Raw genomic sequence first — 57671 nt, 5'->3', positions numbered from 1 at the left:
CTATTGGGCCCTTCCCCAACCTTCTGGTCGTGGCCGACGGCATGGGCGGCCATAAGGCGGGTGATTTCGCCTCCAAGTTCACGGTGGAGACACTGAAGAGGGAACTGGAAAAGAGCGGAACCGGCAGGCCGGATGAGATCCTTAAGTCAGCCATTGATACGGCAAACCGCAAACTGATCGCAGAGGCTGCGCGTGATGTGAAGCTGGAAGGTATGGGGACGACCCTGGTGGCCGCCACGGTCATCGGGAACACTCTGCACTTTGCCAACATCGGCGACAGCCGGCTCTATCTGATCAGCGACAATATCCGGCAGCTCTCCAAAGACCATTCCCTCGTGGAGGAGATGGTCCGGCTCGGCGGGATCCGGGAGGAGGAAGCAAGGAACCACCCGGACAAGAACATCATCACGAGAGCCATGGGAGTAAAGGACGAGGCGGAGGCCGATTTCTATGAGTTCCGCATCAGCAGGGGAGACAAGATACTGATGTGCACGGACGGCCTGAGCAATATGGTGGAGGACGAGACCATGTTCAGCATCGTGAAAGGCTCCAGGGATATCATAGAAGCCGTGCATATGCTGATCGATCAGGCAAATGAAAACGGAGGCAGAGATAATATAGGGGTTGTGATGGCGGAGCCCATCGCGGATGAGGTAGGTACATGGTAAGAGATGGTATTTTTTTGGGAAACAGGTATGAGGTAATCGAGAAGATCGGCGCAGGCGGCATGGCGGACGTGTACAAAGGGAAGGACACGATGCTGAACCGCTATGTCGCGATCAAGGTTCTGAAGAAGGAGTTCCGCGAGGACGATTCGTTTGTGAAGAAGTTCCGCTCGGAGGCGCAGGCGGCTGCAGGGCTGCTGCACCCCAATGTCGTCAATGTGTACGACGTGGGGGAGGACAGGGGACTTTACTATATGGTCATGGAGCTCGTGGAAGGGATCACCCTGAAGGAGTACATTGACCGGAAGAAGCGCCTCTCTGCAAGAGAGGTCATCAGCATTGCCATTCAGATGTGTTCGGGCATTGAAGCTGCCCACAGCCATCATATCATACACAGGGACATCAAGCCCCAGAATATCATCATATCCAACGACGGAAAAGTGAAAGTGACAGACTTTGGAATCGCCAGGATGGTCACGTCCACGACGACTACGACCGTGGCGATGGGATCTGTCCACTATACATCCCCGGAACAGGCCCGGGGCGGCTACAGCGATGAGAAGAGCGACATCTACTCCATCGGCATCACGCTGTATGAGATGGTGACCGGCCGGGTTCCCTTTAACGGGGAAAGCACGGTGGAGGTCGCCATGAAGCACCTGCAGGAGGAGATCACGCCTCCCTCCGAGCTGGTGCCGGATATCCCGTACAGCCTGGAGCAGATCATCTTAAAGTGCACCCAGAAAAATTCGGAGCGCAGATACGGGGATGTGGGAGAGCTGATCCAGGATCTGAAGCATTCCCTCGTGGATCCGGAGGGGGATTTTGTGAAGATCATCCCTGTAGGAAATGCGGATACCGTGATCATCACAGAGGACGAGCTGGACGATATCCGCAGTTCCTATGGAGATGAGGATGAGGAAGAAGAGGACGACTACGGCGACGGCGACTACGGCGAGGAGGAAGACGGGGAGGAGCACGACAGCGATGAAGTGAACCCCCGCATGAACAAGGTCATCCGGATCATGACCATCGTGGTGGCGGTCATCATCATCCTTGTCCTGGCCCTTGTGGTAGGCCGGGCCGCCGGCCTGTTCCGGTTCGGCGGGTCTGAGACCAAGCAGGAGCAGGACAGCGGGGAAGTGAAAGTGCCGGACGTGGTCGGCAAGACCCTTGACGAGGCAAAGAAGGAACTCAATGAGGCCGGCCTTGGCTGGAAGATCGGCAAGCAGGAGGAGTCCGCAAAGTATGAGAAGGGGCTTGTCATGAGCCAGGATCCGGCGGACGGCGAGATGGTGAAGAAGAACACCCAGATCACCCTGGATGTGAGCACCGGAAAGGCCGACGAGAAGGTGGCCGTGCCCGACGTGGTCGGCAAGGACGAGGCCGAGGCCCAGAAGAAACTGGAGGACGCGGGATTCAAGGTCGCGTCTGAAGCCGTGTACAGCAGCCAGCCCCAGGGTGAAGTCGTGAGCACGGATCCGAAGGCGGGCACAGAGGCGGCCAAAGGTTCTACGGTGACGATCCAGGTGAGCAAGGGCGAGGAGAAGATCACCGTGACAGATGTGCGGGGCCAGGATGAGAATACGGCCAAGAGCACCCTGTCCGGCCAGGGGCTGAATGTAACAGTGACCACCGACTACAGCGACAGCGTCGCCAAGGGCTGCGTCATCTCCCAGGATCCGGCCGGAGGGACCAAGGTGGATGACGGAACCAGTGTGAATCTCGTGGTGAGCCTTGGACCGAAGCCGGCGGAAAAGGTGAGCGTGCCGGATGTGCGGGAGGTGTCTGAGAGCAGCGCCCGGCAGATGCTGAGCAGCGCAGGCCTTACGACGGCGGGCCAGAGTCAGTACCAGTATGACGCGTTCGTGCCGGAGGGATATGTGATCGGCTGTAATCCGGGCATCGGCACGAGTGTGGAGAAAGGGACCACCGTAACGCTGATCGTGAGCAAAGGACCGGAAGCCAGCCGGGAGCCGGAAGAGTCTGAGCAGCCGGGCAATGGCGGCGGGGAACAGTAATACATGCAGGGAAAGATCATAAAAGGAATTGCCGGATTCTACTACGTCCATGTAGCGGGATCCGGTATTTACGAGTGTAAGGCAAAAGGCATTTTCAGAAAAGAGAACAGAAAGCCCCTGGTGGGGGACAATGTGGAGATCGAGGTGCTGGACGAGAAGGACCGGGAGGGGAGCCTGGTGGGCATCCTGCCCCGGAAAAACGAGCTGATCCGACCGGCTGTGGCCAATGTGGACCAGGCTCTCGTCGTGTTTGCGGCGGCCAGGCCGGATCCCCACCTGAACCTGCTGGACCGTTTTCTTGTCATGATGGAGAGAAAGGGGATCCCGGCCATCCTGTGCTTCAACAAGACGGATATCGCGGGAGACCCGCGGATCCGGGAGCTGGCGCAGACCTACAGGGACTGCGGATGCCGGATCCTGTTCACCAGCGCGAAGAAGCAGGAAAACATCCGGCAGCTTCTCGGGCTGCTGCAGGGGAAGACGACCACGGTGGCCGGCCCCTCCGGCGTGGGGAAGTCATCGCTCATCAATCTCCTGCAGGGGGACGTCTGTATGGAGACGGGGGCCATCAGCGAGAAGATCGGGCGGGGAAGGCACACGACCCGGCACGCGGAACTGATCGCCATCGACGAGGAGTCCTACATCATGGATACGCCGGGGTTCAGCTCCCTCTATACCAACGATTTTGAGAAAGAGGAGCTGAAGCAGTACTTCCCCGAATTCCATCCCTTCGAGGGACTGTGCCGGTACAGCGGCTGCGACCATGTGCACGAGCCGGGCTGCGCCGTGAAGGAGGCTGTGGAGGAGGGGAAGATCCACAGGACCCGCTATGAGAACTATCTGGAGATGTACGAGGAGTTAAAGAATAAAAGGAGGTACTGAGACATGAACTACATGCTGGCGCCGTCCATTCTGGCGGCGGATTTTACGAATCTGGGAGAAGAGATGAAAAAGACGGAAGACAACGGCGCGTCCTGGCTGCATTTTGACGTCATGGACGGCATGTTTGTCCCCAGTATCTCTTTTGGCATGCCGGTCCTTAAGTCCATCAGGAAGGCCACCGGGCAGTTCATGGACGCCCACCTGATGGTGCAGGACCCGGTCCGGTATATCGAGGCGTTCCGGGACGCCGGCGCGGACGGGGTGACGGTGCACCTGGAGGCCTGCCCGGACGTGGGGGCGGCACTTGAGAAGATACACGCCTGCGGGATGAAGGCCGGGCTGTCCATCTGCCCGGAGACGGCGGCCTCTGAGGTGGAGGCGTATCTGGACCAGGTGGAACTTGTTCTTGTCATGTGCGTCCATCCGGGCTTCGGCGGGCAGAAGTTTATCCCGGAGTCGCTTGAGAAGATCCGGGCCGTGCGGGACATGGCCGTAAAGCGGGGGAAGGAGCTCAACATCCAGGTGGACGGCGGCATCTATCTGACCAATGTCCGGGAGGTGCTGGATGCGGGCGCCAATGTGATCGTGGCGGGCTCCGCCGTGTTCGGCGGCGATCCGGCGGAAAACACGAAAAAGTTTATGGAGATACTGCGAAGCTATGAGTAAGAGAATTGTGATCGTATCCGGCGGGAAGCTGGAGGAAACGGTCTGCCTCCCCATCCTGGAGGGGCAGGAAGAAGGGTACATCATCGGCGTGGACCGGGGGGTGGAGTTCCTGTACCGGCATCAGATCATGCCGGACTATATTGTGGGGGATTTTGACAGCGTAAGAAAAGAAGTGGTGGACTACTACCGCAACGAGACCCATGTGGGGATCCGGGAATACAATCCGGTAAAGGATGCGTCCGACACAGAGATCGCCATCCGTCTCGCCATGACCCTCGGCGGGACAGATCTTGTGATCCTGGGGGCCACCGGCGGCCGGATCGATCATCTGTGGGCAAATGTACAGTCCCTGTCGATCCCGTTCAAGGCGGGCGTGCACGCCGAGATCCTGGACAGCCGGAACAGGATCCTCCTCCTGGGAGAGGGGGAGACCCATCTGAAGAAAAGCGAGGCGTACGGCCCTTACTTTTCCGTGTTCCCTCTGGGGACGGAGGTCTACGGCTTTACGATCGAAGGCGCAAAATACCCGCTGCAGGACCATGTGCTGACCCCTTACGACAGCCTGTGCGTCAGCAATGAGATCGCAGAGGACGAGGTTGTGATCCGTTTTACGACAGGGATCGTGATCCTGATGGAGACGCGGGACAGGGCGTCGCAGTAAAAGGGTGAACCCCGAAAAGACTAAAAAATAAAGGAGACGTGAAGATATATGAAACTGGGAATCGTGGGCCTTCCCAACGTGGGGAAGAGCACCTTATTCAACTCACTGACAAAAGCAGGCGCGGAGTCTGCCAACTACCCCTTCTGCACCATCGACCCCAACGTGGGCGTGGTGACTGTGCCGGACGAGAGGCTGAACGTGCTGGGGGAGATGTACCACACGAAAAAGATCATCCCGGCAGCCATTGAGTTCGTGGATATCGCGGGCCTTGTAAAAGGCGCGTCCAAGGGGGAGGGACTGGGGAACCAGTTCCTGGCCAACATCCGCGAGGTGGACGCCATCGTCCATGTGGTGCGCTGCTTTGAGGACAGCAACATCGTCCATGTGGACGGGAATATCGATCCCATGCGGGACATCGAGACCATCAATCTGGAACTTGTCTTCTCCGACCTGGAGATCCTGGAGCGCCGGATCGCCAAGACGACAAAAGTGGCGCGCAACGACAAGACGGCCGCCAAGGAGCTGAAGCTGCTGGAGAAGATAAAGGCCCATCTGGAAGAAGGAAAGCTCGCCAAGAGTTTTGACGGCGCGGAGGATGAGGAGGAGCAGGCGTGGCTGGAGAGCTACAATCTCCTCACCTGGAAACCGGTGATCTTTGCCGCCAACGTGGCGGAGGACGACCTGGCGGACGACGGCGCCTCCAATGCGGGCGTGCAGGCTGTGAGGGAGTACGCGGCGTCGGAAGGATTTGAAGTGTTTGTCGTGTGCGCCCAGATCGAGCAGGAGATCGCGGAGCTGGACGAGGACGAGAAGAAGATGTTCCTGGAGGACCTGGGGCTGTCCGAGTCCGGTCTGGAGAAGCTCATCAAGGCAAGCTACCGCCTGCTCGGACTCATCAGCTACCTGACGGCGGGCGAGCCGGAGGTGCGCGCCTGGACGATCAAAAAGGGCACCAAAGCGCCCCAGGCTGCCGGCAAGATCCACTCCGACTTCGAGAGGGGCTTCATCCGCGCGGAGGTGGTCGCCTACGACGATCTCATCGCCTGCGGGTCCCACAACGCGGCGAAAGAGAAGGGGCTAATCCGCCTGGAAGGCAAGGACTATGTCGTGCAGGACGGCGATATCATGCTGTTCCGGTTTAACGTATAAGAGGCATCATACTATGCATACATTCATTGATTTTCCCAACCTGGGCATCCACCTGGAGCACGTGGGCAAGACGCTGACTGTCTTTGGCTTTGACATCGCCTACTACGGCATCGTCATCGGCCTTGGCATGCTGGCGGGGATCGGGATGGCGATGATGGAGGCGAAACGGACGGGCCAGAACCAGGAGGACTACCTGGATCTGGCTATCTTTGCCATTATCTTCGGCATCATCGGCGCCCGGATCTACTACGTGGTATTTGCCTGGGACATGTACAGAGACAACCTGCTGGAGATCTTCAACACCCGGCACGGCGGCCTGGCCATCTACGGCGGCGTCATCGCGGCGGTCATCACGGTGTTCGCGGTGGCCCGCGTCAAGAAGCTTTCCGTGGCCCTCATGCTGGACACGGCCGGGCTTGGCCTTGTCACCGGCCAGATGATCGGCCGGTGGGGCAACTTCTTTAACCGGGAGGCCTTCGGCGAGTACACGGACAGCCTCTTTGCCATGCGCCTTCCCGTGGACGCGGTGCGCGCATCGGACCTGACGGAGGCGATCCGGGCCCACGAGGAAACGGTGGGCGGCATATCCTGCATCCAGGTGCACCCCACCTACCTCTACGAGTCGGTGTGGTGCCTGCTCGTCCTCGCATGCATGCTCCTCTACAGGACGCGCAAAAAGTTTGACGGGGAGGTGTTCCTCCTCTATCTGGCACTCTACGGGGCGGGGCGGTTCTGGATCGAGGGGCTGCGCACGGACCAGCTCCTTATCCCGGGCACGGAAGTTCCGGTGTCCCAGCTTCTGGCCGGCGTTCTCGTGATCGTGTCGGCGGTGTGGATCCTGTGCGGCAGGCGGGGGTTTGTACCGAAAAAGAAACAAAAGAAAACAGAGTAAAATCTGGACTTTTAAAAATGTACGGTCTATAATAATGATATATGTGAAAAAATAATTTATTATTTTTCAAAAATCTAAGGAGGAACAAGAAAAATGGCTAGAAAAATGAAGACCATGGATGGTAATCAGGCTGCGGCTCATGTGGCATATGCCTACACGGAAGTCGCAACGATCTACCCGATTACTCCATCCTCTGTTATGCCTGAACATGTGGATGAGTGGGCAACACAGGGAAGAAAGAATATCTTCGGACAGACTGTTCAGGTGACTGAGATGCAGTCAGAGGCCGGAGCTGCAGGCGCCGTACACGGATCCCTGGCAGCAGGCGCTCTCACGACGACATTTACAGCTTCACAGGGACTGCTGCTGATGATCCCGAACCTGTACAAGGTAGCGGGCGAGCAGCTTCCGGGTGTGTTCCACGTGTCCGCACGTGCTCTGGCAAGCCATGCGCTTTCCATCTTCGGCGATCACTCTGACGTGTATGCATGCCGTCAGACCGGAGCTGCCATGCTCTGTGAGTCCAGCGTGCAGGAGGTTATGGACTTAAGCCCGGTTGCACACTGCGCAGCTCTCAAGGGCAAACTCCCCTTCATCAACTTCTTCGACGGATTCCGTACTTCTCATGAGATCCAGAAGATCGAGACATGGGATTACGAGGATCTGAAGGACATGGTGGACATGGATGCCATCGACGCGTTCAGAAACCATGCGCTGAACCCGAACCATCCATGCCAGAGAGGTTCCGCTCAGAACCCGGATATCTTCTTCCAGGCAAGAGAGGCGTGCAACCCCTACTATGACGCTATGCCGGCCATCGTTCAGGAATACATGGACAAGGTAAACGCAAAGATCGGAACGAACTACAAGCTGTTCAACTACTACGGCGCAGAGGATGCCGAGAAGGTGATCATCGCCATGGGTTCCGTGTGCGATACCATCGAGGAGACCATCGACTACCTGCTTGCAGCAGGCGAGAAAGTGGGCGTTGTGAAAGTACGCCTGTACCGTCCGTTCTGCGCACAGGCCCTGATCGACGCGATCCCGGATACAGTAAAATACATCAATGTTCTTGACAGGACAAAAGAGCCCGGCGCACAGGGCGAGCCTCTGTACCTGGACGTTGTATCCGCGCTGAAGGGATCCAAATTCGACAGCATCCCGGTATTAAGCGGACGCTACGGACTCGGCTCCAAGGATACCACACCTGCACAGATCGTTGCGGTATTCAACAACACAGAGAAGGCAAGATTCACCATCGGCATCGAGGACGATGTGACACATCTGTCCCTGGAGGCAGGCCCGGCTCTCGTTACCACACCGGAGGGAACCATCAACTGCAAGTTCTGGGGCCTTGGCGCTGACGGTACTGTCGGAGCAAACAAGAACTCCATCAAGATCATCGGCGACAACACAGACATGTACGCCCAGGCTTACTTTGACTATGACTCCAAGAAGTCCGGCGGCGTGACCATGTCCCACCTGCGTTTCGGTAAGAAGCCGATCAAATCCACATACCTGATCCACCAGGCAAACTTTGTTGCCTGCCACAACCCGTCCTATGTGAACAAGTACAACATGGTGCAGGAGCTGGTAGACGGAGGCACATTCCTTCTGAACTGCCCGTGGGATATGGAAGGCCTTGAGAAGCATCTGCCGGGACAGGTAAAGGCTTACATCGCTGACCACAACATCAAGTTCTACACCATCGACGGTATCAAGATCGGTAAGGAGATCGGACTTGGCGGACGTATCAACACAGTCCTTCAGTCTGCATTCTTCAAGCTGGCAGCCATCATTCCGGAGGAGGAAGCCATCGACCTGATGAAGAAGGCTGCAAAGGCTACCTACGGAAGAAAGGGCGACAAGATCGTTCAGATGAACTACGACGCCATCGACGCCGGTGCAAAACAGGTGCACGAAGTGGAAGTTCCGGAGTCCTGGAAATCCTGCCAGGATGAGGGTCTCTTCACACCGGAAGTAAAGGGCGGAAGAGAGGATGTTGTAAACTTCGTAAAGAACATCCAGACAAAGGTAAATTCCCAGGAAGGCAACAGCCTGCCGGTATCTGCCTTTAACGACTATGTAGACGGCTCCACACCGTCCGGTTCCTCCGCATACGAGAGACGCGGGATCGCAGTGGACATCCCGGTATGGAAGGCTGAGAACTGTATCCAGTGTAACCGCTGCGCATATGTATGTCCGCATGCTGTTATCCGTCCGGTAGCCCTGACAGAGGAAGAGCTTGCAAAGGCTCCGGAGGGAACACAGGCCATCGATATGATCGGTATGCCCGGCCTGAAGTTCACCATGACAGTATCCGCTTACGACTGTACCGGATGCGGCTCCTGTGCAAATGTATGCCCGGGCAAGAAGGGCGAGAAGGCTCTCGTTATGGAGAACATGGAGGCAAACGTTGCTTCTCAGGACGTATTCGATTTCGGCAGAGAGATCGAGGTGAAACCGGAAGTTGTTGCCAAGTTCAAACCCGAGACTGTAAAGGGCAGCCAGTTCAAACAGCCGCTCCTTGAGTTCTCCGGCGCATGCGCAGGCTGCGGCGAGACACCGTACGCAAAACTGGTAACACAGTTGTTCGGCGACAGAATGTACATTGCGAACGCAACAGGATGCTCCTCCATCTGGGGCAACTCCTCACCGTCCACACCTTACACGGTAAACGAGAAGGGACAGGGCCCGGCATGGTCCAACTCCCTGTTTGAGGACAACGCTGAGTTTGGTTACGGCATGCTGCTCGCGCAGAAGGCGATCCGGAAGAGATTAAAAGCAGAAGTAGAGGAGATCGCTGCATCTGACAAGGCTTCCGCAGAGGTGAAAGAGGCATGCCAGGCATACCTGGATACCTTCAACTGCGGCGCAAGCAACGGCGATGCGACAGACAAGCTTGTATCCGTTCTGGAGGGATGCGACTGCGACCTCTGCAAGGACGTTGTAAAGAATAAAGACTTCCTGGCCAAGAAGTCCCAGTGGATCTTCGGCGGTGACGGATGGGCTTACGATATCGGATTCGGCGGCGTTGACCACGTGCTCGCAAGCGGCGAGGATATCAACATCATGGTATTCGACACCGAGGTTTACTCCAACACAGGCGGACAGTCCTCCAAGGCTACCAAGACCGGTGCGACAGCACAGTTCGCTGCAAACGGTAAGGAGACGAAGAAGAAAGACCTGGCAGGCATCGCTATGAGCTACGGCTATGTATACGTAGCGCAGATCGCCATGGGCGCTGACTTCAACCAGACCGTAAAGGCCATCGCAGAGGCAGAGGCTTATCCGGGACCGTCCCTGATCATCGCATATGCTCCGTGTATCAACCACGGTATCAAGAAGGGCATGAGCAAGGCTCAGACCGAGGAGCAGCTTGCAGTAGAGTGCGGTTACTGGAACAACTTCCGCTTCAACCCGGCTGCAGAAGGCGCGAAATTCACGCTGGACAGCAAGGAGCCGAAGGAAGAGGGATACCAGGAGTTCCTGGACGGCGAGGTCCGTTACAACGCTCTGAAGAGATCCAATCCGGAGAGAGCGGCGAAACTCTTCGCAAAGAACGAGCAGGAAGCTATGGAGAGATACGCATATCTGAAGAAGCTGGTAACTCTGTACGGCGAGGAATAAAAAGATCCCCGGCTGCACAGAAGCGGCACAGACAGATTTCACAACTGCCGCGGGACAGGCATCAGGCTTGTCCTGCGGCAGTTTTTTGTATTGGACTGCGGCTTTTGGCACTTTCGGTGTTTGTGTGCGCGCAGGTTGACATTTCCGCGGAAAAATGGTACAACATTGCTATATGGATAAGACGAACTGGATAGAGGTGCGGGCTTCATCAGTACCGCGCGGCCACAGCCCGGGCAGGCTGCCGCGTGACAGGGAAAGGGGATCCCGCCGAAGGAGGGCTGCCGCCCGGGCAGCATTCCTGGGACGTACGGAGAAGATCCTGCGGACTGTCACAACTGTGGAGCGCTATCATAGTATAAGATGAGAAAGGCCTGTGCGGCCGGCGGGTAAGGCCGGCGCGCGGATCAGAAGTTCTGTGCCATGGATGAGTGCGACTGCTCTTGTCCATGGCATTTTTGTCTGCCGGTTTTCCGGTACTCGAAAAAAGAGGAGCCCTGGGGGACTCCCAAACATGAAAAAGAGAGGAAGATACGTATGAGGAATGGAAAGAGAAAGATTCTGTGGATGCTGTCCACAGTTATGCTGGTCGTGGCCTGCAGTCCGCTGCTTGCCATGGCGGCTGAGGAGGGGGAGGAGTATGTGCCGGAGATGTTCGCCACACCCTGGTCCCTGCTCCCGCCGCTGGTGGCCATCGTTCTGGCGCTGATCACGAAGGAGGTGTACAGCTCCCTGTTTGTCGGCATCCTGATCGGCGGCATCTTTTATTCGGGCTTTGCTTTTGAGGGGACCATCACCCATGTGTTCCAGGGGGGGATCATCTCCGTCCTCTCAGACAGCTACAACGTAGGTATTATCGTGTTCCTTGTCATCCTGGGCATCATGGTGTGCATGATGAACAAGGTGGGCGGGTCCGCCGCCTTCGGCGAGTGGGCCAAGAATCACATCAAGTCAAGGACAGGGGCCCAGCTGGCCACGATCCTTTTGGGTGTGCTGATCTTTATCGACGACTATTTCAACTGCCTGACCGTTGGGAGCGTGATGCGTCCCGTGACGGACAAGCACAACATTTCCAGGGCCAAGCTGGCTTACCTGATCGACGCCACGGCGGCGCCGGTGTGCATCATCGCGCCCATCTCATCCTGGGCGGCGGCTGTGACGGGCTTTGTGCCGGGGGAGGACGGCTTCTCCATTTTCATCCGCGCCATCCCCTACAACTTCTATGCGCTGCTGACCATCACCATGATGATCGGTCTGTCGCTCCTGAAGGTGGACTACGGCTCCATGCGGGTGCATGAGGACAACGCCATCAAGGGCGACCTCTACACGACGCCGGACCGCCCCTACGCGGACGCGGAGAAAGAGATCGTGGAGGGAAAGGGAGGCGTCATCGACCTGGTATTCCCGGTTGTCCTCCTCATCATCTGCTGCGTCATCGGCATGATCTACACGGGCGGTTTCTTCTCCGGGACGGACTTTATCACCTCCTTCTCCCAGAGCGACGCCTCTGTCGGCCTGGTGCTGGGAAGCTTCTTTGCCTATGTGATCACCATCGTCTTTTACCTGGTGCGCCGGGTGATCCGGTTTGACGAGTGCATGGGCTGCGTGCCGGAGGGCTTTAAGGCCATGGTGCCGGCCATCCTGATCCTGACCTTCGCCTGGACGCTGAAGGCCATGACGGACAGCCTGGGCGCGGATGTGTTCGTGTCCGAGCTGGTGAAGACGAGCGCGTCCGGCATGATGAACTTCCTGCCTGCCATTGTGTTCCTGGTGGGATGCGGGCTGGCCTTTGCAACGGGCACATCCTGGGGAACCTTCGGCATCCTGATCCCCATCGTGGTGGCGGTGTTCCAGGGACAGAATGAGACGATGATGATCATCTCCATCTCCGCCTGCATGGCAGGCGCTGTCTGCGGCGACCACTGCTCGCCCATCTCGGATACGACCATCATGTCCTCGGCGGGCGCCCAGTGCAACCACGTGAACCACGTGACGACGCAGCTTCCCTACGCTATCACAGTGGCGGCGATCTCCTTCTTTATCTATATCCTGGCTGGCTTTGTGCAGAGCGCCTGGATCGCGCTGCCGGCGGGCATTGTCGTGACCATCGCCGTGCTGCTTGTGATCCGGAAGATAACGGGAAAAGAAGCGGCATAAGAAAAATAAGATATATCCGACGTTCAAATGAAAAGGCGGACCGGTGCGACCGGGCCGCCTTCTTTTGCGAAGAGCTGTTATGACGGGGACTGAAAGGAGTAGGACTGTACGAACTCTGTAAAGGACCGGACAGCCGGGTAATCCAGGAACTCCCGCGGCGTGACATAGTAAATGGGGCGCGTGATGGCCGCCTCCAGAGGGACGATGCGGCAGCCGGGCAGGAGGAGCTTCTCCGCGATGGAGCGGGAGGCAAAGCCGATGGCCAGGTTGCGCGCCGCCAACTGCATGACGATGTCGGACTGACTTGTCTCGCAGATGACGTTTGGCGTGATATGGTGCTCTGAAAAGAGCTGCTCGATCTCCGTGCGGAAGGCGGACGCCCTGGCGGGCATGAGGATGTCCTGCCCGTCCAGGTCCCGCACTGCCAGGACAGGCTTTTCCGCCAGGGGATGCGCCTCCGAGAGGACGGCCACATAGCGGTCGTCCATGACTTTGTGGAAGAAGTACTCCCCGGGATCCGGCAGTTCCCCGGAGTGGATGAGGAAGGCGGCGTTGATCTGCCGGGATCGGAGCATGGAGAACAGCGTGTTGCTCCCCTCCACGTGGAGCTGGTAGCGGATGCGGGGAAAGGCGCTGTGGTAGTCGGTTATGACCCGGGGGATCTGCAGGTAGCCGGCGATCCACAGGATGCCGATGCGCAGGGTGCCGGCCTCCAGCAGGCTGAATTTTTCCATGTTCTCCTTCAGCCGGTCCACCTCGTTGAGGATCCTCTCGGCGGATGCGACAAACTGCTCGCCCGCCTCGGTGAGGGACACGGACTTGGAGTGGCGCACAAAGAGGGCGATGCCCAGCTCCTTCTCCAGGTGCAGGATCTGCTGGGAGAGGGAGGGCTGGGAGAGGTAGAGGGATTTGGCCGCTGCGGAGAAACTCTTTTTCTTCGCGGCCTCAAGGACATAGCGCATCTGGTGGAGCTGCATGGGGATACCTCCTGTTGTGAAATAATTATCAAATATAAATGATATAAGAAAATCCTATTAGTAACATTGTATATTAATGCTTTACAAATAGCAAGAAAGTTATTACAATAGTATAGAAATAGTTTAATGCTTTAGCAAAGGAAAGCGAAAAGGAAAGAGAGGAGAAACACTATGCAAAGCAAAAAGAGCGTAAAAGACACAGCCTTTCTGATCCTCGCACTGGTAGTCATCATCGGATCCCGGCTCATGCCGGAGACCGCAGGGCTTTCCAAAGACGCGTGGGCAGTACTGGGCGTATTTTTCGGTTCACTGATCATGTGGATCGGCATCTCCATCGACTGGCCGAGTATGATCACTCTGCTGGCCCTTGGCATGCTGCCCGTATTCGGGTTTTCAGGCACATTCGCGGGAGCCTTCGGCAACACGACCGTGGCCTTCCTGCTGTTTACCTTTATGCTCGTATACCCGCTGTCGAAGACGAATTTCGTGCGCCGGTGTACGGTATTTTTCATCACAAACCGGATCGCCAGGAGAGGCCCCTGGTACTTCATCTGCTTCCTGCTGGCGGCGGTGACGTTCATGGGACTGTTCATCTCCCCGTCCGTACTCTTTGTGGCGTTCATGCCCTTCCTGGAGGATATCTTCAAGGTGCTTGAACTGAAGAGGGGCGGAAAGGCCGGCAATGTGATCATGATGGGAACAGCGTTCTGCATCAGCCTTTCCTCCGGTATGACCGCCATCGGGCACGTGTGGCCGACCATGGCCATCGGCTACTACACAGCCGCTACCGGAAATGATGTGAACCAGTTCCAGTACATGGCGATGGGTATCCCGGCCGGTATCATCCTGATCATCATCCTGATCCTGATCTTCAAGTTTATCTACCGTCCGGACGACGTGCACACGATCCAGCCGGAGAAGGCCATGGCTTTACGGGGCACTGTGCCGGCGGCGGATTTCAAGGAGAAAGTGATCCTGGGCGTCATGGCCCTCACCGTTGTGCTCTGGGTTGGCCCCAGCCTTGTCAAGGGCGTGCTGCCCCAGGTATATGAGACGATCAACAGCTGGTCCACGGCGATGCCGCCGCTTCTTGGCTGCGTCATCCTCTTCATCGTGCGCGTGGACGGCGAGAGCATCATGAACTTCAAAGAGACCGTCAGCAAAGGCGTTCTGTGGGGCAGCGTGCTCATGACAGCGGCCGCCACTCAGCTTGGCTCCTGCCTGACCAACGAGGACGTGGGCATCAGCGCATGGCTGACAGGCGCCCTCGAGCCGCTGACAGCCAACCTGCCTGTGATCGGCCTGATCCTGTTCTTCATGACATGGGCGGTCGTGGAGACAAACTTCTCGTCCAACATCGTGACAACGACCGTGGTAAGTTCCGTGGCGCTGTCCGTGCTGACAGCCCTGCCGGCAGGCAGCGTCAATGTGGGCGTAGTCGTATGTATGGTCGGCTTCGCGGCAGCCATCTGCAACATGACGCCTGCAGGACAGAGTACGGTCAACACAGTGGCCATCGGATCCGGCTGGACGGATACAAAGTCCATGTTTGTCTGGGGCGGTCTGTTCGCCATCGCCGGCATCCTGGTGCTGAGCTTTATCGCATACCCGCTCGGATCCCTGTTCATCTCATAGGACAGCGGACCGGAACGAAAGGGAGGAGGATTTGGTGTGGAGAGGAAACTTTCATATGATGTCGTGGTGGCCGGAGGCGGGACCGCGGGCGTAGCCGCGGCCGCCGGGGCCGCTATGGCCGGGGCCAGGACGCTGCTTATCGAGCGCAACCCCTATCTGGGGGGCGAGGCGACGCACTCGGGCGTGGCTGCCTTCTGCGGGTTTTTTACATGCGGCGGCAACCCGGTGCGGGTCGTGGAGGGCGCAGGCGAGATGATCCTGCAGGAGATGAAGGCGCTGAGCGACACCTCCTGGAACTATATCGTCTCCGCCACCGGCAATAAGAATATCAATTTTCATCCGGAGTACCTGAAATGCGCCATGGACAATGTCCTGGAGAAGACGGGCGTTACGTCCCTGTTCCATACAAGGATCACGGGCGTTCAAACAGACGGGCGGAAGGTGACCTGCCTGGAGTGCGCGGACGACGAGGGGACCTTCCTTGTGGAGGCGGGCGCCTTCGTGGACACCACCGGGGACGCCAACGTGGTCCATCTTGCCGGGGCGCAGACCCTCTGGGGAGATGAGAACGGCAGCGTGCAGGCAGCCACGCTCCCCTTCCGTCTGAGCGGCGTGGACACATCCTGTGACCTGACGCCCCAGGCGGTGGAGAGGGCTGTTGTGCAGGCCAAGGAGGCCGGCATTCCTCATCTGACGAAGGAGAAGGGATTCATCCTGAAGCGGGAGGGATCCGACCAGGTGGCGGTCCTTCTGCCGAGCACCATGCCGGCCGGCATGGACGCGGAGGAGCTCACCCGGATGGAGCTGGAGACAAGACGGCAGGTCCTCTACTATGTGGAGGCCTTTAAGAAGTATCTCCACGGCATGGAGAACTGTGAGCTGACAGTGATCGGCCCGGCCATCGGATTCCGCGAGACGAGGCGGATGAAGGGCAAAGAGGTCATCACGGCGGACGATGTCCTGGCCAGGAGGAAGCGGCCGGACGGCGTGGCCCGGGCGGGCTGGAAGCCGGAGATCCACAAGGACGCCAACAAGATGGGCGAGTACATCGAGGTGTCCGAGGGGAGCTGGTTTGACGTGCCGTTGGGAGCGCTTCAGTGCGAGAGCCTGGACAATCTCTACGGCGCCGGCAGGATGGTGTCCTCCGAGCAGACAGCCCACGCGGCGGTCCGCGTCATGGGGACCTGTTTTGCCACCGGCCATGCGGCCGGCGTGGCGGCAGCCTGCCAGGCCGTGCGCGCTGAGACATCCGCGGAGGCGGTGCGGGCAGAGCTCGCAAAGCAGGGCGCACTTTTGTAAGATCTTTACTAAAAAAGGAGGCGGACAGATATGACACTGGAAGAAGCACGCGCGGATATTGACGCGGTGGACACACAGATGAAGCCACTTTTCTTAAAGCGGATGGAGTGCGCGAAGAAGGTGGCCGAGGTGAAGGCCCAGACAGGGGGCGACGTGTTCGTGCTGGAGAGGGAGCTCTCCATCATTGAGAAGAGAGCAGGGGATGTGGACCAGGAGGTCTATGACGAGTATGTCACATTCCTGCGCCATCTTATGAGCGTCAGCAGAAGATACCAGTACGGCAAACTGACGGCCATGCAGGATGCGGTGGTGGACGGCGCGGCGCAGGCCGCGGGGGTTGACGAGGCCGCGGATCACACGCAGGTGGAGATATCCTTTACCTGCCCTGCTGCGACAAGCGATCTCAACCTCTTTATCAATATGACGAAGCTGAACAAGATCACCATAACCGGCATGAACCTGGCCACAGAGGACGGCGTCCAGAAGATCGCCATGACGCTGGACGGCAACCTGAAGGAGGCCAATATGCGCCGGCTCCTGTGCCAGATCGGCAAGGAGGCGGACGACTTCCGGATCACGGCGGTAAAATAGGCAAAAAATCCGGGAGAACGGACATCAAAAAGGCAGATGCGGACGTCTGAAAAAGCGTCCCGCACCTGCCTTTTTTTCAGCGCTACAGCAGCTTCTCGAAGGCGATCCTCGGGTCCCCGTCCTCGTCCCCGCCGCACAGACGGATGGTGCCGCAGCGGGTGAAGCCGGCCTTTACAAGGGCCCGCTGCATGGGCAGGTTGCCCTCGTGGGTGTCGATGCGGATGCTGCCCATCCCTTCCTTTTTTGCAAGGGAGGAGACGCAGGCAAACAGCTTTCCGGCTGTGCCCTGTCCCCGCAGCGCGGGATCCACGGCCATGCGGTGGATGGCGGCGTAGGCGGGCGGATCCCCGTTTTTATCCGCATCGCCGGTGAGCCAGCGGCCGCCGTATATGTTTACGTAGCTGGGATCCTCCGTGAAGGTGACGGCGCAGACAGCCTGGATCTGTCCGTCTTCCTCCAGTACATATCCCAGGCCTGTCTGTGCATCGGAGGCAAAGATGGCCCGGTCCGGGTAGCCTTTCTGCCACTGGTCCAGCCCCTGGGACTTCAGGAAGGCGCGGGCGCCCTCCACGATCTCCATGATCCGGTCTGTATCGCGGGAAGTTGTATGGCGTAAGGTGTGCATATGTGTGTCCTCCGTTCGTCTGTCGTTTTTTGAGATCAGTCACATTATATCATATATCCCGGAAAAAGGAGGGAGTACCTTTCTTATTTGCGGGAAAACTGCTATAATATAAAGATGCCGGCAGGCAGAGCCCTGCCGCGCGGAATCTGAGAAAAGAATGGAGACGGATACGTATGGATATAAACAACTGCCAGGCCTATGAACTGATCCGCAGGGAAGAGCTGGAGGGGATCCAGTCTGCCGGATACCTGCTGCGGCATAAAAAGAGCGGAGCCAGAGTCGTGCTCATTGAGAACGACGACGACAACAAGGTGTTCAGCATCGCCTTCCGCACGCCCCCCTCAGACAGCACCGGCGTGCCTCATATCATGGAGCACTCGGTCCTTTGCGGGTCAGAGCATTTCCCGGCCAAGGATCCCTTTGTGGAGCTGGTGAAGGGCTCCCTGAACACATTTTTAAATGCCATGACTTACCCGGACAAGACGGTATACCCGGTGGCCAGCTGCAATGACGCGGATTTCCAGAATCTGATGCATGTCTATATGGACGCGGTGCTGCACCCGAATATCTACGATCACGACGAGATCTTCCGCCAGGAGGGCTGGAGCTATCGCCTGGAGGAGAAGGACGGGAAACTGTCCTACAACGGCGTCGTGTACAATGAGATGAAGGGAGCCTTCTCCTCCGCGGACAGCGTGCTGGACCGGGTCGTGCTCAACACGCTCTTCCCGGACACCTGCTATGCCAATGAGTCGGGCGGCGATCCGGATGTGATCCCGCAGCTCACCTATGAGCAGTTCCTGGATTTCCACAGGAAGTATTATCATCCGTCCAACAGCTATATTTACCTCTACGGCGATATGGACATGGAGGAGAAGCTGAACTGGCTGGATGAGGCGTATCTGTGTCATTACGGGAATGAGCCGGTGGACTCGCGGATCCGCCTGCAGGAGCCGTTTGAGAAGATAGTGGAAAAAGAGATCTTCTACTCCATCGCCAGCGATGAGCCGGAGGAGGACAACACTTATCTCTCCTACAACAAAGTCATCGGCACCAGCCTGGACCGGGAGCTCTACCTGGCATTCCAGATCCTGGACTACGCCCTTTTGTCCGCGCCGGGGGCGCCGCTGAAAAAAGCGCTGACGGACGCGGGGATCGGGAAGGACATCATGGGCTCCTACGACAACGGCATTTACCAGCCCATCTTCTCTGTGATCGCCAAGAACGCCAATGTGGATCAAAAGGGTGAATTTATCCGCATCATCGAGGATGTGCTGGCCGGCATAGCGGACAGGGGACTGGACAGGAAGGCGCTGGAGGCGGGCATCAACTACCATGAGTTCCGCTACAGGGAAGCGGATTTCGGCAGCTATCCCAAGGGACTCATGTACGGACTGCAGATGATGGACAGTTGGCTCTACGATGAGGATGAGCCCTTTATGCACATCGACGCCCTGGACACGTTCGCGTTCCTGAAAGAGCAGATGGACACAGGTTACTATGAGGGGCTGATCCGCAGATACTTGCTGGACAACACCCACGGCGCCATCGTCGTGGTGAAGCCGGAGCGGGGCCGCACCGCCAGGATGGACCGGGAGCTTGAGGAAAAACTGGAGGCCTACAAGGCGGGCTTGAGCGACACCGAGAAGGAGCGCCTGATGGAGCGGACAAAGGAGCTGGAGGAGTACCAGTCCCAGCCCGACAGGCCGGAGGATATCGAGAAGATCCCGGTGCTGCGGCGGACGGATATCTCCCGGGAGATCGCGCCCATCCTCAACGAGGAGATGACGCTGGCGGGCGTGCCGGCTGTGTTCCACGAGACGTGGACCAACGGAATCGGATACGCGGATCTTATGTTCGATCTGTCAGATGTGCCGGAGGAGATGCTGGGGTATGTGGGCATCCTCCAGTCTGTGCTTGGCATTATCGACACAGAGAACTATGAGTACGGGGAGCTGTTCAATGAGATCAACCGCCGCACCGGCGGGATCGGCACATCCCTGGAGCTCTACAGCGATGTGACGAGAGTGGAGGAGAAGGCCTTCCGGGCTACCTTTGAGATCAAGGCAAAAGCCATGTACGGGCAGATGCCCTTTGCCTTCCGCATGATGCGGGAGATCCTTACCGGATCGAAGCTGGGCGACACAAAGCGGATCAGGGAAATCCTGGATATGCTGAAGTCCCGCCTGCTCATGCGGTTCCAGTCCTCGGGGCACACCACCGCCGCCCTGCGGGCTTTGTCCTACGCCTCGCCCTCGGCGAAGTTCAAGGACATGACGAACGGCATTGCGTTCTATCAGTTTGTGGCGGACCTGACGGACCATTTTGAGGAGAGAAAGGAAGAACTGACTCGGGTTCTCGGGACGCTGAGCCGGCAGATCTTCCGCGGGGACAATATGATGATCAGCTACACTGCCTCCAGGGAGGGCCTGGAAGGCATGGAGGAACTGGCGGGAGAGATGAGGGAGCACCTCTTTGCGGGGGAGGCGCCGGGGACGCCCTGCGTGATCCGCTGCGAGAAGAAGAACGAGGGCTTTAAGACAGCATCCAAGGTGCAGTACGTGGCCCGGACCGGCAATTTCATCGACCACGGCGCCTCCTACACAGGAGCCCTGCAGATCCTGAAAGTCATCCTGAGCTACGACTACCTGTGGCAGAACATCCGGGTCAAAGGCGGGGCCTACGGATGCATGAGCAATTTCAACCGCATCGGCGAGGGCTACCTTGTGTCCTACCGGGATCCGCACTTGAAGCGCACTATGGAGGTGTATGAGGGTGTGGTGGACTACCTGCGCAGCTTCGAGGTCAGCGACCGGGATATGACCAAATACATCATCGGCACCATCAGCGGCATGGACCAGCCCATGACTCCGGCCGGCAGGGGCGACCGCTCCATGAACCTCTACATGAACCATGTCAGCGGGGAGATGATCCGAAAGGAGAGGGCCCAGGTGCTTGACGCGACGCAGGAGGACATCCGCGCCCTGGCCGATGTGGTCGCCGCCATGCTGGCGGCAGAGCAGATCTGCGTGATCGGCGGGGAGGAAAAGATCGAGGCGAACAGGGAGATGTTCGACGATGTGACAAACTTTTAACAGGTGACGTAACACTTTTCAAAAGTGTTACGTCCGGATCTACACTAACTGGTGTGTTATTGTGCATACTTCCTGACACAATAGCAAAAAAAGGAGACAATATGACAGACAATTTTAAGTCCGGCTTTGCGACCCTCATAGGGCGCCCGAACGTTGGAAAATCAACGCTTATGAACTATCTGATCGGCCAGAAGATCGCCATCACATCCAACAAGCCGCAGACGACGAGAAACAGGATCCAGACGGTGCTGACCACGCAGGAGGGTCAGATCATCTTCGTGGACACGCCGGGCATACACAAGGCGAAGAACAGGCTGGGGGAATACATGGTCAATGTGGCGGAGCGGACGCTCAACGAGGTGGACGTGGTCCTCTGGCTCGTGGAGCCGACTACGTTTATCGGCGCGGGCGAGAAGCACATTGCGGACCAGCTCCGCAAGGTAAAGACGCCGGTGATCCTGGTGATCAACAAGGTGGATATGGTGAAGAAGGAGGAGATCCTTCCGTCTATCGCCGCTTACAGGGACCTGTACGATTTCGCGGAGATCGTGCCCGTGTCCGCGAGGAGCGGGGAGAACACGGATGAGCTGCTGAAGGTGATCCTGAAATACCTTCCTTACGGCCCTCAGTTTTACGACGAGGACACAGTCACTGACCAGCCGGAGCGGCAGATCGTGGCGGAACTGATCCGCGAGAAGGCGCTGCATTGCCTGGACGAGGAGATCCCCCACGGTATCGCCGTGACCATCGAGCACATGAAGAAAAACAGGAAAGTCATGCACATTGACGCGACGATCATATGCGAGCGGGACAGCCACAAGGGGATCATTATTGGAAAGCAAGGAAATATGTTGAAAAAGATAGGCAGCACTGCCCGGTACGAGATTGAGAAAATGCTGGGATGCCAGGTAAACCTGAAGCTCTGGGTCAAGGTGAAAAAAGACTGGAGGGACAGCGAGTACCTGATGAAAAATTTTGGATACCGGGAGGACGAATAAAAGGAACCGTCCCGGGGAGATGCTAACCTCATCAACTTTAGGATGAGGTGTGGCTATGGAAGACTACTGGAAGAAATTTGCCCGTTCCGGTGCTGTCAGGGACTATCTGGAATACCGGGGTATGGAGATGCGCGCGGGGGACACGGAGACATGTGAAAGCAGTCTGCGCGCGGCAGGTGAAGCAGGGGTGAAGAAACGTGGAGCAGATAACAGTGACAGGGATGGTACTTGTGACCACCCCCGTGGGTGAGTACGACAAGCGGGTCGTGATGCTGACAAAAGAGAGGGGCAGGATCGCCGCCTTTGCCAGGGGGGCCAGAAGGCCGAACAGCCCCCTGGCAGGTGTGACGGAGCCCTTTTCTTTCGGTACGTTCGCGCTCTATGAGGGGCGCACATCCTACACGCTCACATCGGCCTCCATCTCCAACTACTTTGCAGAGCTGCGCACGGACGTGGAGGGAGCCTGCTACGGTTTTTATTTCCTCGATATCGCCTCCTACTATTCCAGGGAGGCCAACGATGAGACGCAGCTTTTGAAACTGCTCTACCAGACCATGCGGGCGCTCACGAAGAAATCACTGCCGGACCGGCTGATCCGGTGTATCTATGAGCTCAAAGCCGTCACGGTCAACGGGGAAGGGCCGGATGTATTCCACTGTGTCCTCTGCCGGAAGGAGGGGACGGGCGGCGTCTTCAGCGCGCGGCGCGGCGGCCTCGTCTGCGCCGGCTGCAGCGCGCAGGCGCCGGACGGCATTTCCCTAGATCCGTCCACGCTCTATGCCATGCAGTACATAGAAGTATCCAGCATCGAGAAGTTGTACACCTTCACTGTGTCGGAGAAAGTGCTCCTGGAGCTGGAGACGGTCATGAGGCGGTATATGGAGCTCTATGTGGACCGGCATTTCAAGTCGCTGGACATTCTGGAACAGATGACGGCAGCACCCTAAACGGGGTTGAAAAGTGCGGCGGCAGACGTTATAATATTGCATTATCCGGTATATGGAAGGAGAGAGAAAAAATGGTGGAAAAGACAATGGACAAAATCGTGGCTCTTGCGAAATCCAGAGGGTTTGTGTATCCGGGATCTGAAATCTACGGCGGTCTTGCAAATACATGGGACTATGGCAACCTTGGCGTGGAGCTCAAGAACAATGTAAAAAGGGCCTGGTGGCAGAAATTCGTACAGGAGAACCCGTACAATGTCGGGATCGACTGCGCGATCCTGATGAACCCCCAGACGTGGGTTGCATCCGGCCATCTCGGCTGCTTCAGCGATCCTCTGATGGACTGCAAGGAGTGCCATGAGCGCTTCCGCGCAGACAAGATGATCGAGGATTTTGCCCATGAACATGGCATTGATATCGGCGAGAGCATTGACGGCTGGAGCCATGAGCAGATGGAGGCGTTTATCAAAGAGCACGAAGTACCGTGTCCCACCTGCGGAAAGCACAATTTTACAGAGATTCGTGAGTTCAACCTGATGTTCAAGACGTTCCAGGGCGTGACGGAAGATGCGAAGAATACCGTGTATCTCCGCCCGGAGACAGCCCAGGGCATCTTTGTAAACTTTAAGAATGTGCAGCGCACATCCAGAAAAAAGATCCCCTTCGGCATCTGCCAGATCGGAAAGTCCTTCCGGAATGAGATCACACCCGGCAACTTTACATTCCGTACAAGAGAGTTCGAGCAGATGGAGCTGGAGTTCTTCTGCAAGCCGGACACAGATCTGGAGTGGTTCGACTACTGGAAGCATTACTGCCTGAACTGGCTGTACACGCTCGGCCTGAAGGACGATGAGGTCCGCTACCGCGACCACGAGAAAGAAGAGCTTTCTCACTACAGCAAAGCCACCACGGACGTGGAGTTCCTCTTCCCCTTTGGATGGGGCGAGCTGTGGGGCATTGCGGACCGGACGGACTACGACCTGAAGCAGCACCAGACGGTGTCGGGACAGGATCTGACCTACTTTGACGATGAGTCCAAGGAGAAGTACATCCCGTACGTGATCGAGCCTTCGCTGGGCGCGGACCGCATGGTGCTCGCCTTCCTGTGCAGCGCTTACGACGAGGAGGAGCTGGAGGGCGGCGACATGCGTACAGTCCTTCGTTTCCACCCGGCTATCGCACCTGTGAAGATCGGCGTGCTGCCCCTCTCCAAGAAACTCAGCGAGGGCGCGGAGAAGGTATATGCGCAGCTCAGCAAAAAGTACAACTGCGAGTTTGACGAGCGCGGCAACATCGGCAAGCGCTACCGCCGCCAGGACGAGATCGGCACCCCGTTCTGCGTGACCTACGACTTTGACTCCGAGGAGGACGGCGCAGTGACGGTCCGCGACAGAGACACCATGGAGCAGGAGCGCGTGAAGATCGAAGATCTGGAGAAGTACTTTGAGAAGAAATTTGAATGGTAGAAGAAAGAGGGAAGAGGCCTTTCTGGCCTCTTCTTTTTGTACATGAAAAAAGGACCCCGCGCGGAGGTCCTTTTGAAAATCTTCCTTACGCTTTGCCTCTCTTCGGAACGGTGAAGCGCGCTTCCGGCTTTCCTACATAGTTCTCGGGATGAAGCCGTCTGTCGCGGAACTCCGCACAGGCTGTGTAGAGAACGTCTGTGGAGGAGTTGATACCTGTCTCGCAGGAATCCTGGATCACGCCGATGATGAAGCCTACGCCGACAACCTGCATGGCGATGTCGTTCGGGATGCCGAAGAGGCTGCAGGCGAGCGGGATCAGCAGAAGGGATCCGCCGGCCACGCCGGATGCACCTGCCGCGCTGGCCGCTGCCAGAACGCACATGATCAGGGCGGAGCCAAAGGAAACATGGATATCCAGTGTTGTCGCTGCGGCAAGGGCCATCGTGGAGATCGTGATGGCGGCGCCAGCCATGTTGACTGTGGATCCCAGCGGGATGGAGATGGAGTATGTATCCTCATCCAGGTTCAGGTTCTTGCACAGCTCCATGTTAACCGGAATGTTGGCAGCGGAGCTTCTTGTGAAGAACGCTGTGATAAAGCTTTCCTTTAAGCAGGTGAATACAAGCGGGTACGGATTTTTGCGTACGCAGATGAAGGTAACAAGCGGGTTGATGATGAAGGCGACAACAGCCATGCTGCCTACCAGAACAGCGATCAGCTTGCCGTATTCAACAAGCGCTTCCAGACCCTGCTCGGAGATCGTGCCGAAGATCAGGCCCATGATACCGAAGGGTGCGCAGCTGATAACCCACTGTACGGCAACGGATACGGCGTCGGAGATGTCCTCCAGGGCTTTCTTCGTGCCCGGGCCGGCTTTCTTGAGCGCAACGCCGAAGATGATGGCCCATGCCAGGATGCCGATGTAGTTGGCATTTACGATTGCATTTACCGGGTTGTCTACCAGGTTCATCAGAAGGTTCGTGATGACTTCTACCACACCGCTCGGAGGAGTCACATCACTTGTCGCCGTGTTCTCGGAGAATGTGACTGTTACCGGGAAGATGTAGTGGGCAATTACGGCTACCAGGGCGGCGAGCAGGTTGCCAAGGCAATAGAGGATAACAATCGCCTTCATGTTGGTCTTCTGTCCTTCGCCCATGTGGCACAGCGCACTCATTACAAGGAAGAATACCAGAACGGGTGCGACGCCGCGGAGCGCCCCAACGAACAGATCGCCGAGAATGGAAATACCGGTTGCCTGCGGAACAGCAAGGCCAAGGATGATACCGATGATCAATCCGCAGATGATCCGGGTAACAAGGCTGATGCTGTTCCATTTTTTGATTACATTTCTCATACTTTCTTTCGCAGATACTTTCTGATCTGCTTCTCCTCTCTTTCTCTCATGATTTCAGTTTTCTGCGTTTCCTGATAGGACTTATTATCGCATATAATCATCAATAATGCTATAGAAAAAGTGAAAAAACTTGTAAAAAGTAGAATAAATTCTACAAAAATGTTAGAAGATTAACAATCAAAAAAGTACAATATGCATAAAAAATTGTCAATATATAATTGTAGTCACCGTGCAGGAGTGCTATAATAATCAAAGAGCAACTGCCCGCTTATTTATAGAAAGATTCTATAAAAAAGGGGCGGGAATCGAGAGAAAATGGAGGTATGTATATCATGGGAGAAGTAAAAAATGATGGGATGATGTGGGCTCTCGTAAAGGAGAAGCCGGAGGAAGGTCTTTGGATGAAGAGAGTCCCCATTCCGGAGGTTGGCCCCAATGATGTGAAGATCAAGATACACAAGACGGCGATCTGCGGTACGGACGTACATATCTGGCAGTGGAACGACTGGGCGCAGCACACGATCCCGATCGGCCTGACAGCAGGACACGAGTACGTGGGCGAGATCGTGGAAGTCGGCGCAGGCGTACAGGGATTCCACATCGGTGATCTTGTTTCCGGCGAGGGACATATCACATGCGGCAAGTGCCGCAACTGTCTGGAAGGACACAAGGAGAACTGCAAGGACGCCAAGGGCGTGGGCGTGAACCGCAACGGCGCGTTTGCCGAGTATCTTGTCATCCCGTCTTCCAACGTATGGCCCTGCAACCCCAACATTCCGGAGGAGATGTACGCGATCTTTGATCCCTTTGGAAATGCGACTCACACGGCGCTCTCCTACGACGTGCTGGGCGAGGACGTGCTGGTGGCGGGCGCAGGCCCCATCGGCATCATGGCGGCAGCCATCGTGAAATTCTCCGGCGCAAGACACGTGGTCGTGACGGACTTCAACGAGTACCGCCTGGATCTGGCGAAGAAGCTGGGTGCCACAAGGGTAGTGAATCTCGGGAAAGAGAAGCTTCCGGATGTGATGAAAGAGATCGGCATGACAGAGGGATTTGATGTCGGACTTGAGATGTCCGGTTCCCAGGCAGCCCTGCACGATATGATCCACAATATGAAGCACGGCGGAAAGATCGCCCTTCTCGGCCTGCAGAGAACGGACGCAAAGGTAGACCTGGAGACGGTGATCTTCAACGGACTGAACCTGCGCGGTATCTATGGAAGAAAAGTGTGGGATACATGGTATAAGATGTCCACTATGCTGCAGGCAGGACTGGATATTTCCGGCATTATCACGCACCACTTTGACATCAAAGATTTCGCGAAGGGCTTTGAGGCCATGATCTCCGGTGAGTCCGGAAAGGTTATCCTTGACTGGTCCCATATCAACGACTGATCCGTCCGGAGAAGTCTGACAGATTTTTCCTTCCTATTATAAGGTTATAAGGGAGGCTGTCTTCAGAACAAAGAGAAAGTCCGCAGGCTGCGCGCCTGCGGCAGAAGAAAATCAAGAACAAGAAGGAGCGTAAAACTGAAATGGCACGTAAAGACGATATTTTAAGCATCTATGCAAAGGAAGTGGAGGGGATTAAAGAGGCAGGCCTTTTTAAAGGCGAGGCGCCGTTCGTATCTCCCCAGGGAGCCAGAGTGAAGATGGAGGACGGCAGAGAGCTGCTCTGCATGTGCGCCAACAACTATCTGGGACTGGGCGACAGCCCGAGACTGATCGAGGCTGCCAAAAAGACATACGATGAGAAGGGATACGGCGTTGCCTCCGTCCGCTTCATCTGCGGCACGCAGGATATCCACAAGAAACTGGAGAAGACGATCTCCGATTTCCTTGGAACGGACGACACGATCCTTTACTCCTCCTGCTTTGATGCGAACGGCGGTCTGTTCGAGACGCTTCTCACGGCGGAGGACGCAGTGATCAGCGACGAGCTGAACCACGCTTCCATTATTGACGGCGTCCGTCTCTGCAAAGCAAAGAGATTCCGCTATAAGAACAACGATATGGAAGACCTGGAGGCCAAGCTGAAAGAGGCTGACGAGGGCGGTGCAAGGATCAAGCTGATCGCCACAGACGGCGTATTTTCCATGGACGGCATCATCTGCAACCTGCAGGGCATCTGCGACCTGGCAGACAAGTACAATGCGCTTGTCATGGTGGATGACAGCCACGCAGTAGGATTTGTCGGCAAGACAGGACGCGGCACTCCGGAGTACTGCGGCGTGCAGGGAAGAGTCGACATCATTACGGGAACACTGGGCAAGGCGCTCGGAGGAGCCTCCGGCGGATACACATCCGGCCGCAAGGAGATCATTGATCTTCTCCGCCAGAGAAGCCGTCCGTACCTGTTCTCCAACTCCCTGGCACCGGCTATCGCAGGAGCCAGCATCGAGATGTTCAAGATGCTCGGCGAGAGCACGGCACTTCGGGATCATCTGGAAGAAGTGACAGCATACTACAGAAAACTTCTTGTAGACAACGGTTTCGACATCATCCCTGGCACACATCCGTGCGTACCGGTTATGCTCTATGATGAGAAGACCGCAGCCGAGTTCGCAAAGCGCATGATGGAGAAGGGCGTATACGTAGTGGCGTTCTCCTACCCCGTAGTACCGAAGGGAAAGGCAAGGATCCGCACACAGGTATGCGCAAGCCATACAAAAGAGGACATCGATTTCATCGTGAAGTGCTTCATTGAAGTAAGAGAAGAAATGGGCCTGAAATAATTTAATTCTGTTAATTCCGGACGTAATACTTTGCAAAAGTATTACGTCCGGAATTACACTAACTGGTGTGCAATTGTGTATCATATCCCTGTGAAAACCGAAAGAAGGGATATATTGCCAGAAAGAAGACGACAGAAAAGCAGTACCGGTGTATATCATGTGATCGTAAAGGGGATAGCCCGGGAAAATAACTTTGGACAGACACGGGAAAAGTTATATTTCAAGAAAGTCATCAAAAAGTATCTAAAGAAGTATGAAGTAAAGATCTACTCATACTGCATCATGTCAAACCATGCTCATCTTATGATCCAGGCGGATCTGGAAGTTTTGTCACTGTTCATGGCCAGAATCCTGGCGGAATATGCATTTTATTATAATTATAAACATAATCGAAATGGACATGTTTTCCAAAACCGTTTCAAAAGTGAATGTATAGAAACGGAAGCGTATTTCTGGAATTGTCTGCGTTATATCCACATGAATCCGGTAAAAGCGGGAATGGCCGCCCGCGTATCAGGTTATCGATTCAGTAGCATGCCGGAGTTTTTCTCAGACAAGGAGACGATTATTGATCCCGAGATCATTATTTCTGTAAGAGAAAAATTCGGAGATAAAACATGTTTTGAAAAATTTCATGGGGATAGAAAATATGAAGTCTTTCAGGATACATACGATGAAATGGAGCAGCAACGATTGGAAATAGCAGAGAAAATAGCAAAAGAAATGTATGAAACAGCCGGACTGGATTACCAGACACAGATTTTTGAAGAAAAGGCATACCGGGAGGCATACATCAATCAACTTCAGCAGATGCTGAATGTATCACAGCGCAAATCTAAAATTCTATATTCAAAAATAAGAAATCAGGTAAAAAACAATTAGCACAATTACACAGGAGATGTTTTACAAATGCACACCAGTTGGTGTAATTCCGGACGTAATACTTTTGAAAAACGTTACGTCCTCAATAAAGTGTGGTATACTATATCCATCAGCAGAATAAGGAGGATGAAATACCATGGAAAAACAAAATGCATGGCGCACCTATTCCCCGGAGCAGATGGGCGAACTGGAGCGCATCAACGAATTATACAAAGATTGTCTGGACGACGGGAAGACAGAGAGGGAGTGTGTCAGGACGGCGGTCCGGATTGCGAAAGAGAACGGCTATCTGGACCTGCAGGAGGTCATGAAATCAGGGGGCGCCCTGAAGGCGGGCGACAAAGTCTATGCCGTGTGCATGGGAAAGAGTGTGCTTCTGTTTCAGATCGGACGGGAGCCGCTGGAAAAAGGGATGAACCTTCTGGGCGCACACATCGATTCCCCGCGCATTGACGTAAAGCAGAACCCGCTCTACGAGAGCGACGAGCTTGCCTATCTTGATACCCATTACTACGGCGGCATCAAAAAGTACCAGTGGGTAACCCTCCCGCTGGCCCTGCACGGAGTCTTGGTGAAAAAAGATGGTACCGCAGTGGACATCTGCATCGGCGAGAGGGAGGATGATCCTATTTTCGCGGTGACAGATCTCCTGGTGCACCTGGCGTCAAAACAGATGGAGAAGAAAGCAAATATTGTGATCGAAGGGGAGAAGCTGGATCTCCTTGTCGGAAGCAGACCGCTGGAGGTTGCCGGTGCAGATGGCGCAGACAATGGGAATGACAGCCAGGAAAAAGAGACGGTGAAAAAGCAGATCCTGCAGCTTCTTGCAGAGACATACGGCATTGAGGAGGAAGATTTCTTCTCCGCGGAATTGGAGATCGTGCCCGCGGGGCGCGCCCGCGACTGCGGCTTCGACCGGAGCATGATCATGGCCTACGGGCAGGATGACAGGGTGTGCGCGTTCACATCTCTCTTTGCCCTGATGGATGCGGGGGACCTGGACAAAACCGCCTGCTGCATCCTTGTGGACAAGGAGGAGGTTGGCAGCGTGGGAGCCACGGGCATGCATTCCCGTTTCTTTGAAAATACAGTGGCGGAAATCCTGGCCCTCAAGGAGGGCGAGTCAGAGCTGAAGCTGCGCCGGGCCCTGCAGAATTCCCGGATGCTTTCTTCTGACGTGAGCGCTGCCTATGATCCCATGTTTGCGGAGGTATTTGAAAAGCGGAACACCGCATTCTTTGCAAAAGGACTTGTGTTCAACAAATACACAGGCAGCCGCGGAAAGAACGGCTCAAACGACGCCAGCGCAGAGTATCTGGCGAAGATCCGCCGCGTGATGGATGACGGCGGTGTGGCGTACCAGTTTTCCGAGCTGGGCAAAGTAGACGCCGGGGGCGGCGGGACGATCGCCTACATCATGGCAAACTACGGCATGGAAGTCATCGACAGCGGCGTCGCGGTCCTGTGTATGCACGCGCCGTGGGAGATCACCAGCAAGGCGGACGTCTACGAGGCATACAGGGGATACAAGGCCTTTATCCGCGAAATGTAACGCCCACGAGGCGCTGTTGACAGGGAGCAGCGTTTCATTAAGAGATAATTGCAGCAGATGAAACGGCAAAGGAGGTAGTTTCTTGAAGGTGCTGATCATAGACGGCCAGGGCGGCGGCCTGGGCCGGCAGCTTGTAACTGCAGTAAAAGAGAAACTCCCGGAGACGGAGGTGCTGGCAGTAGGAACGAACAGTATCGCCACAGGCGCCATGCTCCGGGCGGGAGCGGATCAGGCTGCCACCGGGGAAAACGCGGTGCTGGTGGCGTGCAAAAGAGCGGACGTGATCATCGGACCCATCGGGATCGTGATCGCAGACTCCATGCTGGGTGAGATCACCCCGGCCATGGCTGCGGCAGTGGGACAGAGCCGGGCCAGAAGGATCCTGCTCCCGGTGAATCAGTGCGATAATCTGATCGTGGGAACAGCAGATCTTGGCATGGCAGATAAAGTGCGGGAGGCGGCAGAACTCCTGCGTGGACTTTCGGATTAGCGGCCTGGGTCGGACGTATGCGAAAAAGTGTACGATCCGGCTGCCCTGCACTTATGGAATGTCCGGGAGAAAGTGAGAAAAGAAACAAAATGAGGACGGAGGATTTCTTTAAATTCTCCGTCTTTATTGCACTGGCGACCGCCTGCAATCCCGGAATGTGCCTTTTGGCACTTCCGGTGATTTGCGCAAATTTATTTGCGTATGTTCCAAAGCGATTTGCTGGCAATTTTGCAGGGTGTCTGCTATCCTGAGATAAAGAAATTTTTCCGGAGGGAAGGAGAGCAGCATGGGAAACGATGAAAATGAAGGAAATATCTCTTCGCTTGGCGAGCGTCTGGCAACGCTTCGCAAGAAGTACGGATACAGTCAGCAGGAGATAGCGGACCGGTTGGCTGTTACCAGGCAGACCATCTCAAACTGGGAATGCGGACAGGGGGCGCCTGCCCTGGATAAAGCGGCGGAACTGGCGGTCATTTTCGAGGTCAGCCTGGATGAGCTGGCGGGACTTGCAGGTGAGAGAAAAGAACTCGGATCAGACCTTCATATTCTTAAGAAGCTGGAGGGGAGGCGCTGTCAGTTGGAATTTGCGGAGGAGAATGCGATGGACGCCGTGATGGACGGGCTGCTGGATAATGCCAATGTCCGGATCCTGGAAGTGGGGGACCGCTGGGTCACCATCGAATACGAAAGAACAAAGGAAGATGCCATGTTTCAAAAAGAAACTGTGGTGTGGAAAGTAGAGCGTGCTATGATCATCGGGGCGTCTTTTGCAGAAGAGAAGGAGAGCTGACACTATGACAACGACACTGCTTGTTTTGGTGGTACTTATGCTGGCATACGGGATATATTTTGTGTGCACGCATCTGGAAAAAGAAGAAAAGAACGGGAAAAAGGCGCCGCAGAAGGACGGGAATAGATGGGCGGAGATCCTTCCCGGGTATATGGGGAGGACTGTCGAAATAGTGGTGAAGGACCCCCTGTTCGGGATCGGGGTGATCCACAGTCAGAAAGGGATTTTGCAGGACCTGGATGGGCAGTGGCTGGAAATGGTATGTGAAGAAAAAAAGAAGAAAGTCACAAAGATGATCCGTCTGGATCAGATCAGCGCAGTGAAAGAGATACACAAAACGGTTGCCGGCAGTTCCTTCATGTGATACTATTAGAACAGATGTCCGGCAGGAAGCCGGAATGGGCGTCAGAAGACGCGGCGAAAGTGCGGAAGCAGAAGGATGGGATTACATTTTTTTGACAGAAGAGATATCAGGAAGGTATCTGTTTTCAGGAGAAGGCAGATACCTTCCTGTTTTCATACGGAGGAAAGAAGGTATGACATTACAGGAGTTTTTTCAGAGCGTCCCCAAGGCCGCAGTTGCCTTTTCCGGCGGAGCAGACTCGGCCTTTCTTTTGTGGGCTGCGAAGGAATACGGGGCGGACGTCCGGGCTTATTATGTCAGGACGGCATTTCAGCCCGCATTTGAGCTTGCGGACGCCAGGCATCTGGCGCGGGAATTGCAGGTGCCGGTGACCGTGATCGAAGTGGATATCCTGGCGGTGCCGGAGGCGGAAAAGAACGGCCTGAAGCGCTGTTACTACTGCAAGAGGGCGCTGTTTTCCAGCCTGTGGGAAGCCGCGCGCCGGGACGGATACCCGGTGCTGCTGGACGGGACGAACGCCTCGGATGATGCGGGCGACAGGCCCGGCATGCAGGCGCTGCGGGAGCTTCAGGTGCGCTCGCCGCTGCGGGAGTGCGGGATCACCAAGGACGAGGTGCGGCGTCTCTCGCGGGAGGCCGGGATCTTTACGTGGGACAAGCCTGCCTACGCCTGCCTGGCCACCCGCATCCCGACGGGACGCGCAATCACCCGGAAAGATCTGGAGCGTGTGGAGCAGGCTGAGGAGCGCCTGTCCCGGCTGGGCTTTTCGGATTTCCGGGTGCGGCTGGAAGGGGAGGACGCAAGGCTTCAGGTCACAGGGGAGCAGATGGAACTGGCGGTCCAGATGAGGCGCGGGATCGCGGAAGCGCTGCGGGACCTGTTCCCGTCCGTGCTTCTCGACCTGGAGGAGAGGCAGCCGTCGGTACAAAGAAGGAGGAAGGACAATGGACAATAAACAGGATATCTTAAAGCTGCTGCGCAGCGTGGCGGACGGGGCCACCTCCCCGGAGGATGCGCTCCTGTCCCTGAAAGAGGAGCCGTTTGCAGATCTGGACTACGCGAAGATAGATTTTCACCGCAGCATCCGGCAGGGGGCCTCCGAGGTCATCTACGGCGCAGGGAAGACGCCGGAGCAGATCCGGGGGATCGTAGCGAAGATGGGGGAGAGGGGATGCCGCAACATCCTGGTCACCCGGATCGGGCAGGAGGCGGCGGATGCGCTGGCACGGGCCGTGCCTGCCGTATACTACCCGGTCCCGCGGCTTGCCATTGCCTTTCCGCAAAAGAGAGAGCTTAAGGGGAATATCGTGGTGGCCACCGGCGGCACGAGCGATATGGCAGTGGCCGAGGAGGCGGCGCTGACCGCCGAGGCCATGGGAAATAAAGTGGTCCGGCTCTACGACGTGGGCGTGGCCGGCCTGCACCGCCTGCTGTCCCATCTCGACGAGCTGATGAGCGCCCGGTGCGTGGTGGCGGTGGCCGGCATGGAGGGCGCCCTCGCATCGGTCGTGGGAGGCCTGGTGGACTGCCCGGTCGTGGCGGTCCCCACAAGCGTGGGATACGGGGCCAGCTTCGGCGGCCTGTCCGCCCTTTTGTCCATGCTCAACTCCTGCGCTTCCGGGTGCAGTGTGGTGAATATTGACAACGGGTTCGGCGCGGGCTATCTGGCCAGCATGATCAATCAGATGGAAGGGATCAGGGAGGAATAGGACATGAAGACACTCTACATAGAATGCAATATGGGAGCGGCGGGGGACATGCTCATGGCAGCCCTCTACGAGCTTTTGGATGACAGGGACGGATTCCTGGAAAAAATGAACGGGCTGGGCCTGCCCGGCGTGCACCTGGAGGCGGTAAAGAGCGCCGCCTGCGGCATTGCAGGGACGCATATGGCGGTGACCGTACACGGGGAGGAGGAGCATGACCATGCCCACCATCATGAGGAGGATCATCATCATGACCATGCCCACCATCATGGCCACGGCCACCATCACGAGGAGGATCACCATCATGACCACGGCCATCACCACCATCACGCCACACCCGGCCACATCGGGGAGATCATAGAACATCTGGATCTCCCTGCCAGGGTGACGGAAGATGCAAAGGCAGTCTACGACATCATTGCCCGGGCGGAGGCAAAAGCCCACGGCTGTCCGGTGAGGGACGTCCACTTTCATGAAGTGGGAGCCCTGGACGCGGTGGCGGACGTGACAGGCGTGTGCTATGCCATGTACCTGCTGGGGGCGGAGAGGATCTGCGCCTCCCCGGTCCATGTGGGAAGCGGGACGGTGCGTTGCGCTCACGGGGTGATGCCTGTGCCGGCTCCGGCCACGGCGAACATCCTGGAGGGGATCCCGGTCTACGGCGGCCAGGTGCAGGGGGAACTGTGCACGCCCACAGGCGCTGCCCTTCTCCGGTATTTTGCGGAGGACTTTGGCCCCATGCCGCTGATGAAAGGCGGCCGGACCGGGATCGGCATCGGGACAAAGACGTTTGCGCAGGCCAACTGCGTCCGCGCCTTCCTGGGGGAGAGCATGCAGGCGGGACAGCCGGCAGGAGACGGGGAGATCACGGAGTTGGTCTGCAACATTGACGACATGACGCCCGAGGCTCTGGCTCACGCCTGCGCGCGCCTGCTGGAGCAGGGGGCCCTGGACGTGTACACCGTGCCGGGCACCATGAAAAAAGGCCGCCCGGGCCATGTGCTCACGGTCCTCTGCAGCCCGGAAAGGGAGGAGGACCTGGCTGGATGCGTCCTCAGAGAGACGACGACAAACGGCCTGCGCTCCAGGCGCTGCGTCAAATATTTCCTGGAGCCTGGAACGGAGACTGTGGAGACAACATGGGGCCCCGTCCGGGTGAAGACCGCCCGGGGACACGGCGCGGCGCACGCAAAACCGGAGTATGATGACGTGGCGAAACTGTCCCGCGAAAACGGCGTGCCTTACGGGGCCGTGTACCGGGAAGCGCTGGGCCGGCTGCAGGGGGGCATATAAGATGCGAAGAAGAGGACCGGCTGCAGCGCTTGCCCTTCTCCTCGCCGCCTCCCTGGCAGGCGGGTGCGCAGGGACAAAGGCCGGTGAAGGGCAGGCTGCCGGTCGTGACGGCCGGTCTGTCGTGATCGCCATGGGCCCCACCTCGGAGCCGGAGGCTGGCTTTGACCCGGCCTACGGCTGGGGCGCGGGAGAGCATGTCCACGAGCCGCTGATCCAGAGCACCCTCACGGTGACGAACGCGGATCTCACCATCGGATATGACCTGGCCATGGACTGTGCGGTCAGCGAAGACGGACTGACCTGGACGGTGAAGATCCGGGATGACGCCGTCTTTACGGACGGGGAGCCCCTGACAGCCTCGGACGTGGCATTCACATACAACACGGTGAAGGCGGAGAGTTCGGTCAATGACTTTACCATGCTGGATCACGCGGAGGCGGCGGACGATGTCACCGTGCTGTTCCATATGACAAGGCCCTTCTCCGTCTGGCCCTACACTATGGCTGTGACCGGGATCCTGCCGGAACACGCCTACGACAGCGCCACCTACGGCTCGGATCCCATCGGCTCCGGCAGATATATGCTGAAGCAGTGGGACAGGGGGCAGCAGGTGATCCTGGAGGCAAACCCGGACTATTACGGGGAGACGCCGGAGATGGAGCAGGTCACGATCCTCTTCATGGAGGAGGACGCCGCCTTTCTCGCCGTGCAGGCGGGGGAGGTGGACGTGGCCTACACCTCGGCCGTCTACTCGGATCAGGAGATCCGCGGCTACAGCCTGGCGGCCTATGAGAGCGTGGACAACCGGGGCTTCAACCTGCCTGCTGTAAAAGCCTCGGCAGACGGGGAAGGCAGGAAGGTGGGGAATGATCTTACAGCGGACGTGCGTGTCCGCCGCGCCATCAATACCGGTGTGGACCGGCAGGAGATGATCGACCATGTGCTGAACGGATACGGCAGTCCGGCCTACAGCGTCTGCGACGGCCTGCCCTGGTACAGCGGGGCGTCCGAGGTGCCGTATGACCCGCAGGAGGCGGCCCGCCTGCTGGATGAGGCCGGCTGGACCATAGGGGGAGACGGCGTCCGGGAGAAGGATGGGCAGAAGGCGCAGCTGACCCTTCTCTATGCCACCGGCGACTCGGTGCGCCAGGCCCTTGCGGCGGACTTCGCGGAGCAGATGGGGGAGCTGGGGATCGCCTGCCAGCTGGAGGGCGTGGGCTGGGATACAGCCTATGACCGGGCGCAGTCGGATCCGCTCCTTTGGGGCTGGGGCTCCCACACGCCCATGGAGCTGTACAACCTGTACCATACCATCGACGGCAACACGGTGGACGGCCGGGAGCAGGCCCGGTACTCGCCCTATGCAAATGAGACCGTGGACAGCTACATGGATCAGGCGCTCGTAAGCAGCGACCTGGAGGCATCCTATGAGCTGTGGCAGAAGGCCCAGTGGGACGGTACAACAGGCGTGACCCAGGAGGGGGACATCCCCTGGGTGTGGCTGGTGAACGTGGACCATCTCTACTGGGTGCGGGACGGCCTGCAGGTGGCGCAGCAGAAGATCCATCCCCACGGGCACGGCTGGTCCCTTGTCAACAATGTGGACCAGTGGAGCTGGACGCAGGCCAGCGAACCATAAAAAAACGAAAGGACTGATCATTTTGAAGCACCGCCTTCAGTTTACAGCCGGCAAACTGCTGCGCATGGCTCTCCTCCTTCTGGGGGTGAGCCTTGTCACCTTTCTCCTTGTGAGCGCCTCGCCCCTTGACCCGCTGCAGACCAATGTGGGACAGGCGGCCCTGGGGGCCATGAGCCAGGAACAGATCGGGCGGCTGGAGGAGTACTGGGGCGCAGGGGAGCCTCTTGCGGAGAGATATATAGGCTGGCTCACCGGCCTTCTGCACGGGGATATGGGCATGTCCCTCCTCTACCGCCAGCCGGTGCTGACGGTCATCGGGCAGAGACTTTCCAGCTCCCTTCTGCTTTTGCTGACGGCCTGGGTGTTCTCGGGTGTGATCGGCCTCCTTCTGGGGATGGCTGCAGGCTGGTCCCGGGGGCGCTGGCCGGACCGGCTGATCCGGGGCTACTGCCTTCTCATCTCCAGCACGCCGGCCTTCTGGCTTGCCATCCTCCTTCTTCTTATCTTTTCCGTGTGGCTTGGATGGCTGCCGGTGGGGTTCGCGGTCCCGGCAGGAGTGGAGAGCGGCGCGGTATCCTTCCTGGACCGGCTGCAGCATGCCATCCTGCCGGCTCTGACCCTGAGCATCACAGGCGTGGCCGGCATCGCCCTCCACACGCGGGAGAAGATGGTGGATGTGCTGGAGTCGGAGTACATTCTCTTTGCAAGGGCCAGAGGGGAATCCGGCGCATCCATTCTGTGGCGGCACGGCCTGCGGGGCGTGGCGCTTCCCGCCATCACCCTCCAGTTCGGCTCTGTCAGCGAGATCATCGGAGGCTCTGTCCTTGTAGAGCAGGTGTTTTCCTACCCGGGGCTTGGACAGGCGGCGGTGACCGCCGGCATCGGGAGCGATCTGCCGCTTCTTCTGGGGATCACGCTCCTCACATCCGCTGTGGTGTTCGGCGGCAACCTGCTGGCGGACCTGCTCTACGGCGCAGCGGATCCGAAGATCCGCAGGAGGGCCGCCAGATGAGGAGACGGGATAAAAACAGAAGAAAAAGTACGGTTGTATTTCTCGCCGCTGCGCTTGCCCTGCTGGCGGCGGTGACAGTTGCGGGCATCTGTCTGGAAGACGCGGCGGCAGCCACGGATTTTTCCCGCACCAACCTGGCGCCGTCCGCCCGGTTCTTGTTTGGGACAGACTGGATGGGCCGGGATATGTTCGTGCGGACCCTGGCCGGCCTGTCCCTGAGCATCCGCATCGGCATCCTGACTGCGGCCGTGAGCGCGGCCGTGGCGCTCGTGCTCGGGACGGCGGCAGCGCTGCTGGGGCCCAGGGCGGACGCGGTCATCTCCTGGTGCATCGACCTGGTGATGGGGATCCCCCACATCCTGCTGGTGATGCTGATCTCCCTGGCCTGCGGGAAAGGGTTCGCCGGGGTGGTGGCCGGCGTTTCCTTAAGCCACTGGCCCTCCCTGGCGCGGGTGATCCGGGGGGAGGTCCTGCAGCTAAAGAGCGCCCCCTACATCCTGGCCGCCCGGAAGCTGGGGGTCTCCCGGCTTGGCACAGCGCGCCGGCACATGCTGCCCCACCTGTTCCCCCAGTTCCTCACCGGCCTGATCCTTCTGTTTCCCCATGCGATCCTGCATGAGGCGAGCGTCACCTTCCTCGGGTTCGGCCTGTCTTCCGAGCAGCCGGCAGTGGGTGTGATCCTCTCGGAGAGTATGCAGTATCTGACGACAGGGCGCTGGTGGCTGGCGCTGTTTCCGGGACTCTTTCTGGTGGCGGTGGTGGTGCTCTTTGCGCTCCTGGGGGAGCGGGCGCGCTATCTGCTGGATCCGGCCAGCGCACACGAATAATGGGAGGAGACAGATGAAGCCAATTCTGGATATCCGGCATATGTCGGTCTTTTTTACACAGTATGACAGAGGGTTGCGCAGGCGCAGGCTGCCTGTGATCCGGGATCTCACGCTGACGGTTGAGCCGGGGCAGATCGTGGCAGTGGTGGGAGCCAGCGGCTCCGGAAAGAGCCTTCTGGCCCACGCGGTCCTGGGGCTCCTTCCCGGCAACAGCCATCTGGAGGGGGAGATCCTGTACGACGGCGGGCCGCTGACGGGCAGCCGCGCCGCTGCGCTGCGGGGGAAGGAGATCTCCCTCATCCCCCAGGGGGTCACGTACCTGGATCCATATATGAAAGTGGGAGACCAGCTCTGCCGCGGGAAAAAAGATGCGAAGACGCTGGAGCGGTGCCGGGCAGTGCTGGAGCGGTACGGGCTCGGGTGGGACTGCGCCGGGCTGTACCCCTTTGAACTGTCCGGCGGCATGGCCAGAAGGATCCTCATTGCAGCCGCCGTGCTGGATGAGCCCCGGCTGATCGTCGCGGACGAGCCCACGCCGGGACTGGACGCGCGGGCGGCGGAGCGGATCCTGGGGCATTTCCGGGAACTAGCGCAGGGCGGAGCGGGGATGCTTTTTATCACCCACGACCTGGAACTTGCCCTCACTGTTGCGGACAAGGTGGAAGTCTTTTACGCGGGGGAGACGATCGAGGAGGCGTCCGCGGAAGATTTTCAAAGCCCGGGCCGGCTGCGGCACCCGTTCACAAAAGCGCTGAAACGGGCCATGCCATCCGGAGCCTTTGAGCCGATCCCCGGGGCGCAGCCCTATCCGGGGGCAGTGACCGCCGGGTGTCCCTTTGCCGGGCAGTGCCCCCGCTGCAGGGAGCGGTGCAGGCAGGAGGAGATCCCGTTTCAGAATGTACGCGGCGGCAGGGTGCGCTGCCTGTACCCGGAGGAGGAGAGAAGATGACGCTGGAGGCAAGACATGTGACCTTCTACTATAAAGGAAAAAAGAAAGGGCCTGTCCTTGACAGGTTCAGCCTGCAGGTGGAAGCCGGGGAGCGGGTGGGGCTAAAGGCTCCCAGCGGCAGGGGGAAGACGACCCTGTGCCGGCTCCTGGCCGGCTATGAGCAGCCCAACCAGGGGGAGATCCTGCTGGATGGCCGCCCCTTAAGGGACTGCGGGAGCGTCTGCCCGGTGCAGATGATCTGGCAGCACCCGGAGACCGCGCTGGACCCCCTGCTGCGCCTTGGCGATACGCTTGCGGAGACAGGAGGGCTGGAGGAGCGGCTGAAAAAAGCCCTCCATATCGAGGAGGGCTGGCTGTCCAGATTCCCGTCGGAGCTGTCCGGGGGCGAGCTGCAGCGGTTCTGCCTGGCGCGTGCCCTGCGCCCGGAGGTCCGGTTTCTCCTGTGCGATGAGATCTCGGCCATGCTGGATCTGGTGACCCAGGCCCAGATCTGGCAGTTCCTGCTTGCGGAGGCGGAGGAGAGATCCCTTGGACTTCTTGTGGTGAGCCACGACGACAGCCTGCTTGCGCGGGTGTGCACCCGGATCGTGGAGCTGCCCTTCCCCTCCTGGCGCATTTTCTAGGGGCGGAGGCAGTCTTGACTTTCCGGTGCGTTTGTGGTACTTTTGAATCGTTGAAAAAACAGAATTTACAGAGATTTACCGCCGGGTAACGTCTTATTTATTCCAGTAGGCCCTAGTTGGAATAAGTAGGGCGTTTTTTTGTACTGGCGACCGCTTGCGGCAAGGTGATGATACTGCTTTGCGGTATGAAGGCGGTAAAGACAAAAAGTTTACGCAGGAGGTATTGGTTTATGGCATGGGTTTATCTTGTGATCGCAGGTGTGATGGAGGTGTTCTGGTCCACCTGTCTGAAGTTTTCGGAGGGGTTTACCGTACTGAAATTTACGGTGCTGACCATCGCGGGGATGGTGGTCAGCTTTCTCTTTCTGTCGCAGGCTACCAAGACGCTGCCTTTGGGCACGTCCTACGCAATCTGGACAGGCATCGGAGCTCTGGGGGCAGTGGCGGCTGGCGTCATTCTTTTCAAGGAGTCCCTCACTCCGGCGAGGTGTTTTTTCATCGTTCTTCTCCTTGTGGGGATCATGGGGCTGAAGGCGACGTCCGGGCACTGAGCGATCCGGAAAGCCTACAGAAACCGCAGCAGGAAGAGCCCGCCCAGGCTGGCCAGCCCCGTGATGACAAGGGAGGCTTCCTGCCCTGCCAGGGAGAGGAGCAGGGGCGACAGGAGGGAGGCGATGCTGTAGCCGATCATGGCCGCCCCGTAGTTGGTCCCCTGATACTTCGTGCCGAAGCGGTCGGACACGACCACGGGGAAGACGCTGACCACCCCGCCGTACACGAGGCAGACTGCGGAGGAGAGGACGGTGAAGAGGGCGCCCCTGGCAAAGACGAGCCCCAGGGTGGAGACAGTGCACAGCAGGTAGGTGGCCCCAAGCACCCGCCTGCGGCCGGTGCGGTCGGAGAGCCAGGGGAGGGCGAAGCGCCCCGCGATGTTGGCGGCGGAGGCGGCCACCACGCCTAAGAGGGCGGCGCTGTCCGTCAGGCCCCGCTCCATGCCCAGGGATTTCATCACCGGATTTACGAGGGCGTAGGCCGGGACGGCCAGGGCGTAGACAAGGCTGATGATGTAGAAGGAGCGGGTGCGCATCATCTCCCGGGGCGTGTACTGCCTGCGGGTATCCTGCGAAGGATCCATTCCGCCCGTCCCGGCCATCCCGGCTGTCCCGCTCCCCATGGCTTTCCCGGCCCGGGGCGCAGGGCTTCCGGCCCCGGCCTCCCCCGGCTCCCGCAGGAAGAAGATGCCCAGGCAGAGGACCGCGTAGATGAAGGTGACCCAGAGCATGGCCGCCCGGTAGCCGAAGGCGGCCAGGAGCCGGTCGCACAGGGGGTTCATGAGGATGCCGGAGAGGCCCACCATGCCGATGGTGATGCCGGAGACCATGCCCCGGCGCTCCGGGAACCATGCCTGGGGCACGGCGGTGAGCATGGCGAAGGCGCAGCCCGAGCCAAAGCCGCCCAGGATCCCGTACCCGAGACTGATGAGCCAGGGCATGCTGCGGGGTGCCATGGCGGCCAGGAGGAAGCCGGCGCACATGACAAGGCTCCCGAGGAAGGCGGTCATCCGGGCTCCGAGCCTGTGCTGGAGGTATCCGCCCGCCATGTTCCCGGCGGCGAAGATGCCGATGATGAGGGTGAAGGGCAGGCTGGAGGCGGCGGTGGAGAGGCCGTACTCCTCCTTCACATAGGGCTGGAAGACGGTCCAGATGTAGGGATTTCCGTGGACAAAATTGACGATGGCGGCCGCTGTGAGGATGAGCCACCGGTTCGGGGCAGATTTCATCTGTTCTCTCCTTTCACTTTTTTATCATTATACTCTGAAATGCGCCGGGCGTACAGCTTGCCCGTGGGGAAAAGTGAGGAGAGTAAAAACAGATGATAACTTTTTTCTCCTGTGGTATAAATATCACAGGAGGATTTTTTTTATGGAAGATTATTCACATGTGCTTCAGATGAAAAACCGGACATTTTCCGATCTGTACCTGTGCTTCTGCGGCTACGCCGGATGCCTGCCCTGCCACAGCTACGGACCGGCGGTCCGGCCCAACTACATCCTGCACTATATCCTGAAAGGGAAGGGCAGGTTCTCCGTGGGAGCGGAAGAGTACCATCTCCGTGCCGGGCAGGGGTTCCTCATCGAGCCGGACGTGCAGACGTTCTACGAGGCGGACCGGGAGGATCCGTGGACCTACGTGTGGATCGGATTTGCGGGAGAGAAGGCGGGCGCGTATCTGCGGGATCTGGGACTTTGCAGCGCGCAGCCTGTTTTTCAGTGCGCCTGCGGCGAAGAGCTGGAGAAGATCGTCCTCGCCATGCTGGAGAACCGGCACTACACGGTGGCGAATGAATATATGCTGGAGGGGCTCCTCTACCAGTTCTTCTCACATCTGGCCAGGCACATGGAGACCGGGATGATCCGGCGGGACAGGGACGACAACCTCTATATCCGCAAGGCGGTGGAGTACATACAGAACCACTATTCCTATCCGCTCAGGGTGGAGGAGATCGCAGAGTATGTGGGCATCAACCGGAGTTATCTCTACACTCTGTTCCGGACCCACATGGGGGTGTCCCCCAAGGAGTACCTGACCAGCTTCCGCATGACAAGAGCGTCCCGGCTTCTGGAGGCGACAAAGCTCTCTGTGGAGAGCGTGGCCATGTCCTGCGGGTACGAGGACGCGCTGGTCTTTTCCAAGACATTTAAGCAGCGGATGAGCGTGACGCCTTCGGCCTACCGGAGGCAGCACGGGGCTGACATGTAAAGATCTAACATTTTGACTGTTTTTTGCAACGGAACAGCCTGTTCCGGGCGCGGGCTTCCCTATATAATATAGAGAAAGCAGAAGACAAATTTATATTGCGACGGAGGATGAGAAGATGCGCATCGTGTTTAAGGAAGACAGTCAGACATTTCACCTGTATAATGACCAGATCAGCTACATTATGACCGTGCTGCGGGACGGGCAGATGGGACAGCTCTATTTCGGGAAACGGATCCGGGACCGGGAGGATTTCTCCTGGCTGCTGGAGAGCCTGCCCCGCCCCATGTCCTCCTGCACGTTTGAGGACAACAAAGCGTTCTCCCTGGATCACCTGAAGCAGGAGTACCCGTCCTACGGGACCGGGGATTACCGGATGCCGGCAGTGGAAGTGCTGCAGGAGAACGGCAGCCGGATCTCCCGCTTTGTGTACAGGGGACACCGGATCCTGGAGGGGAAGCCGAAGCTGGAGGGCCTTCCGGCCACCTACACAGAGGACGACGGGGAGGCGCAGACGCTTGTGCTGACGCTGGAGGATGAGGTCACGCATCTTGTGGCCGAGCTGTCCTACACCCTCTTTGCAAAGGGGGCCGTCCTGGCCCGGAGTGTCCGGTTCCTAAACGGCGGAGGGGAAGTTCTCCACCTGACGACGGCCATGAGCCTGTGCCTGGACCTGCCGGATCACAACTGGGACTTCGTGCAGTTCTCCGGCGCCTGGGCAAGGGAGAGACACCTGAAAGTGCGCCGCCTGGAGGAGGGGATCCAGTCTGTGGGCAGCAGGCGGGGACACTCCTCCCACGAGCACAATCCCTTCGTGATCCTGAAAAGACCGGGTGCAGACGAGTTCCAGGGGGAGGCCGTGGGCCTGGCTTTTGTGTACAGCGGCAATTTCCTGGCCCAGGCGGAAGTGGGGTCCCACGGGACGACAAGAGTCCTCATGGGGATCCACCCGGACAGCTTTGACTGGAAGCTGGAGCCGGGGGAGACATTCCAGACGCCGGAGGCAGTGCTGGCCTACACGGACCGGGGACTCAACGCCCTGAGCCAGACTTTCCACAGCCTTTTCCGGAAAAGGCTTGCCAGAGGATACTGGCGGGACCGGGAGCGCCCCATCCTCATCAACAACTGGGAGGCCACCTACATGGATTTCGACGAGGAGAAGATCCTCGGGATCGCCCGCAAGGCAAAGGAGTGCGGCGTGGAGCTCTTTGTGCTGGACGACGGGTGGTTCGGGGAGCGCTGCTGCGAGCACGCGGGTCTGGGCGACTGGACGGCCAACCGGGACCGGCTGCCGGACGGCATAGAGGGGCTGTCCCGGCGCATCGGGGAGATGGGGATGAAGTTCGGCCTCTGGTTTGAGCCGGAGATGGTCAACCGGGACTCGGACTTGTTCCGGGCCCATCCGGACTGGATCCTCCATGTGCCGGGCAGGCCTTCCGCCCACGGCAGGTTTCAGTACGTGCTGGACTTTTCCAGGAAGGAAGTGGTGGACTGCATTTATGGCATGATGGAGAAGATTCTCTCTGAGGCGGAGATCTCCTATATCAAGTGGGACATGAACCGGAGCATCACGGAGTGCTACAGCCCGGCCCTCCCGGCGGACCGGCAGGGCGAGGTGTTCCACCGGTATATCCTGGGCGTCTACGACCTGTACGAAAGGCTGACAGAGAAATTCCCCCACATCCTCTTCGAGTCCTGCGCCAGCGGCGGCGCCCGGTTTGACCCCGGCATGCTCTACTACGCGCCCCAGGCATGGACGAGCGATGACACGGACGCGGCGGAGAGGCTGAAGATCCAGCACGGCACGTCCTACTGCTACCCGGTGAGCAGCATGGGGAGCCATGTGTCTACGTCCCCCAATCACCAGACGGGCCGCGCGACGCCCCTCCACACGAGGGCGAACGCAGCGTACTTCGGCACCTTTGGCTACGAGCTGGACCTGAACACCCTGACGGAGGAGGAGCAGGCGCAGGTGAAAGAGCAGATCCGCTTCATGAAAGCGTACCGGCGCCTGTTCCAGTTCGGCACCTTCTACCGTCTGGAGAGCCCCTTTGCAGGCAATGTGACCGGCTGGATGGTGGTGAGCGAAGACCGCCGGGAGGCGGTGGCAGGCTGGTTCAGGATGCTGGCCGGGCCGAACCAGCCCTACACCCGGATGCGCCTGGCGGGCCTGGATCCGGATCTTGTGTACAATGTCACCGTGCGGCGGGTGACAGAGAGACCCTTCGGGCAGTTCGGCGGGGATGAGCTGATGTACGCGGGACTTGTCACCTCGGACGCCACAAGCGGCGAAGTGCCGGGCGGGGAGGGACTTCTTGACTTTGAGTCGAGACTCTTCCTTTTGAAAGCAGAAGAATAGAAGCAGGGAAATCGAAAAAGCGGCAGGGCCGGGAGAGGCTATCTCTCCCGGCCCTGCTGTTCATGTCTCCACGTCCGCGGGGAGACTCCGTATACGCTTTTGAATGCCCGGGAAAAGTGGAGCTGGTTCGGATACCCCACCGCGTTCCCGATGTCCGCGATGGACAAAGCGGTGAGCTTTAAGAGCTCCCCGGCCTTGGACATGCGGTAGGAGATGAGGAACTCCTGGGGGGACTTCCCGACCGCTCCCTTGAAGATCTTGCCAAAGTAGCTCCGGTTCAGGTTGCAGAAGGAGGCGATGTCCTCCACGGAGATATCGTTCTGGAAGTTCTGCTCGATGAAGGCCAGCGCCTCCTTGATATAGAAGTCGCTCATCCGGCTTGGCTGGTTCTGCAGGGGCGACTGTGTGGAGCGCGTCAGGCAGTCTATGAACAGATACAGATGCCCGATGAGATGGAAGGTGGATTCGTGGGAGTGGTTCGCGATGTAGAGCATCTCGTCCTTCATCTGCTCCGCGGTATCCTTGTGGCGGGGCCGGTACACGGGATTGTTGACATTCAGGCCGGCTGTCTCGATCAGCTCCTTGGCCTTCAGGCCGTCGAATTCCAGCCAGGTGTATTCCCAGGGGACCTTGCTGTCCGCGATGTAGGTGCAGACCTGGTGCGGAAAGATCATGAACCCCTGCCCGGTCTTGATGTTGTAGATCACGGACTCCCCCCTGGAATTCTGGGCGTCCAGCGTGCCGGCGCCGGACAGGACATAGTGGAACAGATAGTGGTTCCTGGCCGCCGGCCCGAAGGAGTGGGCGGGGGAACACTGCTCCCAGCCGTACTGGTACAGACCCAGATCGATGAAATTCTCACTTGGGAAAATGGAATACAGGACATTACTCATGGCGCACCTCCTGTGTTGATGAAATCATTATATACCAAAATGCGTCATGACATCAACATATAGACGTAAAACTCGCATTAAGGTATAAAACAAGAAAAACACGGATATTTATACACGCATAATGACATGTTACAATGTATTTACCTTAGATGAGAGCAGAAAGGAGATCTGAAAAATGAGAGGAAAAGCGACAAAGTACCTCAGTGCGGCGCTGGTCGCTGCCATGACGGGAGCCATGGTGCTGACCGGCTGCTCGGGCGCCGGCGGGTCTGACGGGAAGACAGAGATCGAGATCCTGCAGTACAAGCCGGAGGCTGCCACCTACTTCGACCAGGTGGAAGAGCAGTTCAATGCGACCCACGATGACATTCATCTGACCATTGACTCGCCCAACGATGCGTCTACGATCTTAAGGACAAGGTTTATCCGGGAGGACTATCCGGACATCATTGGTATCGGAGGGGATATCAACTACTCCTACTATGTGGATGCGCAGATCCTTGCGGACGTGTCCGACTATGAGGGGATGACGGACATCAAGGACGCCTACATCGACATTGCGGAGGCACTGGAGATCGTGCCGGAGGACGGCACCTTCATCGTGCCCTACGTGGCCAATGCGGCAGGCATCCTTTACAACAGGGACATGTTTGAGGAGCACGGCTGGGAGATCCCCACAAACTGGGGCGAACTCATGGATCTGTGCGAGGAGATCCAGGCGGAGGGCATCCTTCCCTTCTACTTCGGCTTCCGTGACACCTGGACCTGCCTGGCGCCCTGGAACGCCATCGCCGTAGACCTGGCGCCTGCTGATCTGTGTAAGCAGGTGAACAGAGGGGAGGCCAACTTTACGGAAGGGTACGCGGAGGCGGCAGAGAAATATCTGGAGCTTATCTCCTACGGTCCCGAGGATCCCATCGCATACGGCTACAACGACGCATGTACGGCATTCGCAAGAGGCGAGTCCGCCATGTACCCCATCGGAAGCTATGCGGTTCCCCAGATCCTCTCCGTCAACCCGGAGATGAACATCGACTCCTTCGTGATGCCGGCCAGTGATTCCACAGACGGCAACACCCTGAACTCCGGTATTGACCTCGGCTTCGCCGTAACAGCAGCGTGCGAGAACAAGGAGGCCGCCTACGAGGTGCTCGACTTCCTTCTCGACGATGAGAACATCCAGGCCTACATCGACGACCAGAACGCGGTTCCCTGCAAGGAGGGCGATTTTGAGCTGGCTCCCATGCTGGACGGCATGGCAGAGTACATAGAGTCCGGCAACATGACCGACTACCAGGACCACTACTATCCGTCTGAGATGGCAGTGGACGCGCAGCTCCAGACCTATGTGATCAACAAGGATGCGGACGCGTTCCTGAAGAAGTTCGACAGCGACTGGCTGCGCTACAACCGTGACATCATCCGCACCGTGGAAGAGTACGAAGCAGAGAACGGCAGCGACCAGTAGGAAAGGAGTGGGGATAGAATGAAAAATGAAAGAAAACGGACATTCCTGTTGATAACGATACCGATCCTGGCGCTGTTCGTGTGCTTCAACACCATACCGCTGATCCGCGGCGTTATCTACAGCTTTACAAACTTTAAGGGATTCGGAACCTATGACTGGGTGGGCCTTCGGAACTACATCGATCTGTTCCAGGATCCCCGCGTGGGAGGCTCCTACCTCTTCACATTCAAGCTGGCCATCTGCGCCACCATCGTGACCAATGTGATCAGCCTGATCCTGGCGCTGGGCCTGAACAGCAAGATCCGCGCCAAAGGCTTCTTCCGGGCAGCCTACTTCCTGCCCAACGTACTGGGCGCCCTGGTCGTGGGCTACGTGTTCCAGTACCTGTTCACCTACATCCTCCCGGCCCTGGGAGAGATGATGGGAAGCGGGGCCCTGAGCCAGAGCATGCTCTCCAATGAGAAGACGGCCTGGATCGCGATCATGATCGTCTGCTGCTGGCAGAATATCGCCATGAACACCATCATCTACATCTCCGGCCTGCAGACCGTACCGGAGGATGTGTATGAGGCGGGCTCCCTGGACGGGGCCACCGGATGGAAGCGGTTCCGCCACCTGACCTTCCCGCTGATCATCCCCTTCTTCACCATCAACATGGTGCTTTGCGTGAAGAATTTCCTGATGGTATTCGACCAGATCATGGCCATGACAAAGGGCGGCCCTGCACAGAGCACAGAGTCCATCTCCTACCTGATCTACAACAACGGTATGTCGGGCGGACAGTTCGGATTCCAGAGCGCTAACGCTGTGATCTTCTTCATCGTGATCGTGGCCATCTCCGCGGCACAGATGACTATCTCCAGCAGGAAGGAGGAGCAGTTATAATGAATAACAAGAAAGTATGCGATAAAGTGAAAACAAACTGGCCGGTCATGGTCCTTCTCATCCTGGGACTTAGCACCATCATCTTCCCGCTGTACATGGCGATCGTCATCGCTTTCAAGCAGCCCTCTGAGATGACAAACAGCATTTCCGGCATCCTGTCCCTTCCGGCGAAATGGAGCCTTGACAACTTTGCCCAGGCCATGGAGGTCACGGACTTCTGGAGATCCCTGGGGAACAGCATCCTGATCACGGTCGTGACCGTGGTACTCTCCATCGTGCTCCACTCCATGATGGGATACGCCATCGGACGGAACCGCGCCCACAGCAAGTTCTACAAATTCGTGTATCTCTTCGTGGTGAGCGGTATGTTCGTCCCGTTCGCCATCCTGATGATGCCCCTGGCAAAACAGACGGCGGAGCTGGGACTTGCAAACTGGGCTGGCGTTATCATCCTGTATGTGGTATTCTATATGCCGATGAATGTACTGCTGTACTCCGGCTACCTGGTGAACATCCCCATCGCGCTTGAGGAGGCCGCCAGGGTGGACGGCGCGAGCACATGGCGCACGTACTGGAAGGTCATCTTCCCGATCATGAAGCCCATGCACGCGACCGTAGCGATCATTACGGCTCTGGCTGTCTGGAACGATGTGATGACGCCGCTCGTTATCATGTCCGGCACAGGACAGAACACGCTGCCTCTGGCACAGCTCAACTTCCAGACGCAGTTCGGCACAAACTACAACCTTGCATTTGCATCCTACCTGCTGGCACTGATCCCGATCCTGATCTTCTACGTGATCTGCCAGAAGAATATCATCAACGGCGTTGTAAACGGAGCTGTAAAATAACAGAACGTTCAGATGCAAAGAGAAGCATCTGCCGGGAAGCGGGTGTGTGCGCCTTCGGGGGCACGTGCCCGCTATTTCGGCACTTTTGGTACATGCGTCAGCTTTTGACATAATTTTTTTAGAGCAGGAGAAAAAAAGATGAGCATCATTTATGACAAAAAACAGAGAACCATCACACTGCATACGGATCACACCACGTATCAGATGCAGATCGACAGGTACGGATTCCTTTTACACCTGTATTACGGCGGAAAGGCAGACGGGTGCATGGACTATCTTCTGACATACTACGACAGGGGCTTTTCCGGCAATCCGTACGAGGCGGGGACGGACAAGACCTACTCTATGGATTCCCTTCCCCAGGAGTTCCCCTCCCTGGGCACGGGAGACTACCGGACTCCGGCGTGCATCATCAAGAATACGGACCGCACGTACTGCAGTGATTTCCGCTATGTCAGCCACGAGATCCGGGACGGGAAGTACGCGCTCCCAGGCCTGCCCGCAGTCTATGCGGACACGGCGGAAGCGCAGACGCTGGAGGTGGTCCTGGAAGATCCGGTGACCGGCGTGCGCGCCGTGCTGCTTTACGGCGTGCTGCCCCGGTACGACATCATCACAAGGAGCGTGAAGATCGTCAATGCCAGCCAGGGGTATGTTTCCGTGAAGAAGCTGGCCCCGGCCTGCCTGGACCTTCTGGGCGGGGAGTATGATTTCATCACTTTCTATGGCCGCCACGCCATGGAGCGGAACTGCCAGCGGATGCCTGTGGGGCACGGCGTGCACAAGATCGGGAGCCTCAGAGGCACCTCCAGCCATCAGTACAACCCGGCTGTCATCCTGGCGGCCCGCGACGCGACGGAGGATGCGGGCAGCTGCTACGGCATGGCCTTTGTCTACAGCGGCGGGTTCCAGAGCGAGGCGGGGATGGATCAGTACTACCAGACGCGGGTGCTCATGGGATTCAGCGAGGAGCAGTTCGCCTACCCCTTAAATCCGGGCGAGGAGCTTCAGTCCCCGGAGGTCATCCTGACCTATTCCGGAGCCGGGCTGGGACAGCTCTCCCGGAACTTCCACCGCTGCATCCGCACCCATCTGTGCCGGGGGAAATACAAAGAGAAAGTGCGCCCCATCCTTCTGAACAGCTGGGAGGCGTCCTACTTTGACTTTACAGGGGAGAGCCTTCTTAAGCTGGCGCGGCAGGCCGCGGACTTAGGGATCGAGATGTTTGTCCTGGACGACGGCTGGTTCGGGAACCGGGACAGCGATCTGCGCGGTCTGGGGGACTGGTATGTAAATGAGGAGAAGCTGGGCTGCACCCTGGGAGAGCTGATCGGAAAGATCAACGGTATGGGACTGAAGTTCGGCATCTGGATCGAGCCGGAGATGGTCAACGAGGACAGCGACCTGTACCGGGCGCATCCGGACTGGGCTTTCGTCATTCCCGGGCGCAGGCCGAACCGCTCCAGATACCAGCTCGTCCTGGACTTCTCCAGGAAAGAGGTGGTGGACTACATCTTTGACCGGATCTGCGCTGTCCTTGACCAGGGCAATGTGGAGTATGTGAAGTGGGACATGAACCGGAGCCTTGCGGACGTCTACTCTGCGACGGCGGACAGCCAGGGCCGGGTGCTCCACGACTACGTGCTGGGGCTCTACGATTTCCTGGAGCGGCTCGTGGAGCGGTATCCGGATATCCTCATCGAGGGCTGCAGCGGCGGCGGCGGGCGGTTTGACGCCGGCATGCTGTACTACACGCCCCAGATCTGGTGCAGCGACAACACGGACCCCATCGACCGTCTGGAGATCCAGTACGGCACATCCTTCATCTACCCGGCCTCCTGTGTGGGAGCCCATGTGTCCGCCTCCCCGAACCATCAGACAAGGCGCGTCACATCCATGAAGACGAGAGGCATGGTGGCCATGGCAGGCACCTTCGGCTACGAGCTGAACCTGAATGAGCTGGACAGTGAGGAGAAGGACGAGATCCGCCGGCAGATCGCGGAATACAAAAAGTATGCCTCCCTCGTGCAGACAGGGACGTACTACCGGCTCACCAACCCCCAGACCGACAACCAGGGGGCGTGGGAGTTTGTGTCGGAAGATCAGAAGGAGGCGCTGGTGCAGGTGGTGGGCATCAAGAAGCACGCCAACATGACAGTGGACTATATCAAAGTGAGGGGCCTGAAGGAAAACACCATGTACCGCGACACCCAGAGCGGCAGGCTCTACAACAGCACCGCGCTCATGGAAGCGGGCGTGCCAAAGCCGGTCCTGGAGGGAGAGTATCAGGCCTTCCAGTGGCATTTTGTGTGTGAGGAATAAAGAGACGGACCAGAAAGCGGGGATGATAGAATGGCAGGAAAAGCAGGAAGCAGGAAAAAGAAAACCGCAGCCGCAAAGCCGGCGGCTGTAAAGGAGGCGGATCGCATCTTCGCAGAGCGCCTGGGCCGCCACCACGACGAACTGCGGTGGCTGTACATGGAGCTCTACGGCAACGACGCCATGTTTGCGGAGCTCTGTGAGCAGATGAAGCGGTACTACGACCAGAGAAATGCGAAGCTGAAGAAGCTGGACCGGGAGAGGGAGGCTGCCGGCGCCTGGTACAGGAAGCGGGACATGCTGGGCATGATGCTGTACATTGACAACTTTGCCGGCAACATCCGGGGCGTCCAGGAGAAGCTCTCCTACCTTGAGAAATGTCATGTGAACTACGTGCATCTCATGCCCTTCCTGGATACGCCCAAGGGGAGGTCAGACGGCGGGTACGCAGTGGCCGATTTCCGGAAGGTGCGCCCGGACCTGGGGACGATGGAGGATCTGGCGGCCCTTGCAGAGCAGTGCCACGACCGCGGCATCAGCCTGTGCATGGACTTTGTCATGAACCACACCTCGGAGGATCACGAGTGGGCGAAGCGGGCCCGCCAGGGGGACGGGGAGTACATGAGCCGCTACTTCTTCTGCGCGGATCCGGCCATCCCGGCGGAATATGAGAAGACGGTGCCCCAGGTGTTCCCGACCACGGCGCCGGGGAACTTCACCTACCTGCCGCAGATGGGGCATTTCGTGCTGACCACCTTCTACCCCTATCAGTGGGATCTCAACTACGGCAACCCGAGGGTGTTCAACGAGATGATGTACAACTTCCTCTACCTGGCCAACCAGGGGATGGACATCATCCGCATCGACGCGGTCCCCTACATCTGGAAGCAGATGGGGACCAACTGCCGGAACCTGCCCCAGGTGCACACGATCGTGCGCATGATGCGCATGATCGGAGAGATCGTATGTCCGGGCATCGTGCTGCTGGGGGAGGTGGTCATGGAGCCGGACAAGGTGGCGCCCTACTTCGGGACAGTGGAGAAGCCGGAATGCCATATGCTCTACAATGTGACGACCATGGCGACCACCTGGAATACGGTGGCCACCAGGGATGCCCGCCTTCTGCGGAAGCAGATGGACATCGTCTGCTCCCTTCCAAGGGAGTACACGTTCCTCAACTACCTGCGCTGCCACGACGACATAGGCTGGGGGCTGGACTACGGCACCCTGAGCAGCTGGGGCATGAGGGAGATCCCTCACAAGCGGTTCCTGAACGAGTATTTCCAGGGGAAAACAGAGGGCAGCGTCAGCCGCGGCGAGCTGTACAACGAGGATCCCATCACCCAGGACGCCCGCTTCTGCGGCACCACAGCCTCCATGTGCGGCGTGGAGAGCGCAGGGTTCGAGCAGAATGCATTTATGATGGAGCAGGCCATCCGCAAGGATCTCATGCTCCACGCATACATGTTTACCCAGTCCGGCATCCCCATGCTCTACAGTGGGGACGAGGTGGGACAGGTCAACGATTACAGCTATAAGGAAGACCCGGACAAGGCGCCGGATTCCCGCTATATCCACAGAGGCGCGTTCCCGTGGGAGCTGGCGGACCGCATAGAGGAGAAGGGGAGCGTGCAGGAGAAGATCTTTGCCGGTCTTTTACGTCTGGAGAAGATCCGGGCGGGAGAGGCCGTGTTTGGCGCGGACGCGCAGGTGTACACGAAGGACTACAGCGACGATTCCATCCTCTGGATCGTGCGCCGGTCCGGGGAGGAAGAGCTGCACGCCGTATTTAATTTCAGCGATGAGGGGAAGACGATCTGGATGCCCGAGAGGGCGGTATACACGGATCTTGTGACAGGCGTCACGGAGGAAGTGGAGACGGTGGAACTGTCCGGATGGGATTTCCTCTGGATGAAAAAACACTGATAAAAAGGGCAGGAAGGAAAGCATGCGCCTTTCTTCCTGCCGTTTTTGCGTTTTTTTGTCTTTACAGGGCGATCTTTCCGGTCGTCTCCCCGTTGATTACATAGTAGGCCGCCAGTTCTTCGGGCTTGAGATAGACGTTGATGCTCTTCATCTCCTCAGCCTTTCTGCCAAGTTCCTTTGTCCAGATCTGCTTCACTCTGGAGAGGATCTCCTCTGTGCTGCACTCGGATCCCATGTACTGCAGGTAGACGGCTGTCTTCAGCTCGCTTTTTGGCGCTTCCGGCGCATCTTTTAAAACACCGGCCCTCGTCTCGATGGCCTTTGTTGTATCTTTTGTAGTGGCAAGTGTCTTCTGTGCCTGGACGTTGTGAGATGTTCTGCTATTTTTTTTCATGACTGATTACCTCCTTTGACTACAGTATTATAACGCTTTTTGTAAAAAAGGTCAAAAGGAGTGGTCAGCGGTCTCCCAAAGCCCTCCAGATGCAGTGGAAGAGGAAGGCGCCAAGCACCGTGGCCCCGATATAGAGGAAGATCCCGGCCGGGTCGCCCAGCACGGCTGCGATCCCGCGGAACACCTTCTGGGTCATTGGGTAGTCCGGGTTGATGTAGAACATGTTGATCGTGCCGTATCTGTCAAAGCACAGGTTGATCCCTGTGGCGGCAAGGCAGCAGGCGAGATAGAGGCAGACGGCGCCGCCGAAGCTCTGAAAGGAGCAGGCCCCGGAGGGATCCCGGTCCGAGCGTGCGGCTGCGATCCCGAGGACGATGAGGAGGATGTGCCAGGCAAACGAGTGCACGGTCAGGGGAAGATACCCATAGTGCATGCCGCTTGTGTCAAAGAAGGCAAAGATGCCGCCCAGCATGCCGAAGTCCGCGAGAAAAGCGGTGAGGACCTGGCGGACCCGGCGGCTCTTCACCCACGGGAGGACCAGGCATACGTACATGGGGATGCTGCACAGCTGAAAGGGAAAATGCCACCAGCTGTAGCTGCCGCCGCCGACCGTCCAGGTCAGCGCGGCCTGTTTCCAGATCTCTGACGTCAGCATGGCAATGCCGGCCGCCAGGAAAAACCGCCTGTATCCGTTCCTCATGACCTCACCTCCTGTTTCTTATAGTATACACCATTTGATTAAAAACACGTGTCCATGTTATACTAAATAAGTTGTTGCCTGTGTGTATACACTGGAAAAGAGGAGAAGACATGAGAAAAAAGAACGGGTTTCTGCTGTTTCTGACAGCTTTTATATGGGGGACTGCGTTTGTGGCCCAGAGTGTGGGGATGGATCACCTGGGGCCGTTCGGCTTCAACGGCATCCGCTCCCTGATCGGCGGCGCCGCGCTGTTGCCCTGCATCTGGATCCTGGGGAGGACGGACAGGGAGCATAGGAGAAAGGAGGACCGGAAAACCCTGCTGGCCGGTGGCATCTCCTGCGGCCTGGCGCTCTTTGCGGCCAGCAGCCTCCAGCAGATCGGCATCCAGTACACCACCGCCGGCAAGGCGGGGTTTATCACGGCCTTCTACATTGTCCTCGTCCCGGTGGCGGGGATCTTCCTCGGGAAGAAGACCGGGTGGAAGGTGTGGACGGCTGTCGCCATGGCGCTGGCAGGCCTTTACTTCCTCTGCATCACAGAGTCCTTCCGCATCGGGAAGGGGGATGTCTTCGTGTTTGCGGGAGCGGTCATCTTTGCGGTCCACATCCTGGTGATCGACTATTTCGCGCCCCGGACCGACGGGGTGAAGATGTCCTGCATCCAGTTCTTTGTGGCGGGCATCCTGTCCCTTTTCCCTATGGCGGCCACGGAGACTACGACACTGGAGGGCGTCTGGCTGAGTATGGGCCCGCTTCTCTACGCGGGCGTGCTCTCCTGCGGGGTAGCCTACACACTGCAGATCATTGGCCAGAAGAATATGAACCCGACCATCGCATCCCTGATCCTGAGCCTGGAGTCCTGCATCTCCGTGCTGGCCGGCTGGGTGATCCTGGGGGAACGGCTGTCCGTCAGGGAGGGGGCGGGCTGCGTCCTCATGTTCGGGGCCATCATCCTGGCGCAGCTTCCGGGGAAGAAAGAATAAAAATTTTCCGAAAAAGACTTACACAAAATAAATTTGTCTGATAAAATAACAACGAAGACAGAGGTAAAAATCCGTCTGACCTGCAGCCGCGGGTGGGCGGATTTTTAGGTAACGGTATTTTGGGGAATACTGACAATATGGAAGAAAGGAGAATTTGGATGTTTGAGACAGGAGCTTACATTGTCTGCGGTCAGCACGGCGTCTGCAGGGTGGAGAGCATCGGGCCGATCCGCCTGTCGGAAGCGTCGGCAGGCAGGGACTACTACACCCTGCTGCCGCTGTATTCCAGGGGCGGTGTGATCTACGTGCCGGCGGACAGTGATAAGATCATCATGCGGTATGTCATTTCCCGACAGGAAGCGGAAGAGATCATCGGTGAGATCGACGGGATGGATATGATCCGGATCGACAATGAGCGGCAGCGGGAAGAGACGCTGAAGAAGGCGCTGAAGACATGCGACACGAGGCAGTGGGTGCGTGTGATCAAGACGATCAATGTGCGGAAAAAGAAACGGCTGGCCCAGGGAAAAAAGGTGACTGCAGGCGATGAGCGGTGCCTGCACGCGGCGCAGGAGAATCTGTTTGGTGAGCTCGCTGTCTCGCTCGGGATCGACAAAAGCGAGGTGGAGTCCTACATCGAGAGCCGGCGCGGCGGCCGGGAGTAAGAATGTATTGACATTTTCCTCCGGTTCGGGGATGATAGAAGGTAGCGAAAAGGAGGAATGAGTATGCGTTTTGTTATACAGCGCGTCACAGGCGCGGACGTAAAAGTGGACGGGCAGACCGTCGGCGAGATCGGGAAGGGCTTTATGGTGCTGGTCGGCGTGTCGGACAGCGACACGAAAGAGACCGCGGACAAGATGGTGAAAAAGATGCTGGGCCTTCGCATCTTTGAGGATGAGAACGGGAAGACAAACCTCTCCCTGGACACGGTGGGGGGAAGCCTTCTTCTCATCTCCCAGTTCACCCTGTACGCCAACTGCAAAAAGGGCAACCGCCCCAGCTTTATCGGGGCGGGCGAGCCGAAGATGGCGGAGGAGATGTACGAGTACATCATCGGGAAGTGCAGGGAGAGCGTCCCGGTGGTGGAGAGAGGGATCTTCGGGGCGGATATGAAGGTGAGCCTCACAAACGACGGCCCCTTTACCATCATCCTGGATTCGGAGACGCTGTAGATCCCCGTTATCCTTGTATAATTATCTGGCTTTTTCTCCCGGCTTGTGTTATCATATGTAAAAGCATTATGTTTCCGGCATGTCTGATTCTAACGCAGCGTTGGCTGCATCTGTTTTTCTATTACATTCAGGAAAATCTCAATGCTTTTAATTTCCTATTATCAGCAGAGAGATTTGCGGATGCGGCTTTGGCAGGAAGGCGGACGGTGCAGTCTCTTTGCATTCCATTTTCAAAAGGAGGCTGTGCGTATGGTAAATGCAAACATGAACGACGCGTTACCTGTCAACCGGACGTTTAAGTCCACCCTGTTTATCATGCTGTTCGAGGACAAGAAGAACCTGCTGGAACTGTATAATGCCATCACAGGGAAACATTACGCGGATCCGGAAC

At 57.8% G+C, this 57671-nt stretch carries 50 protein-coding genes and 1 riboswitch (1 of these 51 running past the window's edge); of the genes, 43 read left to right on the top strand and 7 right to left on the bottom strand.

Annotated elements, in window-relative coordinates:
- The 9 genes from H6A20_RS07340 to H6A20_RS07300 form a co-directional block, all read left to right on the top strand.
- A protein-coding gene (locus H6A20_RS07340) for a Stp1/IreP family PP2C-type Ser/Thr phosphatase (protein WP_204906488.1) crosses the window boundary here: on the top strand, positions 1 to 668 show its 3' portion. Its footprint begins 76 nt before the window's first position; only the last 668 of its 744 coding nucleotides appear in the window; its start codon lies off the left edge, out of view; the stop codon is at positions 666 to 668.
- 14 nt (positions 669 to 682) lie between these two features.
- The gene (gene pknB / locus H6A20_RS07335) at positions 683 to 2686 is read left to right on the top strand and encodes a Stk1 family PASTA domain-containing Ser/Thr kinase (RefSeq protein WP_338106627.1); all 2004 of its coding nucleotides are present in this window, start codon (positions 683 to 685) and stop codon (positions 2684 to 2686) included.
- Between the two features lie 3 nt (positions 2687 to 2689).
- A complete protein-coding gene (gene rsgA / locus H6A20_RS07330) occupies positions 2690 to 3568 on the top strand; it encodes a ribosome small subunit-dependent GTPase A (RefSeq protein WP_204906486.1) in 879 nt (292 codons plus the stop codon).
- Between the two features lie 3 nt (positions 3569 to 3571).
- A complete protein-coding gene (rpe, locus tag H6A20_RS07325; protein ID WP_204906485.1) occupies positions 3572 to 4234 on the top strand; it encodes a ribulose-phosphate 3-epimerase in 663 nt (220 codons plus the stop codon).
- Positions 4227 to 4895 (top strand): thiamine diphosphokinase, encoded by a 669-nt coding sequence (locus H6A20_RS07320; protein WP_204906483.1) that lies wholly within the window; start codon positions 4227 to 4229, stop codon positions 4893 to 4895. The genes rpe and H6A20_RS07320 overlap by 8 nt, the downstream gene beginning before the upstream one ends.
- A 48-nt stretch (positions 4896 to 4943) precedes the next feature.
- Positions 4944 to 6044 carry a redox-regulated ATPase YchF gene (gene ychF, locus H6A20_RS07315; protein WP_204906481.1) on the top strand — a complete coding sequence of 367 codons (1101 nt, stop codon included), beginning with the start codon at positions 4944 to 4946 and terminating at the stop codon, positions 6042 to 6044.
- Positions 6045 to 6057: 13 nt separating this feature from the next.
- Positions 6058 to 6936 carry a prolipoprotein diacylglyceryl transferase gene (gene lgt, locus H6A20_RS07310; protein ID WP_204906480.1) on the top strand — a complete coding sequence of 293 codons (879 nt, stop codon included), beginning with the start codon at positions 6058 to 6060 and terminating at the stop codon, positions 6934 to 6936.
- A gap of 93 nt (positions 6937 to 7029) precedes the next feature.
- Positions 7030 to 10566 carry a pyruvate:ferredoxin (flavodoxin) oxidoreductase gene (gene nifJ, locus H6A20_RS07305; RefSeq protein ID WP_204906479.1) on the top strand — a complete coding sequence of 1179 codons (3537 nt, stop codon included), beginning with the start codon at positions 7030 to 7032 and terminating at the stop codon, positions 10564 to 10566.
- Between the two features lie 183 nt (positions 10567 to 10749).
- Positions 10750 to 10922, top strand: a riboswitch (Lysine riboswitch).
- Between the two features lie 178 nt (positions 10923 to 11100).
- Complete coding sequence (locus tag H6A20_RS07300; protein ID WP_204906477.1) at positions 11101 to 12720, top strand: Na+/H+ antiporter NhaC family protein; 1620 nt, start codon at positions 11101 to 11103, stop codon at positions 12718 to 12720.
- A gap of 77 nt (positions 12721 to 12797) precedes the next feature.
- Here H6A20_RS07300 and H6A20_RS07295 read toward each other — a convergent pair whose 3' ends face one another.
- Positions 12798 to 13697 carry a LysR family transcriptional regulator gene (locus tag H6A20_RS07295; RefSeq protein ID WP_204906476.1) on the bottom strand — a complete coding sequence of 300 codons (900 nt, stop codon included), beginning with the start codon at positions 13695 to 13697 and terminating at the stop codon, positions 12798 to 12800.
- 171 nt (positions 13698 to 13868) lie between these two features.
- Here H6A20_RS07295 and H6A20_RS07290 point away from each other — a divergent pair, with 171 nt between their 5' ends.
- From H6A20_RS07290 to H6A20_RS07280, 3 genes are read left to right on the top strand one after another with little or no spacing between them, the layout of a single operon-like run.
- Complete coding sequence (locus H6A20_RS07290) at positions 13869 to 15332, top strand: SLC13 family permease (protein WP_204906475.1); 1464 nt, start codon at positions 13869 to 13871, stop codon at positions 15330 to 15332.
- 36 nt (positions 15333 to 15368) lie between these two features.
- Complete coding sequence (locus H6A20_RS07285; protein WP_204906474.1) at positions 15369 to 16631, top strand: FAD-dependent oxidoreductase; 1263 nt, start codon at positions 15369 to 15371, stop codon at positions 16629 to 16631.
- 30 nt (positions 16632 to 16661) lie between these two features.
- Positions 16662 to 17222: a chorismate mutase gene (locus H6A20_RS07280; RefSeq protein WP_204906473.1), complete on the top strand. Its 561-nt coding sequence runs from the start codon at positions 16662 to 16664 to the stop codon at positions 17220 to 17222.
- 82 nt (positions 17223 to 17304) lie between these two features.
- Here H6A20_RS07280 and H6A20_RS07275 read toward each other — a convergent pair whose 3' ends face one another.
- Positions 17305 to 17847, bottom strand: coding sequence for a GNAT family N-acetyltransferase (locus H6A20_RS07275; protein WP_204906471.1), 543 nt, complete (start codon positions 17845 to 17847; stop codon positions 17305 to 17307).
- Between the two features lie 173 nt (positions 17848 to 18020).
- Here H6A20_RS07275 and H6A20_RS07270 point away from each other — a divergent pair, with 173 nt between their 5' ends.
- The 5 genes from H6A20_RS07270 (at position 18021) to H6A20_RS07250 (ending at position 24350) form a co-directional block, all read left to right on the top strand.
- The gene (locus H6A20_RS07270) at positions 18021 to 20942 is read left to right on the top strand and encodes an insulinase family protein (protein ID WP_204906470.1); all 2922 of its coding nucleotides are present in this window, start codon (positions 18021 to 18023) and stop codon (positions 20940 to 20942) included.
- Between the two features lie 101 nt (positions 20943 to 21043).
- Positions 21044 to 21940 (top strand): GTPase Era, encoded by an 897-nt coding sequence (gene era / locus H6A20_RS07265; protein WP_204906469.1) that lies wholly within the window; start codon positions 21044 to 21046, stop codon positions 21938 to 21940.
- 55 nt (positions 21941 to 21995) lie between these two features.
- Positions 21996 to 22190 carry a hypothetical protein gene (locus tag H6A20_RS07260; protein WP_204906468.1) on the top strand — a complete coding sequence of 65 codons (195 nt, stop codon included), beginning with the start codon at positions 21996 to 21998 and terminating at the stop codon, positions 22188 to 22190.
- On the top strand, positions 22162 to 22887 hold the full coding sequence (gene recO / locus H6A20_RS07255; protein ID WP_207750387.1) for a DNA repair protein RecO: 726 nt from the start codon (positions 22162 to 22164) through the stop codon (positions 22885 to 22887). Before H6A20_RS07260 ends, recO begins: the two co-directional genes overlap by 29 nt.
- Before the next feature lie 74 nt (positions 22888 to 22961).
- On the top strand, positions 22962 to 24350 hold the full coding sequence (locus tag H6A20_RS07250) for a glycine--tRNA ligase (RefSeq protein WP_338106636.1): 1389 nt from the start codon (positions 22962 to 22964) through the stop codon (positions 24348 to 24350).
- Between the two features lie 85 nt (positions 24351 to 24435).
- Here H6A20_RS07250 and sstT read toward each other — a convergent pair whose 3' ends face one another.
- The gene (gene sstT / locus H6A20_RS07245) at positions 24436 to 25707 is read right to left on the bottom strand and encodes a serine/threonine transporter SstT (protein ID WP_204906464.1); all 1272 of its coding nucleotides are present in this window, start codon (positions 25705 to 25707) and stop codon (positions 24436 to 24438) included.
- A gap of 332 nt (positions 25708 to 26039) precedes the next feature.
- Here sstT and tdh point away from each other — a divergent pair, with 332 nt between their 5' ends.
- The 16 genes from tdh to H6A20_RS07165 all read left to right on the top strand — a co-directional run bounded on the left by tdh (position 26040) and on the right by H6A20_RS07165 (position 41122).
- Positions 26040 to 27104, top strand: a complete 1065-nt coding sequence (gene tdh / locus H6A20_RS07240; RefSeq protein ID WP_204906463.1) for an L-threonine 3-dehydrogenase — start codon at positions 26040 to 26042, stop codon at positions 27102 to 27104.
- Positions 27105 to 27244: 140 nt separating this feature from the next.
- Positions 27245 to 28444, top strand: coding sequence for a glycine C-acetyltransferase (locus H6A20_RS07235; RefSeq protein ID WP_204906462.1), 1200 nt, complete (start codon positions 27245 to 27247; stop codon positions 28442 to 28444).
- A 90-nt stretch (positions 28445 to 28534) separates the two neighbouring features.
- Positions 28535 to 29326 carry a transposase gene (locus H6A20_RS07230; protein ID WP_338106626.1) on the top strand — a complete coding sequence of 264 codons (792 nt, stop codon included), beginning with the start codon at positions 28535 to 28537 and terminating at the stop codon, positions 29324 to 29326.
- 136 nt (positions 29327 to 29462) lie between these two features.
- A complete protein-coding gene (locus H6A20_RS07225; protein WP_204906461.1) occupies positions 29463 to 30878 on the top strand; it encodes an aminopeptidase in 1416 nt (471 codons plus the stop codon).
- A gap of 82 nt (positions 30879 to 30960) precedes the next feature.
- A complete protein-coding gene (locus tag H6A20_RS07220) occupies positions 30961 to 31368 on the top strand; it encodes a DUF3842 family protein (RefSeq protein WP_204906460.1) in 408 nt (135 codons plus the stop codon).
- Positions 31369 to 31654: 286 nt separating this feature from the next.
- Positions 31655 to 32158: a helix-turn-helix transcriptional regulator gene (locus tag H6A20_RS07215; protein ID WP_204906459.1), complete on the top strand. Its 504-nt coding sequence runs from the start codon at positions 31655 to 31657 to the stop codon at positions 32156 to 32158.
- Between the two features lie 4 nt (positions 32159 to 32162).
- Complete coding sequence (locus tag H6A20_RS07210; RefSeq protein ID WP_204906457.1) at positions 32163 to 32522, top strand: hypothetical protein; 360 nt, start codon at positions 32163 to 32165, stop codon at positions 32520 to 32522.
- 172 nt (positions 32523 to 32694) lie between these two features.
- Positions 32695 to 33477, top strand: a complete 783-nt coding sequence (gene larE / locus H6A20_RS07205) for an ATP-dependent sacrificial sulfur transferase LarE (protein ID WP_204906456.1) — start codon at positions 32695 to 32697, stop codon at positions 33475 to 33477.
- Complete coding sequence (gene larB / locus H6A20_RS07200; protein WP_204906454.1) at positions 33467 to 34231, top strand: nickel pincer cofactor biosynthesis protein LarB; 765 nt, start codon at positions 33467 to 33469, stop codon at positions 34229 to 34231. Before larE ends, larB begins: the two co-directional genes overlap by 11 nt.
- A 3-nt stretch (positions 34232 to 34234) precedes the next feature.
- A complete protein-coding gene (gene larC, locus H6A20_RS07195; RefSeq protein WP_204906453.1) occupies positions 34235 to 35521 on the top strand; it encodes a nickel pincer cofactor biosynthesis protein LarC in 1287 nt (428 codons plus the stop codon).
- Between the two features lies 1 nt (position 35522).
- The gene (locus tag H6A20_RS07190; RefSeq protein WP_204906452.1) at positions 35523 to 37160 is read left to right on the top strand and encodes an ABC transporter substrate-binding protein; all 1638 of its coding nucleotides are present in this window, start codon (positions 35523 to 35525) and stop codon (positions 37158 to 37160) included.
- A 22-nt stretch (positions 37161 to 37182) separates the two neighbouring features.
- Positions 37183 to 38172, top strand: a complete 990-nt coding sequence (locus H6A20_RS07185; protein WP_243426163.1) for an ABC transporter permease — start codon at positions 37183 to 37185, stop codon at positions 38170 to 38172.
- Positions 38169 to 38999, top strand: a complete 831-nt coding sequence (locus H6A20_RS07180; protein WP_204906450.1) for an ABC transporter permease — start codon at positions 38169 to 38171, stop codon at positions 38997 to 38999. Before H6A20_RS07185 ends, H6A20_RS07180 begins: the two co-directional genes overlap by 4 nt.
- Positions 39000 to 39012: 13 nt before the next feature.
- Positions 39013 to 39948, top strand: coding sequence for an ABC transporter ATP-binding protein (locus H6A20_RS07175; protein ID WP_204906449.1), 936 nt, complete (start codon positions 39013 to 39015; stop codon positions 39946 to 39948).
- Positions 39945 to 40571, top strand: a complete 627-nt coding sequence (locus H6A20_RS07170; protein WP_204906448.1) for an ABC transporter ATP-binding protein — start codon at positions 39945 to 39947, stop codon at positions 40569 to 40571. Before H6A20_RS07175 ends, H6A20_RS07170 begins: the two co-directional genes overlap by 4 nt.
- 230 nt (positions 40572 to 40801) lie before the next feature.
- A complete protein-coding gene (locus H6A20_RS07165; protein ID WP_204906447.1) occupies positions 40802 to 41122 on the top strand; it encodes a DMT family transporter in 321 nt (106 codons plus the stop codon).
- Between the two features lie 14 nt (positions 41123 to 41136).
- On the opposite strand, the gene H6A20_RS07160 is transcribed toward H6A20_RS07165, so the two are convergent.
- Positions 41137 to 42351, bottom strand: a complete 1215-nt coding sequence (locus H6A20_RS07160) for an MFS transporter (protein WP_204906446.1) — start codon at positions 42349 to 42351, stop codon at positions 41137 to 41139.
- Positions 42352 to 42493: 142 nt separating this feature from the next.
- On the opposite strand from H6A20_RS07160, the gene H6A20_RS07155 reads away from it, so the two are divergent.
- Both H6A20_RS07155 and H6A20_RS07150 read left to right on the top strand, forming a co-directional pair.
- Positions 42494 to 43330 carry an AraC family transcriptional regulator gene (locus H6A20_RS07155; RefSeq protein WP_204906445.1) on the top strand — a complete coding sequence of 279 codons (837 nt, stop codon included), beginning with the start codon at positions 42494 to 42496 and terminating at the stop codon, positions 43328 to 43330.
- 115 nt (positions 43331 to 43445) lie between these two features.
- Positions 43446 to 45686, top strand: coding sequence for an alpha-galactosidase (locus tag H6A20_RS07150; protein WP_204906444.1), 2241 nt, complete (start codon positions 43446 to 43448; stop codon positions 45684 to 45686).
- 38 nt (positions 45687 to 45724) lie between these two features.
- Here H6A20_RS07150 and H6A20_RS07145 read toward each other — a convergent pair whose 3' ends face one another.
- Positions 45725 to 46579 (bottom strand): AraC family transcriptional regulator, encoded by an 855-nt coding sequence (locus H6A20_RS07145; RefSeq protein WP_204906443.1) that lies wholly within the window; start codon positions 46577 to 46579, stop codon positions 45725 to 45727.
- A gap of 175 nt (positions 46580 to 46754) precedes the next feature.
- Here H6A20_RS07145 and H6A20_RS07140 point away from each other — a divergent pair, with 175 nt between their 5' ends.
- From H6A20_RS07140 to H6A20_RS07120, 5 genes are all read left to right on the top strand, one after another.
- Positions 46755 to 48047 carry an ABC transporter substrate-binding protein gene (locus tag H6A20_RS07140; RefSeq protein ID WP_204906442.1) on the top strand — a complete coding sequence of 431 codons (1293 nt, stop codon included), beginning with the start codon at positions 46755 to 46757 and terminating at the stop codon, positions 48045 to 48047.
- 18 nt (positions 48048 to 48065) lie between these two features.
- Positions 48066 to 48932, top strand: a complete 867-nt coding sequence (locus H6A20_RS07135) for a carbohydrate ABC transporter permease (RefSeq protein ID WP_204906441.1) — start codon at positions 48066 to 48068, stop codon at positions 48930 to 48932.
- Positions 48932 to 49783 carry a carbohydrate ABC transporter permease gene (locus H6A20_RS07130; protein ID WP_204906440.1) on the top strand — a complete coding sequence of 284 codons (852 nt, stop codon included), beginning with the start codon at positions 48932 to 48934 and terminating at the stop codon, positions 49781 to 49783. The genes H6A20_RS07135 and H6A20_RS07130 overlap by 1 nt, the downstream gene beginning before the upstream one ends.
- A 138-nt stretch (positions 49784 to 49921) precedes the next feature.
- Positions 49922 to 52105, top strand: coding sequence for an alpha-galactosidase (locus H6A20_RS07125; RefSeq protein ID WP_204906439.1), 2184 nt, complete (start codon positions 49922 to 49924; stop codon positions 52103 to 52105).
- A gap of 30 nt (positions 52106 to 52135) precedes the next feature.
- On the top strand, positions 52136 to 54028 hold the full coding sequence (locus H6A20_RS07120) for an alpha-amylase family protein (protein WP_204906438.1): 1893 nt from the start codon (positions 52136 to 52138) through the stop codon (positions 54026 to 54028).
- A 61-nt stretch (positions 54029 to 54089) separates the two neighbouring features.
- Here the strand turns inward: H6A20_RS07120 and H6A20_RS07115 are convergent, their stop codons facing one another.
- Entirely contained in the window at positions 54090 to 54422 is a 333-nt protein-coding gene (locus tag H6A20_RS07115) for a DUF6465 family protein (RefSeq protein ID WP_204906437.1), read from the bottom strand.
- A gap of 64 nt (positions 54423 to 54486) precedes the next feature.
- On the bottom strand, positions 54487 to 55122 hold the full coding sequence (locus H6A20_RS07110) for a TMEM164 family acyltransferase (protein ID WP_204906436.1): 636 nt from the start codon (positions 55120 to 55122) through the stop codon (positions 54487 to 54489).
- Between the two features lie 110 nt (positions 55123 to 55232).
- Here H6A20_RS07110 and H6A20_RS07105 point away from each other — a divergent pair, with 110 nt between their 5' ends.
- The 3 genes from H6A20_RS07105 (at position 55233) to dtd (ending at position 57280) form a co-directional block, all read left to right on the top strand.
- Entirely contained in the window at positions 55233 to 56105 is an 873-nt protein-coding gene (locus H6A20_RS07105) for a DMT family transporter (RefSeq protein WP_204906435.1), read from the top strand.
- A gap of 158 nt (positions 56106 to 56263) precedes the next feature.
- Positions 56264 to 56770, top strand: a complete 507-nt coding sequence (locus H6A20_RS07100) for a CarD family transcriptional regulator (RefSeq protein ID WP_204906434.1) — start codon at positions 56264 to 56266, stop codon at positions 56768 to 56770.
- A 63-nt stretch (positions 56771 to 56833) separates the two neighbouring features.
- A complete protein-coding gene (gene dtd, locus H6A20_RS07095) occupies positions 56834 to 57280 on the top strand; it encodes a D-aminoacyl-tRNA deacylase (RefSeq protein ID WP_204906433.1) in 447 nt (148 codons plus the stop codon).
- The last annotated feature ends 391 nt before the right edge of the window (positions 57281 to 57671 follow it).

The organism is Mordavella massiliensis, assembly GCF_016901695.1.
GTDB lineage: Bacteria > Bacillota > Clostridia > Lachnospirales > Lachnospiraceae > Claveliimonas > Claveliimonas massiliensis_A.
Note: the sequence above shows the minus strand (reverse complement) of the source record. Positions and strands in the feature narration are given on the sequence as shown.

Coding starts and splice junctions, on each gene's coding strand:
- rsgA (WP_204906486.1), top strand. CDS start 2,690: ATGCAGGGAAAGATCATAAAAGGAATTGCCGGATTCTACTACGTCCAT.
- rpe (WP_204906485.1), top strand. CDS start 3,572: ATGAACTACATGCTGGCGCCGTCCATTCTGGCGGCGGATTTTACGAAT.
- H6A20_RS07320 (WP_204906483.1), top strand. CDS start 4,227: ATGAGTAAGAGAATTGTGATCGTATCCGGCGGGAAGCTGGAGGAAACG.
- ychF (WP_204906481.1), top strand. CDS start 4,944: ATGAAACTGGGAATCGTGGGCCTTCCCAACGTGGGGAAGAGCACCTTA.
- lgt (WP_204906480.1), top strand. CDS start 6,058: ATGCATACATTCATTGATTTTCCCAACCTGGGCATCCACCTGGAGCAC.
- nifJ (WP_204906479.1), top strand. CDS start 7,030: ATGGCTAGAAAAATGAAGACCATGGATGGTAATCAGGCTGCGGCTCAT.
- H6A20_RS07300 (WP_204906477.1), top strand. CDS start 11,101: ATGAGGAATGGAAAGAGAAAGATTCTGTGGATGCTGTCCACAGTTATG.
- H6A20_RS07295 (WP_204906476.1), bottom strand. CDS start 13,697: ATGCAGCTCCACCAGATGCGCTATGTCCTTGAGGCCGCGAAGAAAAAG.
- H6A20_RS07290 (WP_204906475.1), top strand. CDS start 13,869: ATGCAAAGCAAAAAGAGCGTAAAAGACACAGCCTTTCTGATCCTCGCA.
- H6A20_RS07280 (WP_204906473.1), top strand. CDS start 16,662: ATGACACTGGAAGAAGCACGCGCGGATATTGACGCGGTGGACACACAG.
- H6A20_RS07275 (WP_204906471.1), bottom strand. CDS start 17,847: ATGCACACCTTACGCCATACAACTTCCCGCGATACAGACCGGATCATG.
- H6A20_RS07270 (WP_204906470.1), top strand. CDS start 18,021: ATGGATATAAACAACTGCCAGGCCTATGAACTGATCCGCAGGGAAGAG.
- era (WP_204906469.1), top strand. CDS start 21,044: ATGACAGACAATTTTAAGTCCGGCTTTGCGACCCTCATAGGGCGCCCG.
- H6A20_RS07260 (WP_204906468.1), top strand. CDS start 21,996: ATGGAAGACTACTGGAAGAAATTTGCCCGTTCCGGTGCTGTCAGGGAC.
- recO (WP_207750387.1), top strand. CDS start 22,162: ATGGTACTTGTGACCACCCCCGTGGGTGAGTACGACAAGCGGGTCGTG.
- sstT (WP_204906464.1), bottom strand. CDS start 25,707: ATGAGAAATGTAATCAAAAAATGGAACAGCATCAGCCTTGTTACCCGG.
- tdh (WP_204906463.1), top strand. CDS start 26,040: ATGGGAGAAGTAAAAAATGATGGGATGATGTGGGCTCTCGTAAAGGAG.
- H6A20_RS07235 (WP_204906462.1), top strand. CDS start 27,245: ATGGCACGTAAAGACGATATTTTAAGCATCTATGCAAAGGAAGTGGAG.
- H6A20_RS07225 (WP_204906461.1), top strand. CDS start 29,463: ATGGAAAAACAAAATGCATGGCGCACCTATTCCCCGGAGCAGATGGGC.
- H6A20_RS07215 (WP_204906459.1), top strand. CDS start 31,655: ATGGGAAACGATGAAAATGAAGGAAATATCTCTTCGCTTGGCGAGCGT.
- H6A20_RS07210 (WP_204906457.1), top strand. CDS start 32,163: ATGACAACGACACTGCTTGTTTTGGTGGTACTTATGCTGGCATACGGG.
- larE (WP_204906456.1), top strand. CDS start 32,695: ATGACATTACAGGAGTTTTTTCAGAGCGTCCCCAAGGCCGCAGTTGCC.
- larB (WP_204906454.1), top strand. CDS start 33,467: ATGGACAATAAACAGGATATCTTAAAGCTGCTGCGCAGCGTGGCGGAC.
- larC (WP_204906453.1), top strand. CDS start 34,235: ATGAAGACACTCTACATAGAATGCAATATGGGAGCGGCGGGGGACATG.
- H6A20_RS07190 (WP_204906452.1), top strand. CDS start 35,523: ATGCGAAGAAGAGGACCGGCTGCAGCGCTTGCCCTTCTCCTCGCCGCC.
- H6A20_RS07180 (WP_204906450.1), top strand. CDS start 38,169: ATGAGGAGACGGGATAAAAACAGAAGAAAAAGTACGGTTGTATTTCTC.
- H6A20_RS07175 (WP_204906449.1), top strand. CDS start 39,013: ATGAAGCCAATTCTGGATATCCGGCATATGTCGGTCTTTTTTACACAG.
- H6A20_RS07170 (WP_204906448.1), top strand. CDS start 39,945: ATGACGCTGGAGGCAAGACATGTGACCTTCTACTATAAAGGAAAAAAG.
- H6A20_RS07165 (WP_204906447.1), top strand. CDS start 40,802: ATGGCATGGGTTTATCTTGTGATCGCAGGTGTGATGGAGGTGTTCTGG.
- H6A20_RS07160 (WP_204906446.1), bottom strand. CDS start 42,351: ATGAAATCTGCCCCGAACCGGTGGCTCATCCTCACAGCGGCCGCCATC.
- H6A20_RS07155 (WP_204906445.1), top strand. CDS start 42,494: ATGGAAGATTATTCACATGTGCTTCAGATGAAAAACCGGACATTTTCC.
- H6A20_RS07150 (WP_204906444.1), top strand. CDS start 43,446: ATGCGCATCGTGTTTAAGGAAGACAGTCAGACATTTCACCTGTATAAT.
- H6A20_RS07145 (WP_204906443.1), bottom strand. CDS start 46,579: ATGAGTAATGTCCTGTATTCCATTTTCCCAAGTGAGAATTTCATCGAT.
- H6A20_RS07140 (WP_204906442.1), top strand. CDS start 46,755: ATGAGAGGAAAAGCGACAAAGTACCTCAGTGCGGCGCTGGTCGCTGCC.
- H6A20_RS07135 (WP_204906441.1), top strand. CDS start 48,066: ATGAAAAATGAAAGAAAACGGACATTCCTGTTGATAACGATACCGATC.
- H6A20_RS07130 (WP_204906440.1), top strand. CDS start 48,932: ATGAATAACAAGAAAGTATGCGATAAAGTGAAAACAAACTGGCCGGTC.
- H6A20_RS07125 (WP_204906439.1), top strand. CDS start 49,922: ATGAGCATCATTTATGACAAAAAACAGAGAACCATCACACTGCATACG.
- H6A20_RS07120 (WP_204906438.1), top strand. CDS start 52,136: ATGGCAGGAAAAGCAGGAAGCAGGAAAAAGAAAACCGCAGCCGCAAAG.
- H6A20_RS07115 (WP_204906437.1), bottom strand. CDS start 54,422: ATGAAAAAAAATAGCAGAACATCTCACAACGTCCAGGCACAGAAGACA.
- H6A20_RS07110 (WP_204906436.1), bottom strand. CDS start 55,122: ATGAGGAACGGATACAGGCGGTTTTTCCTGGCGGCCGGCATTGCCATG.
- H6A20_RS07105 (WP_204906435.1), top strand. CDS start 55,233: ATGAGAAAAAAGAACGGGTTTCTGCTGTTTCTGACAGCTTTTATATGG.
- H6A20_RS07100 (WP_204906434.1), top strand. CDS start 56,264: ATGTTTGAGACAGGAGCTTACATTGTCTGCGGTCAGCACGGCGTCTGC.
- dtd (WP_204906433.1), top strand. CDS start 56,834: ATGCGTTTTGTTATACAGCGCGTCACAGGCGCGGACGTAAAAGTGGAC.